The sequence below is a fragment of the Streptomyces sp. NPDC086077 genome (genome assembly GCF_040686175.1).
Classification (GTDB): Bacteria; Actinomycetota; Actinomycetes; order Streptomycetales; family Streptomycetaceae; genus Streptomyces.
The window spans coordinates 1-57,109 of sequence record NZ_JBFBJT010000033.1 but is presented as its reverse complement, the minus strand read 5'-3'; the positions used below and the strand labels follow the sequence as shown (position 1 = coordinate 57,109).

The window sequence follows — 57,109 nt, the reverse complement described above, 5'->3', positions numbered from 1 at the left end:
ACGAAGGACTCAAGCCTGTCGATATCAAAACCCTTGTGTATCCGGGCTTTCCGACTGACCTTCAGCAGCCGATGACGGCGCTGTTAACAAAAGCGCGCAGCTCGTACGGTCCGCCGGCCGCGACAGATCCGTCCTCGACGCCCTGTCCGGCGAGGCCGACCCCGCGGGCAGGCTGGGCTTCGCGGTGGCCGACCTCACCCGCGACGCCGGGTGGGAGGCGGCCCTCGAAGGCGTCGACCACGTCCTGCACGTCGCCTCTCCTCTCGGCCTCTTCGCCGGCGCCGACCCGGACGTCATGATCAGCGCGGCCCGCGACGGCACCCCGCGCGTCCAGCGCGCCGCGACGGCTGTCGGCGTCAAGCGGGTCGTGATGACCTCCGCGGCCAACGCCGCGAGTACGCCAGCGAAGGCGTCACCGACGAGAGCCTGTGGACCGACTCCGACGACCCCACGTTGATTCCCCACCGCCGCTCGAAGTCCCTCGCCGAGCGTGCCGCCTGGGACGTCCGTCCGCGCGCGATGGAGTCACCGGCCGCGCCCGGTCAACGCTTCCTCGCGACCGGCGAGTTGATGTGGATGCGGGAGATGGCCGGCATCCTGCGTGACGGACTGGGCGACGACGGCCGGCGCGTGCCCACCCGGCAGCTCCCCGACGCCGTCGTTCGCTTCATGGCCCGGTTCCGGGACCCCGCGCTGCGGGAGATCACTCCCGCTCCGGGCCGTCGCAATCGGCACAGCACCGAAAAGGCGAGGACGCTGCTCGGCTGGCGGCCCCGCCCGCCCCGGGAGACCGTCCTCGACTGCGCCGAGAGTCTCCTCGCCCATGGAGTGGTCGGACGCGGCCAGGGCCTGTCCGGCGGAATCATCCGTACTCTGGAATCGTGCCGCGGGGCGAGGGGCGGTCACTGGCCCGCGACTCCGCTCCCGGGCGGGGCAGCGGCATCTTGTCGGACACGTCTCTGATGGCGGGGCCGAGTGTCGGATCGGACCAGCATGCGTGCCAGGTCGGTGCTCTCAGGGAGGCTGTCGACGGGCAGGGGCTGCAGGGCGAGAGCGCCCTCGTGCAGCACGAGCAGTCGGGCGGCGAGGGTGGCCGGGTGCGAGCAGCCCGCCGTGGCGGCGAGTTCCTCGAACAGGTTCAACAGCCAGAGCTTCTGGGCCGCGGCGACACGGTGTGCGGGATGCGAGGGGTCCGGGAGTTCCGCCAGTGCGTTGATGAACGCGCATCCGCGGGTGTTGGTCTCGCTCCAGGTCCGCAGTGCTTCGAAGGGTGCGGTGACGGCCTCGGCGGGGGTGGCGCTGGCGTCGACGGCGGCTCGTACGAGTGACCGCCAGCGTTGGTCGCGTTCCGTGAGACAGGCCGCCACAAGGTGGTCCTTCGACCCGAACTGGTTGTACAGGGTCCGCTTGGTGACTCCTGAGTGCTCGGCGATGAGATCCACGCCGACCGCGGTGATTCCTCGGCTGTAGAACAACTCCTCGGCGGCCGCCACGATGCGGCGGCCGGCGGGCGTCATGGGCCGCGCCTCCTGCACGACGCACCCCTTCACTGATCGGTGTACGGTGGAAGATGTTCACAGATCAGTATACCTGCGGGGAGGTCGAGCGATGAGTGCGTCCCAGTCCATGCGCGCGGTGCGCATCACCGGGCACGGAGGACCGGAGGTCCTCGAGCTGACGGAAGTTGCCGTTCCTGCCCCGCGGGCAGGAGAAGTGCTGGTCCAGGTCAGCGCGGTGGCCCTGAACAACACCGACCTGTGGACCCGGGAGGGCGCCTACGGCCGTCCGGGAGACCCGAAGGCGCCGTCGGGCTGGCGCGGCCCGATCGACTTCCCGCGTATCCAGGGCGCCGACGTGGCCGGGCGGGTCGTGGCGGTCGGGACCGGTGTGGAGGGGAGCCTCGTCGGACGCCGCGTGGTCGTCGACCCCGCGATATACGACACCGAGGGACCGGATGCCCACCCGGTGGGCCTGATGGGAAGCGAACGCGACGGCGGATACGCCGAGTACGTGACCGCGCCGGTGGAGCGAGTGCATGACGCGACGGAATCCCCGCTCACGGACGACCAGCTCGCGACGTTGCCGACCGCCTACGGCACGGCGCTGGGCATGATCGAGCGAGGCCGGCTACGGAAGGGAGAAACCGTGCTGGTCTCCGGAGCGTCCGGCGGCGTCGGCCTCGCGCTGGTGCAGATCGCCCGGGCGCGCGGCGCGCGGGTCCTCGCCATCAGCAGCGGACCCAAGATCGATGCGGTGCGTGCGGCAGGCGCGCACGAGGTCGTCGACCGCGCGGGAGACGTTGCCGGGCAGGTCCGCGCTGCCGCCCCGGAGGGCATCGACGTCGCACTCGACGTCGTGGCCGGCGAACTGGTGGGTGAAGGACTGCCGCTGCTGCGGGAGGGGGGCCGGTGGGTCATCGCCGGCGCACTCGGTGGCTACGAGGTGTCCTTCGACGTGCGCCGTCTCTACCTGCACAACGCGCAGGTCATCGGGTCCGCGATGCATACGCCCGCGCACTTCGGCCTTCTCATGGACCTGGCTCGCCGGGCCGAGGTCCAGCCCGTCGTCGCCGCGGCCTTCCCCCTGGAGCAGGCCGCTCGGGCGCAGGAAGAACTCTCCCGCAGGGGACACGTGGGAAAGATCGTCATGCACCCCTGACCTCCCTCGGACGGATCACGGGAAAGGCGGACGCTAGTCCTGGAGGACTTCCACGGTTCGCAGGCGCGCTGCGTCCTGGCCCGGGGGTGCGCCGAACATTCGCCGGTATTCACGGCTGAACTGCGAGGGGCTTTCGTACCCCACGGCGTAGCTGATCGCGGCCACGTCGTGCGGTGACGCCATGAGCTGGATGCGGGCCTTTTGCAGCCGGAGCTGTTTTTGGTATTGCAGCGGACTCATCGCGGTCACGGCCCGGAAGTGCCGATTGAGTGAGGAGACACTCAATCCGACTTCGTCGGCGAGGTCGTCGACGCGCATCACCTGGTCGTAATGCGTCTTGATCCACGCGATGGCGCGGGCCACGAGGGTCGTGCGACTGTCGGCCAGGCCGACCTGTCTGATCAGCGCCCCCTGGGGGCCGTTCAGCAGTCGCCAGTGGATCTCGCGCCGGAGGCCGGGCGCCAGCACCGGGATGTCACGTGGCTCGTCGAGCAGGCGCAGCAGCCGGACGACGGCGTCCAGCAGTCTGTCGTCGGCGTCGCTGGTCGCGACACCCGGCCCGGCGTGCGGACGGAGGGTGGTGGGGCCGGCTTCCAGCAGCAGTTGCGCGATGATCGCGGGCTGCAGGGGAAGCCCGAACGCGAGATACGGCTCGGTGGGTGTGGCGCGGGTGATCTGCGAGGTCAGGGGCAGGTCGACGGTCGCGACGAGGTACTGGCCCGCCTGGTAGTCGAAGATGCGGTCACCGAGAGCGGAGCGCTTCGCCCCCTGAGCCGTCAGGGCGATCATGGGCTCGGTGACCGTGCCCAGCGGCTCGGTCACACGGTCGGTCGAGAAGACCGCCATCTGATGGACCCAGACCGGGCGGGGGCTGCCCGCGGCCAGTCGTGTGATCCGGCGCCGGATCTCCTTGAGGTGATGCACCACGCCAGGAAACCACGTGGGCGTGACCGGGGCCAGCACGATGCGGGCGAGGTTGCGCGGATCGTGCAATGTTCCGCGCGCATCGGTCTAGGGAGCCACTGTGCGGCGGGGTCGAATGGAGAGGTACCCGGGACGGCCGCCACAGCGTCCGTCCTCGCACCATTCCCGCTGATGAGGTCGCACCATGTCGCTCGATTCCTACGTGACGCTCGGACGTTCCGGACTGCGTGTCAGTCCGTTCACGTTGGGCACGATGACTTTCGGGGAGGATCACGGATGGGGCAGCAGCCCGGGGGAGTCCAAGGACATTCTCTCGGCGTATCTCGATCGTGGCGGCAACTCCATCGACACGGCCAACATCTACACCAACGGTCACTCCGAAAAGATCATCGGTGACTACTTCGCCGGCCGGCCCGGACTGCGCGACCGGGTGGTGATCGGCACGAAGTTCTTCGGCAACCTGTACGAGAACGACCCCAACGGCGGCGGACCGGGCCGTAAGGCGGTCGTGCAACAGCTGGAGAACTCCCTTCGGCGTCTGCAGACCGACTACGTCGACATCTACTGGCTGCACAACTTCGACCCGTCCACACCGACCGAGGAGACGCTCCGCGCGATGGACGACCTGGTCGCCGACGGCAAGGTCCGCTACGTCGGGTTCTCCGACGTGCCGGCGTGGGCGACGGCGGAGGCGGCCACCGTCGCGCGGTTCCGCGGGTGGTCCCCGATCATCGCCGTGCAGTTGGAGTACTCCCTGCTCGAACGCACCTCGGAGGGGGAGTTGATCCCCATGGCCCAGGCCTTGGGCATGGGAGTGATGCCCTGGGGGCCGCTGAAGAGCGGCTTCTTGTCCGGCAAGTACTCCAGCACCAGCACGGGGCCGGTCGACACCGCACGGACACAACTGGTCGGCGCCCCGAGCGAGGCCGACTACGTCGTGATCGACGCGCTCAACGCCGTCGCCCGCGAGGTGGGCGCCGGCCCCGCCGCAGTGGCGCTGGCCTGGGTGCAGGGCAGGCCCGGGGTCACCTCCACCCTGGTGGGCGCACGCCGTCTGGCCCAGTTCGAGGCCAACCTGGGGGCCCTCGACGTGACCCTGACCGAGGGCCAGCGCGAGGCCCTGGACGAGGTCTCCACCCCCGCGCTGAACTTCCCGGCCGAGAACAACAGGACGTTGGCCCCGATGATCCAGTTCGGCGGGGCCACCGTCGACGGTCGCCCTTCGATGGTCTCCCCGCTTCTGCGAGTCAGCAGCACCCGCTACTGAACGCCCCCTCACGCAGCGAAGTCCACTACAGGCAACAAGGAAAGGGACAAACATGTCACTGCAGTTCGCCGGCAAGACCGCCCTGGTCACCGGGGGCGGATCCGGTATCGGCCGGGCGACGGCACTGGCGCTCGCGGCCGAGGGCGCGCTGGTCACGGTCTCGGGTCGTACGGAGGAGACTCTGAAGGAGACGGTGCGTCTGGTCGAGGCCGCCGGCGGCTCCGCCCGCCACTTCGTGGCCGACGTGTCCGACGAGTCCATGGTGGAAGCGACGGTCCGAGCAGCCGTCGGGGACACCGGCCGGCTCGACTTCGCCGTGAACAACGCGGGCTACGACGGCGAGTTCCAGCTCACCACGGACTACTCGACCGAGATGCTGGACCGGATGATCGCCGTCAACATACGCGGTGTGTTCCTGTCGATGAAGTACGAGCTGAGGCAGATGGTGGCGCAGGGCCACGGGTCAGTGGTGAACATGTCCTCGGGCGCGGGGCTGGTGGGTGTGCCCGGGTTCTCCGGTTACACGGCCACGAAGGCGGCCGAGATCGGGATGACCAAGAGTACGGCCCTTGAGGTCGCACCGCACGGTATCCGCGTCAACGCGCTGTGCCCCGGCCTGGTGGACACACCGATGATCGCGACGATGGACCCGAACGAGGAACCCATGAAGTCGATCATCGCTGCCCATCCCCTGGGGCGGATAGCCGACGCCAAGGAGATCGCTGACGCCGTTGTCTGGTTCTGCTCGGACAAGGCCGGTTTCATCACGGGCGCGGCGCTGCCGATCGACGGCGGGTACTCGGTGCCGTAGCACGCGGCGGCGTACGTCGCAGCCGTGGCCGCGGTGGTCGAGGAGCCGGGCCGCACCGCGACGGGACACACGACCGTCACGAGCCGTCTTCCTGGGGAGGTCGTCGTCTCGTGGACTGCCGGCTGTGGGGGTGGGCCTCCGGCGTGAGTGCCGCCCGAAGAGCGTGCAGGAGCTCGGAGTTGGAGGTCGAGCGGTCACGGTCGCGGGCGGCGACTCCGAGAAGCAGACAATCCGTCATGAGCAGTGAGCTGAAGGCCTCCGCCGTGTAGCCGGTGGCCGAGTGGACGGCAGGCAGCGAGACGTCGACGCGTCCCGCCAGAGCCGGTCCGAGCGAGTCCGTGACGAGGACGGTCTTGGCTCCCGCAGACTGGGCGTGATCGATGACCACGCCCAGTTCCCTTGTCAGGCGGGCCGGTGCGTACCCGTCCATGAGCAGGCATGACCCCTATGAACACCCACCTGTCCGGAGTCTCGACGAGACGCATGCCGACCGCCGCGGTGCTCGCCACGGCGGTGGCACTCGTGGCCGGCTGCAGCGGTGCTGCTGGAGAAGGAGCCCGACTCGTTCGACCTCGATCTCCAGGCCAGCAACCAGGCGCGCACGGTGATGGCGAACGTGTGTGAGCGCCTGTTCCAGATCGGCCCCGACCTCACCAGCGTCCCGCAGGTCGTCTTCCGCTGGGCGACGGACAGCACGCCCGTCACAGCTTCACCACCGGCGAGGCGGACGGATCCTACGTCACCTCGTCCACCGGGCCGGTGGTGGCGCTGAGGAAACAGCAGGGCGTGAACGTCTACTTCGGCCCGAGTACTGCACTCCGGGCGGTCACACCGGTGCGGATCAGGTGACGAGGCCGGGCGCCTGCCTCGGCTGCCAGGCGGCGACCAGGTCCAGCAGCCCGGGGAAGCGGTCGTCGAGGTCGTCGATGCGGACATGACTGCGCCGCTCCAGCCCGTACTGCCGCTGCCGGATCAGCCCTGCGTCCCGCAGCGCCCGGAAGTGATGTGTCAGCGACGACTTGGGTCGGTCCAGCCCGAACCAGCCGCAGGTGTGGTCGAAGCCCTCGGCCCGCAGCAGCAGTGTCTGCACGATCCCCATCCGCAGCGGATCGCTGAGTGCCCCCATGACCACCTCCAGCCGCAGCTCTTCACGGCTCGGCTCCGGCAGCGGATCCGGGAGGCCGGCGGGGGCGGGGAAGGGGCCGGCGAAACGAGTCACCTCGGCGGGCGGAGTCATCGGCCATCACCTCACGGGAATCCGCAGCCATCAGTACGGGTTGAATCGTACAGCCTTCTCTGTTCGACTTCACTCGTACTGATGGTTCGAGTTTTCTCGTACATTCTGCCTGGAGCAACCATGGGATGTCAGCAACCCGCCCCGACGCTCGCGCCGGTCGTCCGACAGCCGCCCGGCTCCGCCGACGCCGCGGCCGACGCGCCACCTCGCCGAGCGGTCTGGCTGTCGGCCTGGCCGGTGACGGCCGTTTTCATCCTGTCCAACACGGCCACCCCGCTGTACGTGCTCTGGCAGGACAGGCTCGGGTTCTCCTCAGGGCTGCTGACCGTCGTCTTCGCCTTCTACATCGTCGGCCTGCTGGGCGCCCTGCTCGTGGCGGGCGTCGCCTCCGACCGTCTGGGGCGCAAGCCGATCCTGCTGCCCGCCCTGGCCCTCGGAGTCGTGGCCAGCCTGCTGTTCGCGACCGCCGAATCCGTCGTCGCACTGGCCGCGGCCCGACTGCTCAGCGGCATAGCAGTGGGTGCGATCGTGTCCGCCGGCATGGCCGCCGTCACCGACGTCGCCGGGCCCGCGCGCAAGCGGCTCGCCGCCCTGCTCGCCTCGGCCGCCATGGTCCTGGGCGCCGGCCTGGGTCCGCTCCTGGCCGGAGTCCTGTCCCAGACCCTGCCAGCGCCGACCGTCACCGCGTTCCTCGTGGAGATCGTGCTGCTGGGCCTGGCCGTGCTCGTCGTGTGGCGCATGCCGCTGAGGCGGCCGGACGGCACGCACACCGGATCGTGGATCCGGGTGCCCGCGGTTCCCCGCCCCCAGCGCACTCAGCTGATGATGGGAATCGCCGTCTTCGCACCCGGCATCACCTCCACGTCCTTCGTGCTGTCCCTCGGCCCGTCACTGCTGGCCGACGTCCTGGACACCTCCAGCCGCGTCGTCGCAGGGGCCGTCGCCTTCGTGATGTTCGGCGCCGCCACCGCCGTCCAGTTCGCCGTCCAGCGTCTGCGAGTACGCACCATCCTGCTCGTCGGGGCCGGCCTCATCGTGGCGGGCATGGCCCTCCTCGCGGCGGCCGTCCTCCTCTCCTCCGCACCCCTGCTGGCCGTCGCCGCCGTCTCGGCCGGCGCGGGGCAAGGTTTGGGGCAACTGGGGGGCCTCACCCTCATCAGCACGAGCGTCCCGGCAGGACGCCTGGCCGAGGCGAACGCCGCGCTGAGCGTCGGCGGCTACGTCCCCGCCGGGCTGCTGCCGGTCGGCACCGGTTACCTCAGCGACGCCATCGGCCTTTCCACCGCCACCGCGGCCTTCACCGTCGTGGTCGCCGCCGCGGCGGCCGCGGGGGCCATGTACGTGGCGACCCGCCGCCAGACCACCCTCTGACCGGCACGTCTCCCCGGAGCGCGGGGGTCGGGCACGATCGGCATCCATCCAACGAGGTGGGCCGCGCGCAGGACCTGGCCAGGATGGGACAACTGATCGCGGCCGCGTGCGAGGATGCTGCCGTGCTGGAGGAGATCGAGGCGGTGGACTGGGGCGCGATACCGGGTCATCCCGACTGGTACGAACCGGATCGTGTCGCCCGTGGCCTACGGGTACTTTCCGGTGCGGCGAACCGGGTACAGGCGGCGGAGGCCGGCTCGCTGCTCGCCGGTGGAGGAATTGTCCATGGCCACAGCGCCGCGGTGTTCCCAGCGGCCGTGCTCGCGACCCCGCTGCTTCTCGACATCGCGCGGGAGGGTCACCCCGCGGCGCGGGACACCGCATTGGGTCTGATCGACGAGGCTCTGTCGTGCTACCCACATGCCGGATACACGCGGCTGAAGGCTGCTGACGGCACCGGGATTCCCCTCTGCTGTGCCATCGCCCACCATCTCCGAGCTCGCACCGAGTTCCTCGCGGGGTCGGGCAGGAGGGGCACGTCCTTGCTGGCCGACGCCGCGGCGCACTGGCGCTTCGAGATCCGCGAGTGCGTCCCCGAAGGGGACGACACCGCAGCCTTCGGCATCTTGTCAGGCCACTTCTCCGAGGGTGTGCACGCGGCGGAAATGCATCACGGCGGTGTCATCACTTCGCTGAGCGAACTCACTCACGAATACCGGCCCGCGGAGGGCTCTCTCGAAGCGTGTCTACGGGTGATCGCCCGGCATCCCGGCGAACTGCCCCCAGGCGCTGTGCTGTTCCCAGCGGAGTGCGGTGACCGCGTGCATTGACTGATCATCTGGCGCTTCAAGGACCTTCCGACGCGGTGCGGACAATGACAGGGGGAGAGAGCGGTGGACAAGAAGGAACGGCTGCTTCACGCCTCGTCGTTCGGCGCGGCGGCGGGCGCGTACGCCGAGCACCCGCTTCAGTGAGCGCGCCGAGTCGCCCCAGCCGTCGAGTCGGCGGACCGGGCGTTGTCAGTGCCCTGCGCCAAGATGACCGACATGACGATTCTTCCCGCCGATACGGCGCAGTTCAGCCTGTCCAGCCGCGCCGGCTACGAGGCCGCGCTCCAGACCCTGCGCGATGCGTCGAGGGCCTACTACGGCGACGGCGACAGTTCGCTGGACGACGCCTCCTACGACCGGCTCCGGCTGGAGGCGCTGGCGTGGGAGGCGGAGCATCCAGGTGACGTGGCACCGGATTCGCCCACCAGCCGGGTCGGTGACGGGGCCGCTCCGGTCGGCGACGTCGCACACACCAGCCGGCTGCTCAGCCTGGACAACGTCTTCGACCCCGAGGGTCTGGTGGCCTGGGGCGCTTCGCTTCAGCGTCGCCTCAGCCGTGTCCCGGCCGGGGGCTTCACCGTCGAGCCCAAGATGGACGGCGCGGCCGTGGCCGCCAGGTACCGCAACGGACGGCTCGTGCAGATCATCACCCGCGGCGACGGCGCCCACGGCGAGGACGTCAGCCACGTCATCGGCCAGATAACCGGCCTGCCCGAGGAGTTGCCGGTTCCCGCCACCTTCGAGGTGCGTGGTGAGGTCCTGTTCACCCAGGAGCAGTTCGAGGTCGCCAACGCGGTCCGCACCGCCCACGGCGCGCAGGCGTTCGCCAACCCCCGCAACGGCACGGCCGGCACTCTGCGGGCCAAGGACCGCCCGTACCGGCTGGAGATGACGTTCTGGGCCTACGGCGCTGCCGAACTGGACGGGGAGCCGTTCCTGCCAGTCGCCGGCACCCACGCCGAGGTCCTGGCCGCGGTCGCCGAGGCCGGAGTCCAGACGACCGCGGCCACTCCGGCCGGACTGCACGTGGTGGCCACGCTCACCGAGGCACAGCAGAAGATCGACCACGTCGCCGCGCTGCGCCCGAGTCTGCCCTTCGGCATAGACGGCGTCGTCGTCAAGGTCAACGACGCCGGCGAGCAGGCGACCGCAGGGTTCGGCAGCCGGTTCCCGTACTGGGCGATCGCCTTCAAGCTCCCGGCCGTCGAGCGGCAGACCGTCCTCGAGGACGTGGTGTGGGAGGTGGGCAGAACCGGAGTCCTCGCCCCGACCGCCGTGCTCGCGCCGATCGAGATCGACGGGACGACCGTCACCCGGGCCACCCTGCACAACCCCGCCGACATCCGCCGCCGCGACCTCCACCTGGGTGACACGGTCACGGTCTACAAGGCGGGCGACATCATTCCGCGTGTCCAGGTTGCCGTCGTACAGCTCCGCCCCGCCGGCGCCCAAGAGGTGCCACTGCCCACGGTGTGCCCCAACTGCGGCGGTGAGATCGACAAGAGACAGGAGCGGTGGCGGTGCGCGAAGGGCACGACCTGTGCGCTGCCCGCACTGATCGAGTACGCCGCCGGACGCGAGATGCTCGACATCGACGGCCTGGGCAAGACGTACGTCAGGGCACTGGTGGACTCCGGCGCCGTGAAGGACGTCGCCGATCTGTTCACCCTGTCCCCGGATCAGCTCACGGCCGCCGCAGGCAGTGCCAAGCGGGCCGCCAAGCTCGCCGAGCAGATCGAGGCGGCGGGCACTCGCCCGCTGAGCCGTGTCTTGTGCGCCCTCGGCGTCCTGGGCACGGGGCGCAGCATGTCCCGCCGGATCGCCAGACACTTCGGCACGATGGACGCCATCCGTCAGGCCGACGTCACAGCCATGCAGGCCGTCGACGGCATCGGTCCCGAGAAGGCCCCGGTCATTGTCGAGCAGGTCGCCGCCCTTGCCCTGGTCATCGACAAGCTGGCAGCGGCGGGCGTGAACATGAGCGAGCCCGAGGAGCAGACGTCGGCGACCCACCACGGGCCGCTCGCCGACAAGGTCGTGGTGGTGACCGGCAAGATGGCGGGGCCGCTGGAGGGCCTGGGGCGCGAGACGGTGAACGCACTGATCGAGAAAGCGGGCGGGCGCGCCGGAAGCAGTGTGAGTGCCAAGACGTCGATTCTGGTCGCTGCGCCCTCCGCGAGTGGCAAGCCCAGTTCGAAGGCCGTCAAGGCCCAGGAGCTCGGGGTCGAGGTCCTCTCACCCGAGGAGTTCGCCGAATTGGTGGCTGACTTCCTCAGCTGAGCGCCGCGGCGGCCCGACTCCGCTGCGGCGGTCCCGTCACTTACGCCACTCGCCAAACGCGTCCGGGACGCGCAGACCGGGACAAGCTGGCGCGACGAGAGACGTATAAAGGCCGCCGGAACCCCGCCCGGCGCCGGCGAAAGCGCCCGCGGCCGTGCGGCGTCGTGGGCAACCCGGCCGTCTCCTTCCCTCGGTGAACGTGCCGGGCCGACGGCAGTACTCGCACGGACAGCCGGAGCGCAGGCGCTGTCGGTGCGATCCAGGCCGCCGGGTGCGGGGCAGCGTACAAGCAGGCGTGCCGCCAGGAAGTCTGTGACGGTTGTTGGCGACGGCACGGTAGATGCCGTGTGCGAACCAGCGCACCGGCGCCAGCTGCAACAGCGCTCCCACAACGCCCCAGGCGCCACGTGCGCTCGCCAGGAGTTTGGCCACCGCTTGTGCGCCCCCGTGCACTGTTCCGTCCGGAGTGACCCACAGTGCCTCGTACTCGGCGCGCCGGCGGGTGACGCCCAGCGCGTCCAGTCGCGCCCACTGCCAGGCTGTGATCTCGCAGCGAGGTCTGATCCACTTTTGCGCGAAGGACACGGAGGTCGTACAGAATCCGCAGTCGCCGTCGTAGACGAGTAGAGGTCGCGTCCGCATGACTTCCATGGTGCCGCGTCTTTGTGCGCGATGCCGAGGTCCACGTCAGGGTCACTCAGCCCGGGCTCTTGCCGGCAGCCCCAGCCGCGCCCTGACCACCCGAGATGATGTGCGAGCTTAAATCCTGTCTAGTGACTATTGTCCTTTTTGTAGAGCGGGCACAGGCGACAAACCGACGTTTCGTCGTCGACGGGAGGTGACTGCTGCGTGGCGGTGGCGCGACTGGCCGCTGACCGATCGGCCTCCGCGCCGGCGGGACGGGGGCGCATGAGGGCAGCCCCTGTGGTGACGGCCGAGGTGCTTCGGGGGCATCGCCGCCCAGGCCCTGTCCCCGGCCCGGACCCCTTGGTCTCGGAAGGTCGGTGAAGAGGCGTGCAGCCTGTCGCCGCGGGTTCAGGGCCGGAGTGGGAGGAACTCACCACCCTGTTCCGCGACCTCGTGCGGGAAGCCGCGCCCTCCGGCGGCATGCTGTTCCTCCTGCCGTCGCGGGAGCCGGTGCTGCAGCTGTCCATGTTGTACGGGATGTCCTGGCACATCGCCGCTCCGTGGGCGCGGATCAGGGTGGAGGAGGCGATCCCGGCGGCGGAAGCCTTGCGGGACCGGCGCCTGGTCTGGGTCGGGACCCCGGATCAGCTCGCCATGCACTACCCGAGGCTCGCCCTCGTGGTGCCGGAGCACGCCGTGGCGGCCGGGCCGATCGTCACCGGTGACGTCGTACGGGGTGTGGTCTGTCTGCTGTGGCCCCCCTCGCATCCCGCCCGTCTCGCACGGGGCGAGCGCGAGGCGATCGACACCTTCTGTCACCGGGCGGGACTGCTGCTGCGGTCCGCTGCCGAGAGCGGTCACCCGGTGATGCCCGGCTCCCGTCCGCAGGTGGTGGAACCGGTCCGCCCGCCCCCGCCTGGCACGGCCGAAGCCATGGCCGCGTACGACTTCGCCGCCCGCCTGCCAGGGGCCATGTCACTGGACCTGGAAGGCCGGACCACCTTCCTCAGCCATGCGGCGGCCGAACTGCTCGGAGTGGACGCAGCCGACTTGCTGGGCGTCCGTCCATGGGAACACCTGAAATGGCCCGGTGAGCCCACCTTCGAGGACCGGTTCCGCGCCGCGGTCATCAGTCACCGGCCCGCGCACTTCACCGTCGTGCGCCCGCCGGATCGCCGGCTCTCCTTCCGGCTCTATCCCGACGCCTCCGGGGTCAGCGTGCACCTCACGCCAGTGCCGTCCGAACCGTCCCGTGAGCCGGAGCGCCCTGTCCGGCCGTCCGCCGCGCCGGGCGGGGCCACGACGCTCTACCACCTGATGCATCTGGCGGCGACCCTGACCGAGACGGTGGGGGTGGACGACGTTACCGAAAGGGTCGCCGACCAGCTCGTTCCCGCATTCGGCGCCTCGGGCCTGGTCCTCATGACGGTGGAGGAGGGGAGGCTCAGGGTCGTCGGCCACCGAGGATACGATCCGGCTTTCCTGGCCCCTTTCGACGGCGAGTCGCTGACCTCCGACGCGCCGCCCGCGCGAGCGCTGACCCGGCTGCAGCCCGCCTTCTTCACCGATTTCGGGGAGTTCCGGGCCGCCCATCCGGACGCCGTCCGCTACGGGGACAGGGACGCATGGGCCTTCCTCCCCCTGGCCATCCGTGGCCGCCCCGTAGGCCTGCTGGTCCTGTCCTACAACAAGGCCCAACGCTTCTTGCCACCTGAACGGAACGTGCTGGTCTCAGTGGCCGGTCTGGTCGCCCAGGCCCTGGACAGGGCCCGGCTGTACGACGCCAAGCAGCGCCTCGCACATGCGCTGCAAAGGGACCTGCTGCCGCGGGACCTTCCCGACATCCCTGGGCTACGCGTCACCGCCCGATATCTGTCCGCCGGGCACGGCATGGACATCGGAGGCGACTTCTACGACCTGATCCGCTGCGACGCCACCAGTGCCGCGGCGGTCATCGGCGACGTCCAGGGCCACAACGTCCAGGCGGCGGCCCTCATGGGCCAGCTGCGCACCGCCGTCCACGCCCACGCGGCCGCGGGCACCAGTCCCGGTGAACTCATGGCCCGTACGAATCGGCTCATGTGCGACCTGAATCCAGGACTGTTCGCCAGCTGCCTGTACGTCCACCTTGACCTGGCGCGGCACCGGGCCGCACTCGCCACAGCCGGACACCCGCCGCCCCTGCTGCGCCGCCCGGACGGCGGCACCGAGATCCTCCCGGTACCCACGGGTCTGCTGCTCGGCATCACCCGGGACGCCGACTACGCCACCATGGACATTCCGCTGCCCCCGGGCACGACCCTCGCCCTCTACACCGACGGCCTCGTAGAAGCCCCCGGTACCGACATCGACGACGCCATCGCCGAGCTCGCCCGTCAGCTCGCCCGGTCCTGCACCGACGACATCGACGCCCTCACCGACGCCCTCCTGCGGCACGCTCTGCGGGGCATTCCCCGCACCGACGACATCGCCATGCTGGTGATGCACACCACGGTGGGACCGGCGATCCCCGGCCGCGGGCCCTGAGCCGGCCCGGCAGGAAAGGGCCCGCTCAAGGGGCGCCGGACCGGCTGGGCGGTGCGGACGGTGCCGCGGTCGCCCTGCCCTGGGTGGGAGACCGGATGATCGACTCGAAGGCCCGATGGAGGGCTGTTACTGACGAAGCGATCGAAGGCCTGTACGAACCTCGTCGACGAAGTACTCGGGTTGCTCCCAGGCGGCGAAGTGGCCGCCCTTGGGGAGCTTGTCCCGGGGCCACCCGTGCCGCGGTGCTGCGGCGGCCGGCCGGACCGGCAACGAGGTGCGTGCCTGGCTTGACCGCCGTTGTCGTGGAGGGGAGTCACTGCTTCAGGGCGGACATGAGCGCACGCATGTCGTTGATCATGGCTGTCCGGTGTTCGGATACGTCAGGGGTGTCAGGGGCATCGGCCGAGGTGTCGGTGGCGTCTTCACCGTGGTAGCTGACCATGGCCGACAGGCTCAGCGAGAGGACGGCGCCACCGTCCAGCACCCGCAACTCCGTGTTGTTGATGTCCGAGGTAATCAGATAGGCCTTGTCACCGAGGTCCCTGACGGTCTCCACTTCCTCGTCAGCGACGATACCGAGGCCCGTCACTCGTCTCCCCGCCTCGAACTCGGCACTGGGGTCGACTTTCTTGTGCAAGGCGACATTGACGCCGACGCTGTAGTCGATGGACCAGCCCTCGCCGGCAGCCTTGATCTGTGATTCAGGGCGCAGAAATATGAAGCACTGAACATGATCGAGGTCGGGATGCTTCGAAATTTTTGCGGTCAGGACGTCGGTACGGGTCCCGGATGAGATATCCGCGGCGAGCGAGCTCAGTTGCAGGGACCGGCAGGCGCCTTCAGTGAGCTGGTAGCCGCGCGTGTCCGGCTCCGGAATCCCGAGTTCGAACCGGAACACCGCCATCGACCAGAAGACCGACGTTGCCGCCGCGCCGCCGATTGCCCACAGCCAAGGCCTGCGTGAACGGCTGCGTTCAGTTGCCTCCCTGCCGAAGCCACCGACCACTTGATGAGACGCGAAGCCCTTGACCTCTCCTTCTGTCTCCGGCTCAGAAATCATGGCGTCCCTCACGGGTCTCGTGTCAGTACAGAAGGGGAGCCGACCCTGGTCGCGCCGGGTAAGCGGAAGCCCGGACAGAGCCTACGTGGTCACTGACACCGCTGGGGGACACAGGAGTTGAGGACGTGGTCCGCGCGACCACGGGCGGGGTTACCGCCGCCGGTCCGTCCGTCGCACGCGGCGGTGGCGCACGTACCGGCGTGTCCGCTGCGGCCAACGCCGCGATCCAAGCCGCCCCTTCCGCCCGGCGCAGTTGTGACACGGCGTCAAGACGACACCGTGAAGTGTTGACCTCCAGGGCGTCCACCCGATCAATTCAGGAGGCGCACAACTCCTCGACGTCCCCTTCCGTTAGGAACTCCTTTGCCTCCCTACCCACGTGGCGGTCGATTGGCAGTGTCAGGCATCGCCCTGGCGCTCCTTTCGTCCCTCGGCGCGGTGCCGGCGTCCGCGACCTCGCCCCGGCCCGCCCACACCACGGTCGGCAACTTCTCGGCGCGCGCGGCGAACGGCAACGTTGCCGCCGCCCGCACCGTCACGTTGATCACCGGCGACAAGGTCACCGTCAGCCCCGGAGCGAAAGGCGCACCTGCGTCGGTGAGCGTGGAACGCCGTGCGGGCGCCATCGGATCCGTACGGGCCATCACCGACGCGTCGGGCATTTACGTCATCCCCGACGACGCCGAGCCCTACGTGGCCTCCGGCGCACTCGACAGGCGGCTCTTCAACGTCACCGGACTCATAGCCCAGGGATACGACGACGAGCGCGCCGCCGGGCTGCCGCTGATCGTCACCCGCGACACCGCGGCGTCACGTCTCGCCGACACCGACTTGCCGGGAATCGTCCCCGAGCGTCAACTGCCCTCCGTCAACGGCGAGTCGGCGACGGCGGACCGCTCCCAGGCCGCGAGCCTGTGGAAGGCTCTCGTGGCGGAGCCCGACGAGACGGGCGACCGCAAGCCCTCCGACGGAGCGCCCTCCCTGCCCGGAGGCATTGACAAGATCTGGCTCGACGGCAAGGTCAAGGCGGCCTTGGCGGACAGCACGGCCCAGATCGGAGCGCCACAGGTGTGGAACACCGGTTCCACCGGCGCCGGCGTCAAGGTGGCCGTTCTGGACACGGGAATCGACGCGGGTCACCCGGATCTCGAGGGACGCGTCGTCGCCGGCCGGAGCTTCGTCCCCGGCGAGGACATCACCGACCGCCGTGGGCACGGCACGCACGTCGCATCGACCATCTCGGGCACCGGCGCCGCCTCCGGAGGCAAGGAGAAGGGCGTCGCCCCGGGCGCGGACCTGGCCATCGGCAAGGTCCTTGGCGACAGCGGATCCGGCGACGAGTCCTGGATCATCGCGGGGATGGAGTGGGCCGCCAAGACCGAGAAGGCCAAAGTCATCAGCATGAGTCTGGGCAGCTCCTCGCTGCACACCCAGACGGATCCCATGAGTCAGAGCGTGAACAGGCTCAGCGAGGAGACCGGTGCGCTCTTCGTCGTCGCGGCGGGCAACTCCGGACCGGGTGAGTACACCGTCAACGCGCCCGGAGCGGCGGCAGCCGCGCTCACGGTGGGCGCCGTCGACTCCACGGACCAGATGGCCGGCTTCTCCAGCAGCGGCCCGCGCGAAGGCGACGACGGACTCAAGCCCGACGTGACCGCCCCAGGGGTGAATGTGCTGGCGGCCCGCTCGCAGCACACCACCGGTGAGGGCCACTACACCGTCAAAAGTGGTACATCCATGGCGACGCCGCACGTCGCCGGCGCGGCCGCCCTGCTCGCCCAGAAGCACCCCGACTGGTCGGGGCAGCAGCTCAAGGACGCCTTGATGAGCACCAGCAAGGCGACCCCGGACGCGAGCGCCTACCGCGGCGGCACCGGTCGCATCGACGCAGCCGCGGCCTTCGGGACACAGATCGTCGCCTCCGGTTCGGTCGACACGGGCCTGATCAAGTGGTCGCGCCACCCCCAGCCGATCGAACGCGCCGTCACCTACACGAACCACGGTGACAGGCCGGTGACACTGCGGCTGACGCTGGACCGAGGCGACAGCCCCAGCAGCCTGTTCACCCTTGGCGCCGACGAGGTCACCGTGCCGGCCCACGGCAGCACCTCGGTGGGCCTCGTCGTCGACCCGCGCAATGTGGCCGTCGGCGGCTACACCGGCCAGGTCGTCGCACGGGACAGCACCGGCGCGGTCGCGGCACACACCGTTCTCAGCACGCGGACCGAATCCGAGCGGTACGACCTGACCCTCCAGGCGAAGGACCGCGACGGGCGGCCCACGACCGGCACGGTCACCCTCAAGGGCGCGAACGATCCGTACTTCCGGTCCCACCGGGTGCCGGAGGGCGGTCTGACCCTGCACCTGCCTCGCGACACCTACTCCGCGATGATGTTCAAGGACGTCCGGGGGGCGCACGGACCGTACTCCAAGGGCCTGGCGCTGCTGGGCGACCCGGAGGTCGAACTGACGGATCCCGCGACAGTCACGTTCGACGCCTCCCAGGCCCGCCAGGTCCGCGCGCTGACCCCCAAGCCGAGTCTGCCCACCAACACCAGGGTCGAGTACTGGCGTTCGTTCACGACCGCGGAGCCGCGACCCGGAACGTACGGGGACTGGATCGACAGCAAGATGATCGATTCGACCTACGACAGCGTCTGGGCCCAGCCCACCCCGCAGAAGGTGAAACTCGGCGGCTTCGACTTCACCACCAGGTGGCGAGCCCCGCAGACCCCGCTCCAGGTTTCCCACGGCACACACGACCTGGACGTGCTCATGCAGAGGGGTGCCAAGCCCTTGCCGGACGGCACCGCGAATCTGGAAGCCGTCTTCGCGGGCACGGGCTCCGCCGCCGAGTACAGCCAGCTGTCCGCGCGGGGCAAGGCGGCCGTGGTGCGCCGCAGCGACACCGTCACACCGGACGAACAGACCGAGGCCGCCCACGCCGCCGGTGTGAAGCTCCTGCTCGTCGTCAACGACTCCGTGGGCCGGCTCAACAGCTGGTACGGCGACGGCGACTACCACTCACCCGGGCCGCTGACGGTCGCGTCGGTGACCCGGAGCGACGGGGAGGCGCTGATCGCCGCCATCGCGGCCTCGCCCCGGAACAAGGTTCGCCTACGGACCACGGCACACCCCGTTCCCTCGTACCTGTACGACCTGGTCAGCCATCACACAGCAGCGATTCCGTCGGACCTGACCCATCGGGCCGACGTCCGCAACCTCGCACGCGTGGACGTCACGTTCGGCCACGGCGAGTCGACCCCCGCCGTGGAGACACGCATCGATCTGCCGCGCTACGTCCTCGGCGGCGTGTGGAACTTCCTCCCCGAGCCGGTCGAGCGAGGACCGCGCACCGACTGGGTCTCCACGGGCGGCGGCACCAGATGGCAGCAGAAGGTCGAGGTCGGCGATACCACGACCGAGACGTCCGAGGCCGTGACGTACCCCTCCGCCGGCACCCACGAGGAACGGTGGACCACACCGATCATGCGTCCGCGCATGATCAGGGCCGATCTCCCGACACGGGAGAACGAGAGCGTGCTGTACTTCGACACACCGGCGTGGGGGAGCAGCGGTGCGGCCCACTCCGGCAAGAGCTGGGGCGGTGGTCTGGCGCAGCGCACGTCGCTCTACCAGGGCGACACACTGCTTTCCGAAACCGACTACGACAGCGGATACGCCTGGGGCCTGCCCGCCGAGCGTCTGCCGTACCGGCTCGTGGTCGACGCCACCAACGACAACCCCTCGTTCAGCCGTTACTCCACCACCACACGCACCGAATGGTCCTTCGTCTCCGGACAGGCGGAGAACGAGACCATCCCCCTGGTGCAGCTCGACTACGGGGTGGACCTCGACACCGACGGCAGGGCCCGCCGCAACGCCGCTCTCACCGTCATCCCATCGGTACTCGGTGCCCCCTCGACCGAGGTGTCCTCCGTCCGGCTGGAGGTCTCCTACGACGACGGGGTTACCTGGCACCGTCAACAGACCGTGCAGCGCGACGGCGCATGGAGGACTTCCCTGTCCGCGCCTCGCTCGGCATCGTTCGTCTCGCTGCGGACCGTCGCCACGGACGAGACGGGAAGCTCGATCACCCAGAGCGTCATCCGCGCCTACGGCCTGAGGTGACATGACACGGGGACCGGTGCCGCATCCGTGGCGGCACCGGTGCCCGTGCGACGGATCGGGTCCGCACCCGCCACAAGCTCAGCTCCCGCGGCGGCCGGCCGCCGAAGTTCGACAGGCGCGACCACCGCGAACGCCACCCGGTCGAACGCGGCGTCGACCGCCTCGAGCGCCACCGAGCGGTCGCCACGTGATACGGCGAGCTCGCCGTCCGCTACGAGGCCCCGCGGGCACGCCCAGGTCCCGAGCCTCCTGTCACTCCGGTATCGCCCGATCGGCCCAGCGGTGCTAGAAAGGACGGAGTGATCAGGCGTTTCGCCCTCTTCCGGGGTGTGTCGGTTCAACCACGCTCCGACAAACGTCCCAGGAGCGTCGCCGGGCAGGCTTTCATCCTTCAGGCCGTGGTCGTGGTCCTGCTCGTGTGCGGGGCGATCGTGGCGCTCGTGATGCAGTCCCGCTACGAGGCGGACCGGGAGGCCAGGGCCCGTTCGGTCGCGGTGGCGGAAACCTTTGCGCACTCTCCCGGTCTCATGGAGGCGCTGGAGTCGCCCCACCCGGCCCGGGTGCTTCAGCTCATCGCCGAGGAAACCCGTGAACGCGCCGGCGTCGACTTCATCGTCGTGATGGACACCAACGGGATCCGCTACACCCATCCGCAGCCGGACCGGATCGGCCAGCCTTTCGTGGGCACGATCGGACCGTCGCTGGCCGGCAAGGTCCTCGTCGAGAGCGTCGACGGTCCCCTCGGTCAAGAGGTGCAGGCGGTGGTCCCGGTGACCGCGCCCGACGGTTCCGTCGTGGCCCTGGTAGCAGCCGGCCTCACCGTCGAGAACGTCACCGGCGCGGTGTACCAGCAGCTGCCGGTCATCCTGGGCACGGGCGCCCTGGCGCTCGCCCTGGCCACCACCTGGACGGCACTGGCGACCAGACGGCTCAAACGGCAGACTCATGGGCTCGGCCCCGCCGAGATGACACGTATGTACGAGCACCACGACGCGGTTCTGCACGCCGTACGCGAGGGTGTCGTCATTGTCGGGGGCGACGGCCGGCTACTGCTCGCCAACGACGAGGCCAGGCGGCTGCTGGATCTGGGTCCCGACAGTGAGGGACAGTACGTGGCCGATCTGCCCGGTCTGGATGCCGACACGGCCCGTCTGCTGGCCTCCGGCAATGCGGCGACGGACGAGGTCCGATTCGCCGGGGACAGACTGCTGGTGGTCAACCAGCGCCCGACCCACGCGCCGGGCGGGCCGATGGGCACCGTGGCCACGATCCGTGACTCCACCGAGCTCGATGCGCTGACCGGCCGAGCGGAGGTCGCCCGTACACGGCTCAAGCTGCTGTACGACGCCGGCGTCGGTATCGGCACCACACTCGACGTGAGGCGTACGGCCCAGGAGCTGGCCGATGTCGCGGTCCCACGCTTCGCCGACTTCGTGACCGTCGATCTCGCCGACCCCGTGCTGCAGGGGGAGGAGTCGAACGTCGCGATGGGCATGCGGCGCACTGCCGTGAGCGGCATCCGTGACGATCACCCGCTCTATCCGCGGGAGAGGCTGATCAATTTCGTGCCGTCGACACCGCAGGCTCGAGGGCTCGGCAGTGGACGGGCGGAGGTGGTGGGCGATCTGTCCCAGGCGCCGGGCTGGCAGGCGCAGGACCCGGAGCGGACCAAGCAGATCATCGAATACGGCATCCACTCGCTCATCACGGTGCCGCTCCAGGCCCGGGGCACCATCCTTGGCGTGGCCAATTTCTGGCGCTCGGAGAAGCCGGGCTCCTTCGAGGAAGAGGATCTCTCGCTGGCCGAGGAACTGGTCGCCCGTGCCGCCGTGGCCGTGGACAACGCGCGCCGCTACACGCGCGAGCATGCCCTGGCCGTGACGCTCCAACGCAGCCTCCTTCCTCGTGCGCTTCCGGACCAGAGCGCCGTGGAGGTGGCACACCGATATCTGCCGGCGCAGTCAGGTGTGGGCGGCGACTGGTTCGATGTGATCCCGCTGCCGGGAAGCCGGGTGGCGCTGGTGGTCGGCGATGTCGTCGGTCACGGTCTGCACGCCGCGGCGACGATGGGGCGACTGCGCACCGCGGTGCACAACTTCTCCACGCTCGACCTGCCGCCCGATGAGATTCTCGGCCATCTCGACGATCTGATCGGGGCCATCGACCAGGACGAGTCGGATTCGGACGGCGGGCAGGCGACGACGGGCGCGACCTGTCTCTACGCGATCTACGACCCGGTCTCGAGGCGCTGTGCCATGGCCCGTGCCGGGCATGTGCCGCCCGCCCTGGTCCGCCCGGACGGCACTGTCGAGTTCCCCGATCTCCCGGCCGGGCCTCCGCTGGGACTCGGCGCCTTGCCTTTCGAGGCCGCCGAGCTGGAGCTCGAAGAGGGCAGCCAGCTCGTCTTCTACACGGACGGGCTGATCGAGGACCGCAGCCGAGACATCGACGTCGGTATCGAGCAGCTGCGTCGCGCCCTGACACACCCCGGGCGTCCGCCGGAGGAGAGCTGCCGGGCGGTGCTGAGCGCACTGCTGTCCGCCAGGCCCAAGGACGATGTGGCTCTGCTCATCGCCCGCACCCGGGTACTGGGACCCGACCGTGTGGCCGAGTGGGACGTGCCGCGCGATCCGAGCGCGGTGGCGGGGTTGCGCGCGTCCGCCGTCGCGAAGCTGGAGGAGTGGGGCCTGCCCGAGCTGGCCTTCAGCACGGAGCTCGTCCTGAGCGAACTGGTCACCAACGCCCTACGCCACGGCTCCGGGGCGATCCGGGTCCGGCTTCTGAAGGATCAGGGCCTGACCTGCGAGGTGGCCGACGGGAGCAGCACTTCGCCGCATCTGCGGTACGCGGCCACGACGGACGAGGGAGGCCGCGGGCTCTTCCTTGTCGCCAAGGTCGCCGAACGCTGGGGCACCCGCTATTCGGCCGACGGCAAGATCATCTGGGCGCAGCAGACCCTGCCGGACACGAACCAGGACAACGCCTCGCTGCTTGATCTGTTCGACACGGAAGACGACGTGACGAGCAGGGAAAGCGATGCGATCGGTGTCAAGCGGGGTCCGCCCCCCGACGCCTCACTCTGACGGGATCTCGGCCTCAGGGCTGACGCTTCTCAGGCGCCGCCTCGCAGACGATCTCGTCACGAGGGGCGTAGTGCGTGCGGAACGGTTCCCGACTCACTTCCCGGCCGTCGTCGCGGAAGACTCGCTCCACGGTGACGTCGAAGCCCTCGAGCGGAGTCTGCGGCACGCACTCCTCGTCGTTGCTCACCTTCCTGGCGGGCTGCTGCACGTTGGTGCGCGGTCCCTTGACCGACGTGACCTCGTCATACCTCTTCGTGCCGAGGACGGTGACGGTCACCGAGGTGTCGGTGGACTCGGCCTGGAGGTAGATGGCGTTGCCGGAGTCGTTGGCGAACCTCAGGTCGAGGCTGCCCCAGGCCACCGTCGCCTCGCGGCCCTCGGGGTAGCGCTCGATGTAGAAGGAGTGGGCGCCGTGCTCGACGGGCTTGAGGCCGGCGAAGAACATCGCGTTGAAGACCGTGGTGGCCACGGAGGAGACACCGCCTCCGGGCGCCTTGGTGTACTGGTCGTTGAGGATCATGATGCCCTCGACGAAGCCGTTGGCCGCGGTGCGTTCGCCGACGGTGCGGTTGAAGCTCCAGGTCTCGTTCGGCATGACGACTGAGCCGTTGATGAGTTCCACGGCGCGGCCGATGTTCTTCGTGCGGTAGGCGGCCGGTTCGAAGTTGACGGTGAAGGAGGACATCGACTCCGTCAGTCCCAGTCGCGCCGCGTTCTCACGGGTCACCTCGGGCTGGATCTGCCGTGTTCCCACCTCGCCGGTGCGGGCAGCGCCCGACCTGGTGAGCAGGGGCAGGACGGCCTTGCTCAGGGCCTTGTCGGTGACCTCTGCGCCGGGGCGGGCGTCGGCGGCCACCACGACCTTGTCGCCTACGCCTCTCAACCGGGCGTTCTCGGGCGTGGCGGGGAGGTCGTCAAGGGCGCCGGCCACCGCGGGTGTGGCGCGCAGGCTCCTGCTGTCGAGGTTCGGCGTGAGCCTACCGGCGTCGTCCGCCCGCATCGTCAGGTGCTCGCCCAGCACGGCCGGGGTGATCGTGAAGCGCTTGTCACGCACTGTGAGCGTGACCGGAGCCGACATCGCCGGCTGCGCGAACTCGCGCACCGCCCTGCGCACCTCTTCCGCCGTGACCTTCGGCTTTGCCTCGCGAGCGGGCAGCACCGTGACCGAGTCCGCCGCGCCGCGCTGGAAGGGGGCGCGCAGGGCCCCGACCGCTGCGTCCACGTCCAGCGCGTATCCGGTGCGCGGCGCGATCTGCTCGACACGGCCGTTGTAGAAGGAGACGGCGCCGTCGCGGACCGTCCGGTCGAGCGTTGTCGCCAGCTTCCCGAGAGCGGCACGGGCCTTGTCCTCGTCGACCTGTACGACCGGCTCGACGTCGCCCCCCGAGCGGAAGAGCCCGCCGACCACACTGATCGGGTCAGCGCCGGTGAAAGCCGCCCGATCCAGGGTTGCCCGGATGTCGAAGGTAAGCCCCGCCTGCCGCGGGTCGACCGCGCCCTTGCGGTCGCCGACCTTCACCGCCAGCCTCTGCGGGTCGGTCGCGGCCAAGTGCTGCTCCAGCTTGGTGGTGGCTTCCGCGCGGGTCAGGCCGCCGATGTCCACGCCGCGCACCGTCGTGCCCGCCTCGATCTCACCGCCGGTGAGCAGCAGCCCGGCGAGATACAGACCGCCGATGCCGACGGTCAGCGCACCGCCCGCCAGGGCGGCGGGAGGGAGGGAGGCTATCCGGGGGTGCATGGGTCTCCTGAACGATCGGTGTGACGTGCCCCGAAGCTGTGGCGTCGTGTGCGAGGGCAGTCAGCCAGGTTACGCACAACAAGGTTCAAAAGGGTGTACCCCAGGTCACCACGGGCGTTCGGGGTCGGTGGTCTGATCCCGAAAACAACGGCATTCGCATGCACAGCCGCCCGGCTCTCCGCCCGCAAAGGCCGCCACTCAGGGCCGCCCTGCCCCGGCCGCAGGGGCTGGCCGTAGTGATGTTTCTCATCGCTGCGTTCAGCGGCGCCTGAGCGACGGCGAGATGCTCCTGTCGGGCTCAGGGAATCATAGCGCCACTCTTTTCGTTAGAGCCGTACTCTTACGTTCGGGGACTCTCCTTCAAGGGGCCGCATCATGACCACACCACCAGAGATCATCACCGCAGCTCAGGAACTGGCCGTGCGCGGTGCACCGGGCGCGGTGACAGCATCCGCCGCGGCCCTGACTTCCGTGCCGGACGAGAGGGTGGAGCGGTGGCCAGGGCCGGCGGAGGAGCCCACCCCGGGCGGCGCCCGCGGACCCATCGCGGCCCGGCCCGGCGTCCACGGGGTGACGTTGACACCCGCGGAAGGCAATCGGTGGCCGGTCGCCGACGAGGCGACGTGCAGGACACCCAAGAAGGCGCGCGACACGTGCACGAGTGCACGAGTGCACGAGTGCACGAGAGGACAGGTGAACCCGGTGACGGTGAACTACCAAACGGATCTGACGCCGCAGCTGGCCAACTGCAGGGACTACTGGCTCGGTTGGGGAGCGAGCGACAGGCTGGACGACAGCCTCAGCTACTACCGCAGCGGGCTGGCCGAGGCACAGCTCATCGCTCGGCTCGACGGCCAAGCCGTGGGCACCGCTCTCCTGTATGTCGCCCACGGAGTGGCAGGTGTCTATGTGGTGACCACCCTCGAAGCTCATCGCCGACAGGGCATCGGTGCCGTCCTCACGGCGACGGCATTGAAGAAGGCCGGAGCCCGCGGAGTGCGCATCGGCACGCTCCAGGCCAGCGGTCCGGGTGCCTCCGTATACGCCCGCATGGGATTCACCACGGTCGCCGCATACCGACTCCTACGAATCCCGGCACACTGACCCGGCTTGCCGCGTACGTTGCAGGCGTCGATTCTGCAGGTTGCCGTTGACGATGAGCCAGCCGACGAAGAGCGCGAAGCCGGTTGTCTGACGCGGTCTGGACGTGACGGCCGTTGAACCGCTGGCGGCACGCTTCTCCTTGCACCGCAGGATGACAAGCATGAGTACGCCAACGACCGACATGACGGCGACCCGCAGCAGTACCGCCCTCGCGGAGTTGCCCGGACTGATCAGCAGGATCACTGCGCTGGCGCAGCGAATCGACAGGACGATCTGGAGCCATAGGTGCTTGGTGAGGAACGTGTTGAGTCTCTCCATGGCTGATCGTGCGCGCTCTGCGTCCGCGTCCTGCGCCGGGCCGCCGCGGCGCGCAGGCCCAGGGCCGCGCCGACGCTGCTTCGAATGCCCGAGAACAACAGGACGACACACGAGGCGCTCCAGGCGATGTCTCCGATACGCGTGCGCAGTTGTGCCCGTTGTGTGGTGCCGGGTTCCAGGTCCCCAGATCCGGACGTGGCGACGAAGATGAAGGCGGTGCCGCTGCCGCGCGGCTGCCTCCGGGACACGTGACCCGGCACCTGGCCGGCCAGCGGTTCGGCCGCGTCACACCTCTGTCAGCATGGTGGTGAGCGCGGTGAGGTCGTCGGCGGCCAGCGACGGCGGCGTCATCGTCGCGGGATAGTGCCCGGCACCACGGCGCAGCCAGGCCGCATTGAGCCCGGCACGGCGGGCGCCGTCGATGTCCCAGGGATGCACCGCGACCATGAGGGCCTCCGTCACGGCAAAGCCGGCTCGACCGACGGCGTAGTGGTAGGCACTACGAGCGGGTTTCCAGGCGCCGGGTCCCTGGACGTCGAGCAGGGCGTCGAAGCAGTCCAGCAGGCCGGCCCGGGCCAGCAGGCGTTCGGTGGTGGCCGCCGTGCCGTTGGTCATGGTGATCAGCCGCAGGCCACGCGCCCGAAGCGTTCGTACGCAAGGTGGAACTTCCGGGTGTACGTCGAGCGTGCCGAAGCCCGCGAGGATGTACCGAGCCGCGTCCTCCGCGCCGCCGGACCAGCCCGGCAACCCCTCCAGCAGCCCGCGCAGCCCCTCCTCCGCGATGTCGGGAAATGCGGCGAAGCCGCCTGCCGCCGTCAGCGCGAAGCCGTCCCGCAGCACTCCGGCGAACCAGGTCTGCATCAGCTCGCTCGGCGCGCCGACCTCCTCGAAGCGGAGACGCAGCGGGCTCATGTCGCTCAGCGTCTCGTTCACGTCGAAGACGACGACCCGGGGTGAGGAAGGCATCGGCACGGATCCGACGTTACCCGCGCTCGCGCCTGTCGGGCAGCAGCGGTTCTGTACGAGCTCGGCCCGGAAGGTGCCCGGAGGGTCCTGGACGACGTGCAGGCGGCGCCGGTGGCGAAGCCGGACGACCCGCACTCGTCATCGACGACGAGAACGACGTACTGCGTGACGAAGGCGAGGCCTACGCCCGCAGGCTCACCCAGGCCGGCGTCCCCACCACAAGCACCCGCTACTACGGCGACGGGATCGCCGTGGGCTTGGCGATCTTGTCGGCTCGACTTCTGGGGTGGGAAGAGGAGGGCGTGCTCTGGGGTTGCTCCAGTGCGCTACCCCTAGGCTTCTGCTCTGCCTCTTTCCGGCACACGCCGGAAGCACCCTGCTCTCCATGACCGGAAGGAGAAGCCGTGGCCGTGGACCCTCAAGGAGCCGATCTCGCACAGCTGATGGCGGAGGACCAGGGAGGCCCCGTAGTCATGCTCAACCTCCTGCGTTTCACTCCCGATGGTCAGGTCGGACGACCATGGCCTGGTCGACCTCAGCGGATGGGTGCGTTCGCCCATGACCTCGCAGGCCCATCGAGGGCCAGGACTCGTGGTGCAGGTCCGGTCAGGTCAGTGACGGGGCACAGGGGTTCTGCCTGGGCAGCGCCCGAACGCCGCCCGGGCGGCGGGAGGAGCACACCCGCCTGGACGGCTGGCCTGCTCGACGTGCACCTCAGTCCACCGAGACGGTTTGTCCCTCGATCGCCCCATCCGGCTCCGCCCGCCCTCAAGGGTCGATGCCACATTGCCGCCTGCATCCGCCTTCGTAGGCACGGCCCTGCTCAGCACCACCTGCACGAACGCCGAAGAGTGCGGATGTCCAGCACTGGGAGACCGCTATCTTTCCTTCGGAACATCAGACATTCGGAGTTCGTATGCAGCAGACAGATGGTCGGGTCGGGGAGTCGTACGGGGCCGTGGCTGCCACCGCGCCCCTTGCGGTCGCCGACGAGGCTCCGGCGCGAGGCTGGCCCCGGTTCTGGCCGCTCCTGCTTCTGGGCGCGGCCGTGCTTCCCGGGGTGGTGCTCTTCCTCGTGGGCAGGTGGGGAAGCGAGCCGGCCGTGCACGCCTGGCGAACCGTCTGTCTTTCCGTCGCCGTGCAGGCGTTTCCGTTCCTGCTGCTCGGTACGGCCGTGTCCGGCGCGATCAATGCGTTCGTGCCGGAGAGGGTGTTCAGTCGGCTGTTGCCCCGAAAACCCGCGCTTGCCGTCCCGGTGGCGGGAGCCGCCGGGGTGGTGCTGCCCGGGTGCGAATGTGCGTCGGTACCGGTGGCCAACAGTTTGATCGGCCGCGGCGTCACACCAGCCGCCGCCTTCGCGTTCCTGTTGTCGGCACCCGCCGTCAACCCTGTCGTTCTGACCACCACGGCCATCGCCTTTCCCGGCGACCCGGCCATGGTCGTCGCCCGGTTGCTGGCCTCCCTAGTCACGGCCACGGTGATGGGCTGGCTGTGGCTCACGCTGGGCCGCGAGAAGTGGTTGCGGCCGGCCGTGCGCCACACCGGACACAGGCCGGGGCACAGCCGCTGGACGGAGTTCCGGCGCGGCTTCCAGCATGACTTCCTGCACGCGGGCGGCTTCGTCATCATCGGGGCCATGGCCGCGGCCACGTTCAACGTGGCCGTCCCCAGTTCGGTGCTCGACGCGTTCTCCGGCTCGCCCTGGCTCTCCGTCATCTTCCTTGCCGCGCTCGCGATCCTTTTGTCGGTGTGCTCGGAGGCCGACGCGTTCGTCGCGGCGTCCCTGACCGGGTTCTCGCCCGTCGCGCGGCTCACGTTCATGGTGGTCGGCCCGATGGTCGACCTCAAGCTGATCGCGCTCCAGACGGGCACCTTCGGCCGCGCCTTCGCGGTCCGCTTCTCGGCCGCCACAACGGTCGTCGCCATCCTGTGCAGCGCCCTCATCGGAGGAATTCTGCTGTGAAGCGCCCCCTGCAGGCGGTGCTGCTCGTGCTCAGCGGCACAAGCCTGCTGTACCTCTCGCTGTTCACCGACCTTTACCTGCGATACGTCAAGGAGTGGATGCGACCACTGCTGATCGCATCGGGAGCACTGCTGCTCCTGCTCGGCCTGCTGGACGCCTGGTCTCAGCGGAGAGCGGGGAGAGGAGAACCAGTCGGTGAGCATCCTTGGCACCGGGGTCACGACGGTCACGGTCACGACCACTCCCAAGTGCCTCGCGCGGCGTGGCTGCTCTTCCTCCCGGCGCTGAGCATCCTCTTCTACGCCCCGCCCGCTCTCGGCGCGTACACCGCCTCGCGCCAGGCCTCCAAGCCCGTCGTGGAGCAGAACGAGTTCGATCCGCTGCCGGCGATGTCGCCGCTCCCACTGACCCTCCGCGACTTCACCAGTCGTGTCCAGCAGGATCGCGAACAGGCCATCAAGGGCCGCAGCGTGCAGATGACGGGATTCGTCACGCCCTCCCACGAGGGCCAGGGCTGGGACCTGACCCGGCTCCTGATCAACTGCTGCGCGGCCGACGCGCAGGCGGTCAAGGTGCGGATCCACGGGACTCCGGCCCCGGCGGCCAACACGTGGGTCACCGTCGTGGGCACCTGGCACGCGGGCGGAACCCTTGGTACGGGTTCCGCTTCGGTCGCGCTCGACGCCCGCAGCGTCACCAAGGTTGAACGGCCGACGAACGCGTACATGGACGCCCTTCCGCTGCCCCTTCGGCAGGGGCAGCGGACATCCGGCTGACCGGGTGGGCTGCGGCGCCGACGTAAAGAGACTCTCGCGGGGTGAGGACGTTGAGGTGCTCCGGGTCCAGGCGCCGGGCGCCGCGATCAGCGCGGCCAGCACCGGAACCCCCAGGCACGAGCGGCTCGGCGAACCGCACCGCGAGGCGGTAGGAGCTGACCTCGATACCGGTACGCCCCAGCAGCCGCATGCGCATGGCGGTTCGTTCCCCCCTCCCGACTCGGTCCGCCGCGTGGTGCACGGCCGGCCAGGTCATGTCTGTCGAGCCAGCAGGGTCAGCCGTTGTACGGAGCGGCGACGTCCAGGACCCATGTGACGCCGAGGCGGTCGGTGAGCATGCCGTACAGCTGCGCCCACTGCGCGGCCTCCAAGGGCTGCACCACCGTCGCGCCAGGACCGAGCGGCTCGTGCTTCGCGAGTCCGAAGCCCGGGACGTGCGGCGTTCATCGAGCTGTTCGCCTCGCCAGAGGTGGGACCTACATGTTCCTGCCGGAGGGGTGGGGGTGCGGATACGCCGCCGAGGCCTGCGCAGCGGCACGCGACTGGTTCGCCGACGCGCTTCCCGGCGAGCCGGTGGTGCTCTGCACCCAGACCGCCGCCGAGCGCGCGATGCGCCTCGCGACGAAGCTGTGTTTCCCCGAGGTCGAGCGGTTCGAGGAGTACGGCGCCGAGCAGTGGTTCGGCGTGTGGTCCTCGGTCACGCCGTCCGGATGAGCTGAGGACCGCCCGGTGCGCAACCGGTCACTGGCCCCAGTCGAGTTGGTGCTCCGGCGTTCCAGCAGCTCGCCCCCAGGCGACTGCTTCGGCTCTGCCCGCTTCATCGCCCATGCGGTATCGGAAGTAGCGTCCGGCGAACGCGATGACGTGGTCAGCGTCCGCGACGGTGAAGTCCGCCCACCAGCCAAGGTCAGGTTCGAGGGCATCCACCAGGGTTTGCGCGAGGTCGTCGGCGAGGAAGTCTGGTCCTTCGATGTCGATGAATGTCCAGGTGGACGGCTGCCCGTAGACGGCACCGTGCTGGTCATTGCCAGCGGAGCGTTCGTCTGCCGGCAGTGTCGACGCGGATACGTCGTGGCGGCCGAGGCGGACGAGTCTGAGCTCGGCCAACTGAATGTCAGCCCCGGTCCGCAGGCTTTCTGCGATGACGCGTCCTCGGATCATGACTTGATCCTTCCTCGCTTCGAGGTTGGCGATGTGGCCGATGTGAACGCGGGGCTGGAGGCGCGTACTGATGCGGTCTGGTGGAACACTGCCGTACGGTCGCGTTACCCCGCAGGCGAGTGCCTTAGGTCGTCAGGAACAAGATCAGCACGTACCCCGGACACAATGCTGACCAAGATCGTCGAACACAACCCGCAGCTCAACGCTTTCTGAAACGATCAGTTAGTCGAGTGACCAATTCGTTAGCTTCATTGGATTCAGCATTAGCCACACGTTCGTGACGCATTCATCACTGACCTCAAAAGTGACCATTCCGTATCGACGCCCTTCATTTCGAAGAATGTATCCGAGACCGTCAGCTGTGTCGCGTCGCTCAAGACGGAGGGCGGGCTGCTTGCGCATCACTCCCATGAGCCACCGGGCTACGTGATCCGACCCTCGGATGACCTGAGGCGCGGCATTGACGAAGCCACCGCCGTCTACTCGTAGTTCGACGTCTGGAGCCAACACGCGGAGCAGGTCCTCGATGTCCCCTCCGGCAGTTGCATCACGGAATGCCCGAACAACCTCATCGTGCTGGCGGGGAGAAACCTGTGCGCGTCTTCCTCGTCGAACGTGGCGGCGTGCGGACGTTGCCAATTGTCTTGTTGCTGCCGCTGAACGACCTACGACACCAGCAATCTCGTCAAACGGGACACCGAACACGTCATGCAGCACGAACGTCACTCGCTCCGCTGGGGTCATGGCCTCGAGGACCGTCAGTAGTGCCATGCTGACGGCATCATCAAGGGTGACACGTTCGAGTGGATCAGCAGCGAGACGACTGGAGTTCAGTGGCACCTTCGCTGTGTCTGCAAAAAGGTCAGCTGGAACGGGCTCCGGTAGCCATTGCCCGACGTACGTCTCCCGTCGTGCCCGCGCGGAACCCAGCAGGTCGAGTGAGATGCGACTGGCAACTCGAATCAGCCATGCTGCAGGCACGGCAATTTTGTCGCGTTCCTCGGGCTCAAGGCGGTACCACCTGACGTATGTCTCTTGTACGACGTCCTCGGCGTCGGCCAGGGTGCCCATCATGCGAAAGGCTAGCGACAGCAGACGATGTCGCTCCGCCATGACCGAATCGAGATCCCTTGATTCATCCCGCTCGGCTCCTCCGAACTCCGCGGATTCCGCAGGAAGATCTTCCGGCATGGGGCACCCTTTCCGTTGGCGCGCAGCACGCCTAACCTATTGCCTAGCGGTCAGGCGTTTCTACCTCCGTTCACTATCGCATTCAGGCGGTGGGGATCCCTGTAATCGGGTATCGCACGGTGCCTGTCCGGTACGCGCCGCGCGGGACCATGGCGTCGAGGGGCTCCTGTTCGTCCACGGTCACAACCTCACGACTGTCTCCGCGATCGGCCAGAGTGGCACGGAAGAGGTCGTCGTGGTAGAACCGGTCGGGTCCAGCGATCTCGACTACACTTCCCGGTTCCAGCGTCGTGACAGCCTCGGCGAGCAGCTCGATGACTTCGTCCAGCTCGACGGGCTGGATGAATGACCTCGGAGCAACAACCTTTGCGTCCACGGTGTGCTGGTCAATGAGGACAGGAATGTAGCTCTGGAACTGGGTGGCCCGAATGATGGTGGCGGGGATCGAAGCGGATCGCACGGCTTTTTCCTGCGCCACCTTGCCGAGGTAGTACCCGATCTCAGATGCGTCCCCTTCCCCGACGCCGACAATGGAGAGCACGATGTGATGACGCACACCTGCCCGCATTCCCTCCGCAGTCAGGTTGTTGATCGCTCCCTCGAAGAACGAGATTGCCCCCTCCGCATCAAAGCGGGGGGTGTTGAGGACGTTCACGATGGTGTCGACTCCGACGAGAGCCTCGGCGAGCCCCTTGCCCGAGATGACGTCGATCCCGTCCTCAAGCCCTCCCGAGACCACCTCGATGCCCTTGGCCTCCAGGTTGTCAGCAAGGGGGGACCCCACACGGCCGCGCCCACCAGCGATGAAAACCTTCATTTCCTCACTCCGTTCCGGGGCACCAGTCGATGCCCTCAGCAACATGACGACGCAGGCCGGAAGAATGTGAGGCTGCGAAGCAGAGCCTCGTCGCCCGCCTGGTGGAGGTGTGCAGAAGGTGAGGGACTGGGCTGCTCACGGAGCGGGGTCACCACCAAGCTTCACCTGAGCGCGGACGGCCGCTGCCGCCCGCTGTCCCTGATCGTCACGCCCGGACAGCGGGGCGGACTGCACTCAGTTCAAGCCCGAGCTGAGAAGATTCGCGTCCCGCGGACCGGGCCGTGCAGGCCGCGCAAGCAGGCCGACAGCCAGGCGGCCCGCCAGCGCAAAGGGGCTCGTGGCGGACGGCCACCGGGCTTCGACGAAGAGCGGTACAAGAAACGCAACACCGTCGACCGGGCGATCAATCGGCTCAAGCACGCCAGAGCAGTAGCCACCCGCTACGACAAGCGCGGCTACGTCTTCCTCGGGATCGCGACCGCCGCAGCCCTCATCATCTGGCTCCGTGCATGATCGGCCGGACAAGTCCTAGTCGAGCAGGAGCGCCGGCGAAGGCGCCGCCCGGCGGTGTACGCGACGGGGACGACCCGCATCATGGGTTCCGGTCGGGCTCGCTCCCGGCCGCGTTCGACGGGCGGGTCGGGAGGGCGTTCCGAGCTGAGGGTGAAGGCCGCGAAGTCGACGGTGACGGCGAACGGCGCGACGCCGTACGGTCGTAGCCGCCAGTGGAGCGCTGCTCATCGGCGCTCCGGGAGAGGGTCGGCGAGGGGCCAGCCCTCGGCGAGCAGGGCGTCCACGGCGGCGACGGCGGTCGCGAGCCGCTCCTCGCGCGGGCCGGTGACGACGGCGGTGCGGCGGCCACTGCGGGCGAGTTCGGTGACGAAGCGGGCGGTCATCCAGGGCCGCAAGTGCTCTCCGTCGCGCATTCCGTCGTCCTCGAAGGCGACGCCATCGTGGTCGGTGAGGATCCAGAGGTGCTGGCGGCCGTGGGCGGCAATCTCGCGGGTGTCGGGGCTGGTGGTGCCCATGTACCGCTCGTGCCAGATGGTGGTGGCGAAGGCGTCGGTGTCGCAGATGAGGACGGGGGAGCCTTCCCGCGCGGCCTCGTCCTCCAGTTCGGCCTGGCGCCGGGCGATGACGGGGAAGTCGCCGGAGCGGAAGGTGACGTCCGACCATTCGGCGTCCGGGCGTTCGGCGCGCAGTTCGGCGAGCTTGAGTTCGCTGTACTCACGGCCGTACTCCGGGACGTACCGGGTGCGGGACCACACTCCGCCGCGGCGCCGATAGTGGTCGGCGAGGGCGAGGGCCAGGGTGGTGGTGCCGGTGGACTCCGCGCCGAGGACGACGACGCGCCGGGTGAGCGCGGCCCGTACGGGCGGCTCCAGGAAGTCCCAGTTGCCGACGGGGTCCTTGCGGACGGCTGTGCCGGAGACGGGGTGCAGCGTACGGTCCGGGTCGACGCACACGGAGTCGGCGCCGAAGCGGCGCCCCAGTTCCTCGCCATAGGGCTCGGAGGTGAAGACGGCGTCGACGGAATCGGGTACGGCCGCGCGGAAGACGGCCATGTGGGCGGCCCAGACGTCGGGGTCCTGAAGGTCGACAGGGATGTCGTCGACGGCGCCGACGACGAGCACGTCAGGGTGGATCTCGCGCATCCAGGCGACCCGGTCCTCCAGCGTCAGGGTCTCCACGGAAGAGGCGCAGACGAGCACGGTGAGGCGCTCGCAGTGGTCGCGCGCGGTGCGGACAAGGTGATGGTGGCCGGCGTGCGGCGGATAGAACTTGCCGAGGACCAGGCCGTGTCCGTAGCGCTTCATACCACCGCCTCCACGCGGAGCGCGGGCCTGCCGGCGAGGTCACGGCTCCAGCGGCGCAGGCCGAGGACGCAGAGCGTCATGAAGCCGACGTACAGCAAGGACGTCAGGTACAGCTCCTTGTAGGCGTACAGCGGTACGTAGATCACGTCGGCGGCGATCCAGAGCCACCAGGACTCGAACCGCTTGCGGCACTGGCCGTAGGTTGCCGTGAGGGAGAGCGCGGTGGTCAGGGCGTCCCAGAAGGGGACGGTCGAGTCGGTGGCGCTGTCGAGCAGCAGGGTGAGGGCGAGGGTCCCCACCACCCCCGCCGTGATCAGCCACGTCCACTCGGTGCGCGAGGTGCGGCGCACCGGGAGAGCGCCGGAGCCTGGTCCACCCCCGTGGGTCCAGGTCCACCAGCCGTACAAGGCGAGGGCGATGAAGACGATCTGGAGGCCGGCGTCGGCGTAGAGCCCGGCCTGTGTGAAGAGGAGGATGAAGAAGAGGTTGTTGGCCATTCCGATGGGCCAGTTTGCGAGGTACTGGCGGGCGACCAGCCAGACGCAGAGCGCTCCGCTGCCGAATCCGAGGACTTCGGTCCAGCTGACCGGGGTGTCCAGGATGGTGAAGAGCGGCTGTTGCAGGGGTTCGAGGATGTTCGCGAGGCTCACGCCCGCCTCCTTTAAAGTCATGTTGACTATAAAGTGCGACAGGCTTGGGCCACAAGTGCGAAAGTGCCACGGAGAAAGCCCGCGGCCGCAGGGTGGTCACGGGGTTGCCTCACGTCGTCACGGCGTCGGGTCCTATGCCGAGTTGGTCAGCCGGTGCAGGCGGCCCGACTTCTGGTGGCCGAGCGCGATCGTGGGGGTGACCTCTATGCGGAGTCCGCCGACTTCAGCCGCGGCGCGATGCTGCCCGTTGTCGACGGTTCGACCGCGCCGGGCCCGTGCGAGGTGAGCTACGGGAGGCAGGAGGACTGCTGGTGGCTCTCGCCGGTGGCAGCGGCGGCGCTGTGTCCCTCCATCACCGCAGGCGGTACGCCGCTTCCGTGGCGGCAGCCCCGCCCCGCCCCGCACGTCTGCGCCGCGCCGCGCGTGCCTCGCCCTTGGGGCGGGGTGCGTCCGCCCCACCCCCGTTTCAGGACGCTCAGTCACTCAGCGTGACCAGCAGCGGACGGCCCGCCTGGCGTCTTTGGGAACCTTTGGCGAACCGGCCGCACCCAGGTGAGATGTCACCCGGGTGCGGCCGAGTCGAATCAGCAGGTGGCGTTCAGACCGGCCCAGTTGGCGCGGTCGTTGTAGCCGCCGTCGCCGGCGTCGCCGACCACCAGGTCGAGCACCCGGACGCCGGTCAGGTCGATGTCGGCCTGGCGGATGTCGTCGCGGCTCAGCACACCGCTGTCGAACAGCACCCGGCCGTCACCGATCACCTGGAAGGTCGACGTGCCACCGTCAGGGCCGACGTTGCGCACCGCGTCGTCGATGCCGACGGTCGTGGCCAGCCGGGTGCACCGGTCGCCGAGGTAGTAGCGGACCGCGGAGGGCGAGGCCACCCCGATACCGGTCGGGTAGACCTGGCCGAGCATGCTGATGGGTGACCAGCCACCGACGCTCTGGTCGACCGTCGGGCTCATCCACCCGCTGGTGGCGCTGATCCAATCGTGGTGCGACAGGACGACGTCGCCGACCGGCGCCGCCGGTGCGACGACCACCGCCGTGGCCGTCTTCTGCCGCAGCCGCCCCTTGCCGGTCACTTCGTACGATGTGGTGGCGGTCAGGGCGGCGCTGCCCGGCGCGGCTGTGGCCGGCAGGGTCGTCGTGAAGGCCGTGGTCACGGAGCGGTTGGGCATCAGGAGCTTCGGCGCTTCGCCGAGTGGACGGGCTGTCCAGCCGGCCGGCACCGCCAGCTCGACCCGCGGTGCGAAGACCGGGCGCGCACCGTCGTTGCGGACGGTGACCTCGACCCGGGCCTGGTCGCCGCCGGCGACCACCGGAGCGACCCCGGCCGGCACCGCGTCGCCACCGACCTGCGTCACCTGCGGCAGACCGGCGACGACGTGCGGCACACCGGGCTTGCCCGTTGCCTTGGCGACCCGGAACAGGGCCGCGCCGTGGGCCGGCACGGCGGCACTGATGGTGCCGGCGCTCTCGGTGACCTGGTCGGTCCAGGCGTTCTTCAGGGCGAACCGATCCCCGGACAGCCCGACCTTCCGGGCAGTCGTGGTCAGCGTCGTCGGGCTGTCGCCCCGGTTCAGCAGCACCACGGCACGGTCACCGTTGGCCAGCCGCTTCACCCAGGTCTCCGTCGTACCGGCGGCGCCGACGCGGACGGCCTGGACACCGGCGGCGTCCTGGTTGATCGCGAGGACATCGCGGTCCGCGAGAATGTCGAGCGAGGTCTTGCCGAGCTCACGGACGTCACTGCCGATCACGAGCGGCGCTGCCGCCACCGACCAGAGCGTCATCTGGGTACGGAACTCCTCGTCGTTCATCCCCAGTTCGGGTCCGAGGTAGTCTGGGTCGTTGAAGTGCCCCGGTCCGGCGACCTCGGGGTGCCGCGCGTTCGCGTCGTAGTTGCGCAGCACGTCCTTGAACTTGATCTCGCCGACGAAACCCACGTCCGTGTACGTCCGCCAGGACTGCGCGATCCCCGGCGCATAGGACCAGGAGTACGTCGACTGCTGCTCCTCCGGGTAGTCGCCCCAGTCGGGGGAGGTCACCGGGTTGCAGAGGTTGAAGATCATGGGGCGCTTGCTGGCGTTGTTACGCAGCGCCTGCGCGAACTCGGTGTAGACGGTCTTCGGGTCGAGGTCCGCGGCGATCCCGCAGAGGTAGTCGACCTTGACCGCGTCGAACTCCCAGGCGGCGAACTGGTCCGCGTCGCGCTGGTAGTAGCCGTGGCTGCCGAGTCCGCACTTGCCCGGGATGTACGGACCGGCGTCGGTGTAGATGCCGGCCTTCAGGCCCTTGGAGTGGATGTAGTCCACCAGTGGCTTCAGCCCGTTCGGAAATTGGTCGGGGTTGGCCACCAGGTCGCCGGCCGAGCTGCGTGGGGTCGGCGCCGCCCAGTTGCCGTCGATCCAGACGTACTGGTAACCGGCGTCGCGCAGACCGCTGCTGACCAGGAAGTCGGCTATCGACTTGACCTCGGCCTCGGTCGGATCGCCACCCAGCGCGTAATAGGTGTTCCAGCCCATGTACGGCGTCGGGCTCAGCACCTGCTGAGGTGCCGGCGCCGTGACGGCGACACTGCCGGCCTGGGGGCCGGCGTGGGCGGGCGTTTGCACGACCAGAAGGCCTGTCAGGAGCGCCAGGAGGACGGTGAGATGTCGTTTCACATCGGATCCTTCGCTGTCCGATCAGGCGTGCCGACCCGTCCCGGTCGTGAGTCCGAGGCACCGCTCCCTCGCTGGGTACGGCGGTCGTTCTTCGGACCAGTCAATGCCCGCGCGCCTGCGGTGTTGTTGCCAGGATCTTGCAGGGGTCACCGGCGCGCGTCAATAATAATTCCTAAATTAAGAGTTACCGAGACCTCTTCAAGTGCCTCAACTGCCCTGTACCAGCTGGTTTGTACGCCCCGTCCGCGCGCTTCCCCCCGTTGCACGTCGTCCTGGCCGGCAGGCGGAGAACCTGCTCAGCGCGAAGTCATCGTCACCGAGCGGCCGTTGCTCGCGGACACCGAGAGACCATCTCGTCGCCGACGGCGGAACACCCCGCATGGGACACTCGTCGACGCGGTACCAGTTGGCCTGTTGCCCGTGGCGGTGGGGCTGTCGTGCGACGCGTGAGGAGAGCGGATCGCGCCCCGGGCCGCCCGTGATGGTGCTGCTGCCGTCGTCAAACCGCCCAAACCCCCTACTGCAGGTGTGAGCGTATGGCACCGACTCAGCGACAACGTCGTGTGCGGCTCGAGCGCTCGCTTCCACTTCAGCGTGCCGGCGGACGTCCCCGGAGGAGCAGCGGTCGTGTGGATCTGCCTCACCGACGGTTCCCACACACCCTTGCGCTGCGAGCGTTGCGGGCGATGATCTCCGTCCGGGTCCCGGAGGACCCGGATGCGTCTCGGCCCGCAGGTACCTGCCGGGGCCAACGCGCTGGCGAACCGACCCCGCCGGGCGCGGACTCGGCGGGTTGTGGCGAACCCCGGCGCGTCACCCGGACGCACCGGACACTGCTCACCCCTCGACTAGCAACCAGGCCGCCGTGTCCGGTGCCAGGACGTCGTCGAAGTCCCGTGGCCCGCTCGTCAGTACGGGCCGCCCGAGCAGCCCCGTGTCCCGGAGCGGCAGCGGCTGTGTGCCGATGTTCACCACACAGGTGAGGCGGCCGCGGGTGAAGGCGAGGTAGGGCGCCTCGGAGGGTGAGTGCCAGAGCAGTGAGCCGTCGGCCGGGGCGGGCCAGGCCCTGCGCAGCCGAAGTGCCTCTCGGTACAACTCCAGGGTGGAGCCGGGGTCGCCGTCCTGTGCCGCGACGGTCAGTGCTGCCCAGTCCTCCGGCTGCGGCAGCCAGCACGACCGAGGTGCGGCGGCGCTGAAGCCGTAGGGCGCGGCGCTCCCGGACCAGGGGAGCGGCACGCGCGACCCGTCGCGTCCGCGTTCGCGGTGCCCGCTGCGCGGCCAGAGCGGGTCGCGGATGCGGTCGTCCGGCACCCACGCCTGGGGGAGGCCGAGTTCCTCACCCTGGTACACGTACGCCGCGCCCGGCAGGGCCAGCATCAGCAGTGCGGCGGACCGCGCGCGCAGCGGCGATCCGTAACGGGTGGGGGGCCGTACGGCGTCGTGGCTCGACAGCACCCAGGTGACGGGGGCGCGGCCCGGCCCGGACGCGGCCAGCGAGCCCTCGATCACCCGGCGCAGCGCGGGCGCGTCCCACGGCGCCTCCAGGAACGCGAAGTCGAAGGCCTGCTGCATCTCGTCGGGACGGACGTAGCGGGCCAACCGGTCGGGGGCGAACACCGCCGCCTCGGCGACGAGCAGGCGCTCCTCGGGGCTCGCCGCGCCCGGTACTCCGGGGTGTTCGTCGAGGAGGGTGCGCCACCGCCGGTACAGGGGATGAAGCTCCTCCTGGTCGTAGTACGGCATGAGGTGGTTGCGCGCCGGGTCCTCGTGCTGGCCGGGCCCGGCGTCCGGCAGTCCCTCCGCCTTGTACAGGGCGTGCGCCACGTCGATGCGGAAGCCGTCCACGCCGTGGTCGAGCCAGAACCGCAGGATCCTCTCGAACTCCGTGTGCACCGCCGGGTGACGCCAGTCGAGGTCCGGCTGCTCGGGTGCGTGGAGGTGGAGGTACCACTCGCCGTCGGGCACGCGGGTCCAGGCGGGGCCGCCGAACGCGGACTGCCAGTCGTTGGGCGGCAGTTCGCCGTGCCGTCCGCGACCGGGACGGAAGAGGTACCGCTCGCGGGCCGTGCTGCCCGGACCGGCCGCGAGGGCGGCCCGGAACCAGGGGTGCGCGTCGGAGGTGTGGTTGGGCACTACGTCGACGACGACCTTCAGACCGAGGCCGTGGGCGCGCGCGGTGAGCGCGTCGAAGTCGTCGAGAGTGCCGAGTTCCGGTGCGACGGCCGTGTGGTCGGCGATGTCGTAACCGCCGTCGGCGAGCGGCGAGGGGTAGAAGGGGGTGATCCACACCGCGTCGGCGCCGAGGCGCCGTACGTGGTGCAGGCGCTCCGCGATACCGCGGAGGTCGCCGGTGCCGTCCCCGTCGGAGTCGGCGTAGGACCAGGGGTAGATCTCGTAGCAGACGGCGTCGCGCCACCAGCTCACGGCGTACCCCCCTCCGGCAGCACCACGGGCCGCGCGGTGCCGGTGGCCGCCGCTTGGGTGGCGGCTTCCGCGACCGCGACGGCCGTCAGCCCGGCGTGGGCGTCGGCCGCGGGCGTGCCGCCGTGGGCCGCGCAGTGCAGCAGGTCGGCGAAGGCGGCTCGCACGCTGCCGGCGTAGACGCGTGCCTTGGCCGTCTCTCCGCCGAGGTCGAGCACGGTCTCGACACGGTGTGGGACGGTGCGGACGGCACCCCGGCCCGAGACCGGCGCGGTGCCGCCCGCGCCGCGCTCCACCCGCACGGTGACGCGTTGCGCGCCGTCCTCGGGGAAGCCGGGTACGGCGAAGAGTTCTGTGGTGCGGGACGGCAGCCGCTCCCAGCGGGTGGCGCCGCGGTCGTCGGTCCAGGCGGTGACGGTGGCCCGGGTGGGGATCCAACCGGTGATCAGGGACTCGGCGAAACCGTGGTCGAGGCGCATCAACTGGCGTTCCGCGCGGTGCGCGTGCGTGAACGAGTGGAAGTGCCCGGCCAGGACGCCGCCAGGGTGCACCGCCTCGGCGACCACCATGTCGACGAGCCCGCCGGGGCCGCCGGGCCTGCGGACGGCCGTCGCCTGCACGGACTCGGGAACGCTGCCGAGCAGGGCGCGCGCGGCGTCGAAGAAGTGCACACCGTGTTCGAGGAAGATGCCGCCGCTGCGGGCGGGGTCCCAGAACCAGTGGTCGCCGCCCAGGCCCTCGTCGGCGGCGTCGTTCTCGAAGAGGAAGCGCCTCGGCCGCTCCAGCAGGCCCTCGTCCATCAGCGTCTCGACGGCGCGCAGCAGCGGGTTGTAGCGCAGGACGTGGTCGACGACGAGGACCCTGCCGGACCGGTGCGCCTCGGCGCTGACGCGGGCCGCGTCGGCCGTGGTCAGCGCGAGGGGCTTCTCGCAGAAGACGTGACGTCCCGCGCGCAGGGCCCGGACGCTGAGATCCGCGTGGGTGTGCGGCGGGGTGGCGACGGCGACGACGTCCACGTCGGGGCGGGCGAGGAGCGCGTCGAGTCCGTCGCAGACCGCGGCGCCGTGGCGGGTACCGAGAGGCTGCGCGCGCCGTGGGTCCGGATCGGCGACGGCGGCGACCCGCAGGCCGGGCAGACCGGCCACGGCGTCCAGGACGTACGCCCCGAACGCGCCGCAGCCGATCAGCCCGAGCCCGAGTGGTGCGGAGGTCATACGGTGCGCTCCAGCACGGCGACGCCGATGTGGGCGTCGGCCATGCCGTAGAAGACGTAGCGGGTGCCGTCGACCTCCTCGATCGCGGTGGGGAAGACGACGTTCGGCACCGTGCCGGATCGTTCCTCCTCCGTCTCGGGCGCCATCAGCGGCTGTGCGGAGCGGGCCAGGACGCGTGCGGGGTCGGCGGGGTCCAGGATCATCGCTCCGGCCGCGTACGACACCCGCCGGTTGGGCACGAACGGGTCGTCCTCCGGCACGCCGGACACGCCGTGGTGGATCAGCAGCCAGCCCTCCTCGACGCGGATCGGCGCGGGCCCGGCGCCGATCTTCAACGCCTCCCAGTCGAACTCCGACAGCGCCACGAGCCGGTGGTCGCGCGGCCGGACCAGGGCGCGGACGTCCTTCTCCACGTCGGCCACCGGCACGTACGAGATCCAGATGCCGGGCCGCTCGTCCGCCAGGCCCGCGGGCAGATGGACGCCCTCGCCGGGACGGAACCAGCCGAGGTCCCACATGGGACGGTGCAGCATGGCGTACGCGGGCTGCCCGTCGGGGCCGGGGACGGGCTCGGGGAAGTGGACGACGTCCTTGTTGGGGAAGAGGTTCAGGTCGGTGTCCAGGTCGGGCTGGTAGGCGAACTGGATCGGCCCCAGCCGCGTCCAGTCGGTGAGGTTGTCAGACACCGCGAGGGCCGGCTTCGGGCCGAGGGGCCCGTACGCGACGTACGACATCACGTGCAGGCCGAGGCTGGGTACCCAGGTGATCCGGGGGTCCTCCACACCGGCGTTGTTCTTGCCGCGTTCCCAGCCGGCGTCCGGCTCCAGGACCGTGCCGCGGCGCTCGACGCCGGAGGGCACCCCGTCGGTGAAGGTGACCTCGGCGAGGCCGACGCGGGAGACGTTGCCCTCGGACACCAGGCGGGGCAGAAGGTGCAGGGTGCCGTCGGGGGTACGGCCGGAGGCGGGGTTGAGGACGCCCTCCACCTCGTTCGCCGCACCCGGCAGAGGGGACATGACGACGCCCTTGCGGACGAGCCGGAACGGGATGTGGTGGCGGGGGTCGGTAGTGCTCATGGTGTGGTTCAGCCCTTGATTCCGGAGTCGATGTTCGTGTGCGTGAAGTGGCGCTGGAACAGCAGGAACAGCGCCACGGCGGGGGCGGCCAGCACGCAGGCGCCCGCCATCAGCGCGCCGGTCGGGTTCGACACGGTGCCCTGGAGGTTGCTGAGGAAGCCCGCCAGCGAGACGGCGAGCGGCTGCATGTCGGCGTTCTTCGTGACGAGGAACGGCCAGAGGAACTCGTTCCACGGGCCGATGAAGGTCAGCAGCGTGCCGGTGAGCAGCGCGGGCCGGGCCATCGGGAGCGCGATCCGCCACAGGATGCGCAGCTCGCTCGCGCCGTCGATCCGCGCGGCCTCGAACAGTGAGGCCGGCATCTGCAGGAAGAACTGCCGGAAGAGGAAGACCGCGGTCGAGTTGATCGCGAACGGCAGGATCATGCCGAGGTAGTTGTCGCCGAGTCCGTAGTCCCGTACGACCAGCACGTACAGCGGCAGGGTGAGCAGCTGGAACGGGATCGTCTGGACGAGCAGCAGAGTCGCGAACACGGTGCCCCTGCCGCGGAACTGCAGACGGGCCAGGGCGTATCCGGCGAGTACACCGAAGACCAGCGTGCACAGCAGCACACCGGCGGTCATCACACCGGAGTTGACCAGTGCCCTGCCGAGGGACAGGGCGCCGTCGATCGCCCCGTAGTTGCCCGTGGTCAGTCCGCTGGGCGCGGCGGACGACAGATCGCCCGTCGTCACCTTCCGCAGCGATCCGACGACCATGTAGTAGAAGGGGAAGAGGAAGCCCAGCGCGCCGACGAGCAGGACGACGAACCGGATCGCGCGGCCGGTGCCCCGGCCGGTGTGCGGCACGTCGTGGCCGGACGGGGCGGTCAAGTCGTATCGGCTCATGTCAGTTGCCCCTCTCGGTGAGCTTGCGCGTGATCAGCGACACCGCGAGCACGAGCACGACCAGCACCACGCCCAGGGCCGCCGCGAAGTCGGGGTGGCCTTGCTCGATGCCCTTCTGGTACATCAGCAGCACCGGCGAGATGGACGCGTCGTCCGGCCCGCCGCCGCCGGTCAGCAGGTACGGCTCGCTGAAGAGGTTGGCGCCGGTGACGATCGCGTACACCGTCACCAGGGTCGTCGCGGGGCGCACGCCCGGCACGGTGACGGACCAGAACGTGCGGACCGTGCCCGCGCCGTCGACGGACGCCGCCTCGTAGAGGTCCTTGCCGATGTTCTGCAACGCGGCGAGGTAGAGCATCACGAAGAAGCCGAGCTGTTTCCAGGTGACGAACAGCGCGATCATGGGCATCGCGAGATGCGTGTTGACCAGCCAGGACGGGTCGGGGGCCAGGCCGCCGAGGGCGTTGTTGACCAGGCCGTCGGTGCCGAACAGGAACTGCCAGACGGCGACCAGCGCGACGCTGGCGGTGATGTACGGCAGATAGTAGGCGGCACGGAAGAACGACCGGAACGGCACCTTGGCGTTCAGCGCGGTGGCGAGCACCAGCGACAGCAGCACGGTCAGGGGGACATTGATGACGAGGAAGATCCCGATGTTCAGGAACGCCTTGCCCACCACCGGATCTGTGAGCACGTCGCGGTAGTTGGCCAGCCCCACCCAGGGGCTCGGCGCGTCGGCGCCGGGAGCGGTGAAGTAGAAGCGGTGGAAGGAGATCCAGACGGTGTAGCCCAGGGGTATAGCGAACACCGCGAGGACGTACAGCAGATAGGGGCTGACGAAGGCGGCACCGATGCCGGTGTGGCGGCGCCGGTGGCGCTGCGGGGTGCGCGGGCGGACGGCCGCGGTCCGGGCGGGGGTTCGGGTCAGGGTCATGGCTGCCTCAGTACTCGCCGAGAATCGTGCGGGTTCCGGCGGCGGCCTCGCGCAGCGCCGACGCGGGTGACTGCCGGCCGAAGACGACCGACCGGGTCCAGGCGTCGCGGAAGGTCTGCCACACGTCGATGGAGCCCGCGACGTTGGGCACCTCCACCACACGGCCGGCCTGGTCGGCGAACGGCCGGTAGGCGGGGTTCTTCGCGAACCAGTTCGCGAACTCCCGTTCCACATCGTCTCGGACGGGCATCTGGCCGGTGGTGGCGAGGAACCTGCCGTCCTCCCGTTTTGAGGTGGCGAACTTCATCACGTCCCAGGCTGTGGCCCGGTTCTCGCAGGCGCTGAACATGCCCACGGACTTCTGGTCGCTGAAGGTGTGGATCCGCGAGGCGGGCCGGCCGTCGGACGTCGGCACCGGTACGACCCCCCAGTCGACCCGGTCCTTGTAGGCGGCGACGGCCCAGGGGCCCACGGTCGCCATGGCGGCCTTGCCGTCGGCCAGCGCGTCACCCGGGTACAGCTCCTTGGGCGCGAGCTTCTCGCGGTAGATCGTGCTCCAGAAGTCGGCGACCTGCCGGCCGGCCGGGGAGTCGAACTGCGGCTTGCCGTCCTCCACCAGGGACCGGCCGCCGCTCTGCGCGGCGAAGGCGGGGTAGAAGTCGAACCAGGACTGGAAGAACTCACTGCTCGGCGCCGGCCACAGGGCAGCTTCCGTGGCACCGCTGCGCACCAACTTGCGCGCCGTGTCGAGGAACTGGCCGTAGGTCGCCAGACGCGGGCGCTCCGGGTCGAGGCCGGCCTTCGCGAAGAGCTTCTTGTTGTAGAGGATCATGACCGGATTGCTCTTCCACGGCAGTTGGTAGTACTTGCCGTCCTCGGAGCGGTACTGCCCTGCGAGGCCGCCGCTGCGGGACTCGATGTACTGCTCGCCGTCGGGGAAGTCGCTCAGCGGCACGAGCCCGGCCTGCTTCTGGAACTGCGGCACCGAGGCGGGGGAGGTGTTGAAGACCAGGCAGGCGCTGGTGCCCGCGATGATCGAGGCGCTGATGGCCTCCTCGGACGTCTTGCCCGCCGGGATGTTCTGCGCCGTGACGCGCTGGTCCGGGTGAAGCCGGTTCCAGTCCGCGACCATCTGCCTGCCCCACTCGGCCTCTTGGGCGTTGTTCGACAGCCAGACGGTGATGGGTCCGCGTGACCTGGCCGCGGTTGCCGGGTCCGGGCCGGAGCGTGCGCACGCGGTGGCCACGGTGGCCAGCGCGAGCACGGCGGCCAGGGCGGACGCTGTTCTCCTGAGCATCGTTCTCTCCGAAATGTGCACGCCCGGCCTCGTTGCCGGACGGGATCCCCCGGGTCGGACCTCTCAGTGCCCGCCTGCGGCACCGGACGGAGCCGGGCCGATCGACGGGCGGGGGACGAAGACCGCCGGGGGCAGGGCGACATCGGGCGCCGTCCCGTGGGCGATCACGGTGTGCAGGGCCAGCGCGGCGGCCGACCCCCAGCCTCTGGCATCCGCCCTCGCGGACGCCAGGGGCGGGTGGGTGTACTGCGCGAGCGGGGTGTCGTCGTAGCCGACGACCGACAACTGCCCGGGGACGGCGATCCCCAGTTCATGGGCGACGGCGAGTCCCGCGGTGGCCGCCAGGTCGTTGCCGTACACGATCGCGGTCGGGGGTTCGGCCAGAGCCAGCAGTTCCCGGGTGGCCCCGGCACCGCCCTCGGCGGTGAAGCCGCCGGGGCGCAGCGGGCCCGGTGGCAGTCCGAGGTCGGCCAGGGTCCGCTCCCATGCCTGGCGCCGCCGGATCGCGTGCCGGAACTCCTGCGGCCCCTCGACGTGGGCGATGCGCCGGTGACCTGCCGCGGCCAACGCCCGGACGGCGGCGACGTAGGCGGGTTCGTCGTCGAGTTCGACGGCACAGTGCCCGCCCGCCCACTCGGCACGCCCCACGACGACGGTCGGCAGGCCGAGCGAGGCGGTGAGCGCGGGGCGCGGGTCGTCGACTCTGAGGTCGGTGAGCAGCACGCCGTCGACCCTGCGGTCCGCGGCCAGCCGTTCGTACAGGGCCTGTTCGCGGTCGGCGGTCGTCACGTGCAGGACGAGTCCGTCGCCCTGCTCGGACAGCACCTCCTCGATGCCCGCGATGAAGGCCGGGAAGAACGGATCGGCGCCGATCAGGCCGGGCTCCCGCGCCAGGACGAGGCCGACCGCGCCCGCCTTGCCGAGCGACAGCGCCCGTGCGGGGCGGCTGGGCCGCCAGCCGAGTTCCTCGGCGGCGGCCAGGATGCGGACCCTGGTCTCGTCGGCGAGTCCCGGCCGGTTGTTGAGTGCGAAGGAGACGGAGCTTCTGGACACGCCGGCTCGCTGTGCCACGTCGGCAATGGTCGGACGCCGCATGGTGGTCCCCTCCGTGTCGGATCGTGTCCGGCGCCGTCACTGAACCGGTTCAGTGGTGACGCCGTGCCGCTACTAAAGCGGTTTAAACGCAGATCGGACAAGACGCGGGGAGGTGTGACCTCAGCCACTCGAGGTGGGGGAGGGTTGCGGCAATTTGCTATGGCGAACACGCCGGTCACCATGCCGGCGCGTGATGCCGATGACCGGGGATGAGCCGGCCGTCGTCGGACCCTGGCAACCCAGTGATCAAGACTCGACGCGGCGTCCGGGCCGGACGTTGAAGATCGAGCCAGGCCGTGTGGTGAAAGGTCGTCGGTCTAGTGATGATCTTCGCGTGGAGAGGGGTGCTCTGAGGGGATCTCGCGAGTCGCGATGAGTCCTGCGGCGCCCCGCGGTCGTACTGTCGATCCCGTTACGAGGAGGACTCCTGATGCGCAGCGTGACCTATTCGATGAGCGTCTCACTCGACGGCTACATCGTCGGGCCGGACGGCGGCTTCGACTGGACGGTGCCCGGCGAGGAGGTCTTTCGTTTCTGGATCGACGAGATCCGAGAGGTCGGCGTCCACCTGTTGGGACGACGGCTGTACGAGACGATGCTTTACTGGGAGACCGCCGACCAGGATCCCGCGCTCGACGATTCGGATCGTGAGTGGACCGCGCTCTGGAAGCCGCTCCCCAAGGTGGTGTTCTCCACCACGCTGTCGGCAGTGCAGGGCAATGCCCGCCTGGCCGCCGGCGGCCTGGCGGAGGAGATCGCGCGGTTGCGAGCCGAGCCGGGGGAGGGCGACATCGCGATCGGCGGCGCGTCTCTCGCCGCCGAGGCGGCCGCGTCGGATCTGATCGACGAGTACCGGGTCCTGGCCTACCCGGTGCTGGTTGGCGGTGGCATTCCGTTCTTTCCCCAGCGCGAACGCCGGGTGGATCTCGAACTCGTCGAGACCCGAACCCTCAGCTCAAGAGTCGTCTACCTCCGCTACCGCGTGGCGCGCCAGGCCGCGTCTTGATCGCGCTGCCGCCCCAGCTGGTGGGGCTGGGGCGGCTCGGGCCCACGAGTCACGTGGCGATCTGGTGCGTGTTGCCGCTGACGTCGTCGCCCCCGGAGGGGGTCAGCAGGTCCTGCCGGCGTAGTGCGCGCCCTGGATACTGCCGGACGAGCCCAGCCAGCTGCGGCCGGGTCCCACGCACCTGTCGTAGTTGGGGCCGAACACCTCCACCTCGATGACGACGTTGGACCCGTCGCTCGTGCAGTGGTTGTAGAACGCGTCGGAGCCGGTCTCGTAGAACCCACAGGGGTCGGCTGCCGCCGTGGCGGGCGCGCCCAGGACGAGTGCCATGGCACTGGCGACGGGAGCCACGGCGGCGATGACAGCGGACAGGCTACGGCGGACGTTCATCGACGATCTCCTTGCAGGGATGCTGTGCCCGAGCCGGAAGACTCGGGCACAGGCAGCATCGTTGATCACCAAAGGACTGTTCAGCGGTTTCCTCCAACGAGGTACGTGGTTCACACTCCCGGGTGCTTTCGCCCTCACACGAAGTGCCCCACCGACGAGTGATGGGTGGGGCACGTGAGCGTCCACGGCGGGCTCTACGGCCGCGACGCCCAGAACAAGGTGTATGTCGTCGACCGGGCGGACCAGGCGATGCCCTCCGGGCGCCGGAAGAGGCCCGGCGGAAGGTTCCGCCGGGCCCGTGCTGCCGTCAGCCGATTACTTGAGGAGGTAGGCCCTGATGACGGTCTGCTTGAACGAGTTCCCCGCGGCGTCCTTGACATAGGTGCGCAGCGAGACCGAGCCGTCCGCGGAGCGGTGCGGGTGGTGCACCGTCACCGTGCGATTGTCACCGGAGCCCTTGACCTTGGCGGAGTGCCAGGTCCTGCCCTCGTCGTAAGAGACTTGGGTGGTGAAGGTGCGGACCGACGACCCCGTGGCGCCGGGCTGACGCTGGATCAGGACCGGGATGTCGAACTTGCGCCCGTCCTCGGCCCGGTTCCACTCGTCCAGCTCCGGCGACATACGCACCGCGTAGAGCGGCAGGGCCCGCTGGCCGTCCGTGGTCTGCGACCGGAACTGCCATTCGGCACGGAGCGCGGTGGAGATGGAGGACTGCGGATCCAGGTCGCGCTCCTGCCGGAACGTCAGCTGGTAGTCCGCGGGCGTGCGATCGGCCGGCAGTTGGCCTGAGTTCCCCGTCAGCGTCACCGGCTTGCCGTTGCGTCGGACCTCCCATGTCTGCTGGCTGCTCGCGGACGTATGCGCGTACTGGTGGAGATCCTTGTTGGCCGCGTTCTGCACGGAGAGGCTGAGGTAGTCGCCGTCACGGTAGGCGTGTGACATCGAAGGGGAGAACCCGACGGCCTGCACGCCGTTGTTCCAGTGCTCCTCCACCTTGGTCCCGGCCTTGTAGCCGTGCATGGTGCTCATGAAGAACTGCCCGCGAACGTCCGGCGCTTCCAGGAGGTTCTGGTCGAAGACGGTCATCCAGCGCAGACTCTCGGCCGTCGAGAAGTAGTCGACCCGTCGGTGCGGGACCGGCAGCCCGGTCAGGCCGTGGTAGAAGCGAAGGTTGCCGAGGTGCATCCAGACGGCTCGATAGGCGGTCGTGCCCGCTGCGGTCGCGGCGAAGGTGGTGTTCACCTCCGCCAGGTCGGACTTGCGGGGGCGGTAGGAGGGATCGGCCGGAATGCCGCCGCTCACCGGCCGGGTGAGGTAGTAGTACGTCGGCGCGTTCGGGCCGACGCCACCGGGCTCGTGCCAGATGGTGTTGACCAGGTATGTGTACTTCGCGTCCTTGACCTGCGCCGTGGGGGTCGCGTAGAGCCCCTCGACGTGGTCGCTGCCGATCGAGCCGTTCGCGAAGACGGAGAACAAAAGCCCGCTGTGACCGATGGTGCCGAATTCGGCGAGCGCGATGCGGGCGGATCGACTGGGAGCGGACACCTCGACGGGATGGGCCCGCCTGGCGTCGAGAATGATGTCGCGGTCGGTGTTCATCACGAACTCCGGCGCGCCCACCATGGTGCCTTCGGTGAACGCCTCATCGAAGAAGAGGCCGCTCAGCGAGAAGGTCTGACCGATCGGCAGCCTCAGTTCGGTGCTGCCCGTGCCCAGGAGCTCCCGCCATTGGGCCTCGCGGCCGTCCGTGTGGAGGTGCAGGTAGGCATAGTCGGGAGCCTTGCCCGAACGGTCCTTCATGGTGATGCGGAGGCTGCGGGACGGCTGCTCGACGTCCATGCCGAGCGGGACGCGTACCGAGACCTTCTCGTCCGGGGTGGAGGCGATGACCACGCCGCTGTACGCCGTGTGTTCCGTCGCGGTCTCGGGCGTCGCGGTGACGGTGACGTCCGCGGTGCCGTGCGCGGGCACGGTGACCTTGTCGGCGCCGAGGCGGAACATGCCGTCCGGTGCGGGCGCGTCCTTCTCGTAGGTCACCTGGAGCGAAAGGTCGAGCGTGACCGGCTCGCTCCCCGGGTTGCGGTAAGTGATCGTCTTCTTCACGGGCGGACGCCCGTTGTCGGACCAGCGGATCTGTCCGTAGTCGAGACCGGTGGGCTCGGCGGTGACCTGCTGGCTGACTGCTCGGGCGATGTCGACCCGTCCCGCGCCCTGGAAGTAGGCGCCTCGTTCGAGACCGCCCGACGTGCTCTGCATCAGCTGACGCTTGACCTGGTCCGCCGTCCAGTCGGGGTGCTGTTGGAACAGGATGGCGGCGGCTCCGGCGACGTGAGGCGTCGCCATGGAGGTGCCGCTCATCTCCCAGTACCCGTCCTCGGCGGTCGTACCGCCCGCTCTGGCGGCTACGACGCCCACACCGGGCGCGGAGATGTCCGGTTTGAGGCCGAAGTCGCCCACGCGGGGGCCGGGCGAGGTGAAGACAGCGAGATCATCGTCCTCCACCTGGATGGCGCCGACGGCGAGCGCGCTGTCGGCGGACGCGGGGGAGGAGACCGGCTGTGTGGCTTCGTTGCCGGCCGCGACCACGACCAGGACGCCGTAGTCACGGGTCACGGTCTCGACCAGTGCCTCCAGGGCGTCGGTGCCCGGGGTGTCGACGTCGCCCAGACTGAGGTTGATCACCTTGGCGCCGTTCTGCGCCGCCCAGGCCATGCCCTCCATGATGTCGGAGTTGTCGCAGGAGCCGTGTGCGTCGCACACCTTGCCGGACAGTATCCGCACGCCGGGCGCCACCCCCTTGAGCCGGCCGTCGGAGGCCGCGCCGGAACCGGCGACGGTCGAGGTCACGTGCGTTCCGTGGCCGTGCAGGTCGTCGGTGTTCGCCTCGGTGGTGAAGTTCTTGGCGTCTGCGATGAGCCCCTTGAGGTCGGGGTGGTTCGGGTCGTAGCCGGTGTCGAGCACCGCGACCTTCACTCCCTCGCCCTTGTAGCCCTGAGCCCAGGCCTGGGGGGCACCGATGTGCGGCACCGTCCGGTCGAGGGAGACCTTGGCGCGGCCGTCGAGCCAGACCCGGCGGATGCCGGCGCCGAAGGACGAGGCGCCCACCTTGGCGGGGCCGATGCTGTCCCAGAACTCGGCGGCGTTCTCGCGTCCTTCACCCAGGGTCGCGAAGGACGTACCGGGGATGGCGTCGACCTTGCCTGCCCCGGCCGAAGTGAGCCGACGCTCGACCGTGTCCGCGTCACCCGCGTACTCGACGATCAGCGGCAGGCTCGCCCGATCCGCGTACTTCTCCTTGACCAGAGCCGATACGTCGAACAGAGCCCTGTCGAGGCGGCCGGTCGCGAGGAGGGGCAGGGCGTCGGCAGGTATGACTGTCCAGTGGTCGCCGTCCTGCTGCTTGACGAACTTGATGTGCTCGCGGCCCTCGGCGGGCTTCACCGAGACGGCCGCTCGGCCCGCCGGGTCCTTCTCCACTGTGACGCGGTCACCCGTGATCAGGGTGACGTGGTGCCGGGTGACGCCGGGCGTATCGGTGGTCTGGTTGCTCTGCTGCGCCGAGCCGCCGGCCTGATCAGCGCTCTGAGCGGATCCCGGTGTGGTGGTCAGGCCCGCCAGCAACGCCGCGAGCGTAGCAGCCGCTGCATACCGCGACCGCGGTCTGCGGACGGTCGCCCGCTGTGTGTTGTTCGTAGGGGTCATGAAGGGACAGCGTGACGCCACGATGAACAAGGCACAACGTTTGTTCGTGTCCTGCAAGTGCCATGTCACTATTTCGACTCGGCGGGGGAGTGCGAACTATCCCAAAATGCAGCAGAGTTGTGGGCCGGGTCGCCCGGTCCGGAAATGCTGTCGCGTGTGACACACTGAGTGGCATGCCATGGGGAGCAGCCCACGTTCGAAGTTGGGGTATGGCCGTGGCTTGCTTGGAGGCACCACAGTCCCAGGATCTGAACCACCGTTGGTCCGTCAGAGCCGCCCTGCTGAAGGGGGTTCGCGTCTGGTTGGTCGTCTTCGTGGTCTTCTTGACGCTGAGCGGCGTCACGGCCTTGCCCTTGGTGCACGAACCGCCCGAAAGTCCGAGCGGATATGCCGGTGGAACCTGATACGCAGGAGCAGGCTGCTCAGGTCGAGCAGCAGGCGGCATCGGCGCGTCAGTACCCGCCCGGTTGTCGGGTCGCGGGCACGCCACACGCCGTGTGCTGCCGGGCAGTCGAGGGTTGTCAGCGATGGCGCGGGCGACACCGTGTGCCAGCCATCATGCCGGCGCCAGCTACAGTATCGCTCCGGCAGGCCAGACATCGCGCGCATTCGGCCACATTCGGCCACCCGTTGCGCGCCGCTGTACACCGTCCATCGACAATGTCCCGCAGTGCCTCGTACTCGGCCGCTACCAGGGTGTGATTCCCGGGGAGGGAAAGTCTGATCCGCTCTGCGCGCGGACCACCGAGGTGGTGCAGAAGCTGCAGTCACCCGCGTAGTCAGTACGGGGCGCGTCCGCACCAGGTCCGTCCCACCGCGTCGGCGTGTCGGATGCGGAGTCGACCGGGCGGAGGAGCTCATCACTGCCCGGACGGCACAGGCGTCGACCGGGGCGTACCGCCGTCCGCGGCGGGCGCGGGGTTGCGCAGCCAGACGTAGTCGACCGGCTGGGCAGCATTCCAGCTCTCGGCACGACCGGGCTCGACGGTGACGAAACCGGCCCCCGAGTAGCAGCGGAGCGCCCTGTCGTTGTCCGGGTGCACCCGCATGAAGACATCGCCGAAGCCCGCCGTTACGGCGCGTTCGAGCAGCCCTCGGACGAGCTTGCGGCCGAGCCCCCGCCCGCGCATCGCGGGGTCCACGATGATCCGTGCCAGTTCGGCCTCGTTCTCCTCGGCGTCGAACCACAACTCGCCGTAACCGAGCATGTCTTCTCCGTCGAGGAGGACGTACGCCTGCACGTCGTCGTCCTGCTGCCATTCGGAGATCGTCCGCTCGGACACGGGAAACTCCTGCCGCCCACACCACATGACGACTTCCGCCGAGCACGCCGGCCACTTCGCCACCGTGGACGCGTGAGCAGAAGCAAAGGGGAGAAGCACCATGACGTACAGCCATCCTGGGCGGAGATCTGATCCGGTCCGGGTACCGACCAGCGGAGATCGTCTCACCACGGGCGGCCTGTCGCACAGGTGAGTGGGCGGCCCGGTCGATCTGGGGCAGGGCAGGACGCTGCCCAGTGACTTCGCCAGTGCAGCATCAGCCAACATTCGCCCTGATGTTCCCCGTCCCATGGGATCCCCTTCAGGAAAGAGGCTGGATCGTTGGGCGCATCCCGCCTTACGGTGGCGCCATGAGCGATCACTCGGAGGCGCCTGCCGCACCCGTCGAGGCCTACGAACCCCCCTACTACGTGGCTGTCTTCACCACGGTGCGAACCCAGAACCAGAGCGGCTACAGCGAGACCAACGCACGCATGGAGGACCTGGTGAAGGACGTCCCTGGGTTCCTGGGGATGGACCACGCGCAGACTCCTGGCGGGCTGGGCATCACCGTCGGGTACTTCCGCGACGCCGACGCCCTCGCGGAGTGGCGGACCAACGCCGAGCACCGCGCGGCGCAAAAGCGCGGGCAAGCCGAGTGGTACCAGAGCTACACGCTGCACGTGGCGAAAGTGGAGCGGAGCCACGGGTTCACGCGAGCGTAGACCTGGCGGAGCCCGACACGACGCCGACCGTGCCGGCTGGGTCGACTGGAGCGACGCCCCGGCACCACCACCCTGACGAGGGAAAGCCTAGGCGCTGGAGACGATCAGTAAGGGTCCGACCGCGATCACGGATCGGCGACACCGCCACGGACCAGGCCGGGAGCCGGGTCGACATTGCCGCTGGTGACTGTCCACAGGCCGCCTGGGCTCCACCTCCAACGCGGTGACGACCCGGTCCTGTCGGGGTACCCATCACGGAAACGTGCGGCTTCGTGCGGGCATGTTCCGCCCTCGGGAGTCGAAACCGACCTGTCGACTCCCTGTCGTAGCCGGCGGGGTTACTCGTTTTCACGTTGCGGCCAATGGCGCGTCAGGGGATCCGGCCATGATCGGGACCGTTGATGAACCCGTGCCAGGAGGCCCTCATGTACCGCCGGACCCTGTCCGTTCTCGCCGCTGTCGTCGCGCTCGCCGCCGGATCCGTCACTCAGGCTTCGGCAGACGACCAGATCTCCGCCGACCGGCGTCCCGGCCCTCGTGTGCTGGACGTCATGAACTTCAACATCCATCACGCTCAGGGCACCGACGACGTCCTCGACCTTCGGCGCATCGCGGACGTCATCCGCGACAGTGGCGCCGACGTGGTGGGCCTTCAGGAGGTCGACAACCATTACTCCGAGCGCAGCGACTGGGCGGATCAGCCTGCCGAGCTGGCGTCTCTGCTCGGTTACCACGTGGTCTTCGGCGCCAATATCGACAACGCCCCGCCGGCGGTCGGCGGTCACCGCGTTCAGTACGGCACCGCGATTCTGTCGCGGTACCCGATCACCGCCTCCGACAACACCTGGCTGTACAAGTCGCCGGGTCAGGAACAGCGCGGTCTGCTGCACGCCACCCTCGACGTCCACGGCAAGAACGTGGAGTTCTACAACACGCACCTGGCCGCCAGCTCGCAGACCGACCGCCTTCAGCAGACGGCGCAGGTCGTAGACCTGATCGGAGAGAAGAAGCCCGGCGTCCTCGTCGGTGACTTCAACGCACTGCCCACCGCCCCGGAGTCGCAGCCGTTGCAGGAGGCGTACACCGACGCGTGGGCCAAGTCCCCGCACGGGCACGGCGATGGGGCGACCTACCCGGCCGAGGCCCCCACGGAGCGGATCGACCTCATCTACACGACCCGTGAGGTGAGGCCGCTCGTCACCCGCGTGATCCAGAACGATCCGACTGCCTCCGACCACCTTCCTCTGCTCAGCAAGGTCCTCGTCACGTCCTGAGCTACCACGCCCACCTGCGGGCCGCCCAGCAGGGGCGGTGCAGTTGCACGCGCCTGTGAGGGAGTGATGCGGCGCGGTGCTGAGAGCCTCGGTGGCGGTGTTGTCGGTCGGGGCGATCGGGCTCTTCCTGTCGTGGCGTGGCCGCCGTTGCAGTGCTCGATGCCGGGGTCGGCGGTGTGCGGTGGGCAGCTCTCCTGTTTGAGATTCCCGGGTCGTTGGACCGGGGGGGTGAAGTCGCCGTTCACCATGATGAGTCGGTGGGCTACTGACTCGGCTCGGACGCGATTGTGGAGTCCGAGTTCCCGGGTGGCGACGACGTGGGCGTTTGCCGTTGTCACTCCCGTGTGGAGTGCCTGTCGATCTCTCGCGGCCCGGTGAGTGAAGGGCTGCCGCCGCTGTGCGTGGGCGCCGGTGGATCATCGCCGGCGCACTCGGCGGATACGAGGTGACCTTTGCTGTGCGCCGTCCTTGACTGCACAACGCACAGGTCGTCGGGTCGTCGATGCACACACCCACGCCCTTCGACCACCGCATGGACCTGGCTCGCCGGGCCGAGGTCCAGCCCGTCGTCGCCGCGACCTTCCCACTGCCCGGCCACTGAGGCGCAGGAAGAACCCTGCCGCAGGGGGCATGTGGGAAAGATCGTGACGCACCCCTGAGTTCCATCCGACGGATGAGGGGCGAAGCCGTAAACGGCGCAACTACGCGGACCAATTGTCGGATGATCGGACCCTTACTGCTCGGCTCGTGTTCCCCGACGCCGCCCTCTGGGTGAGCCCGACCGCGAACGCTTCGAGTGAATGCTGGGCTTCGGGCCGAAGTTGAGCGCGATATGCCCCCAGCGCGGTTCCTGCTCATACAGTGCCGCGAGGGTGGGTGTCGGGTGGGACACCTGCCAGAAGCCGGCAGCCAGGGTGATCGCGACGGCCACCAGATGCTCGATCCGCCCGAGAGTTGGTGTGGGGTTCAGTGGACGGAAAACCCGCCGTCTACGAAGATCGCCTGCCCGGTGACGTAGCCGGAGGCGTGGCTGGCCAGGAACACCGCCGCTCCGGCGAAGTCCTCGGCAAGGCCGTTGCGCCCCACCAACGTGCGCGCGGCCAGCGCCGCCACCTTCTCCCGGTCGGACGACAACCGTGCGTTGAGCGGGGTCATGACGAAGCCGGGCACCAGCGTGTTGCAGGTGACGCCGTGTGGCGACCACGCCTCGGCCTGTGATCGGGTCAACGACTCCAGCGCCCCCTTGGAGACCCCGTAGACGCCACTCTGGACGAACGCCCGATGTGCCTGCTGGGAGCTTACATGGATGATCCGGCCGAACCCCCGCTCGGCCATCCCGGGCCCGAATCGCTGGCCCAACAAGTAGGGCGCCTCCAGGTTCACCGCCATCGTGGCATCCCATACGTCCTCGCCCAGCTCACCCATCGGCGGCCGCAGGTTGATCCCGGCGCTGTTGACGAGAATGTCGGGCTCGCCGAACACCTCGGCTGCCTGCTCTGCCGCTGCGCGCACCCCGTCGCGGGTGCTCAGGTCGGCGCTCACCCAGCTCGCCCGGCAGCCGTCCGCCGCCAGCTCGTCGACGGTGGCTGCCAGTTCCGTCTCCTTGCGGGCCACGATCACCACGCTGGCCCCCGCTCGCGCGAGAGCCCCGGCGATGGCTCGGCCGATGCCAGAGCTGCCGCCTGTCACCACGGCGACCCGGCCATCCAGCGAGAACAGTTCGGAAAGGTAGCTATGTGCGGTCATACCCGCACCTTAGCTTGGCGTTTAACCCCGACCGTTCACCTGACCCGCTGATCTTGGTTCATTCCCGGGACAGCAGGACGGCCGTTCTTCACGCTTCGAGGTGTCGAG

42 protein-coding genes and 5 pseudogenes are annotated in these 57,109 nt (G+C 69.4%); 20 read left to right on the top strand and 27 right to left on the bottom strand.

Annotated elements, in window-relative coordinates; translation table 11 throughout:
• Positions 1 to 184 precede the first annotated feature (184 nt).
• Positions 185 to 457 (top strand): hypothetical protein, encoded by a 273-nt coding sequence (locus tag AB0O67_RS12820; protein WP_365449143.1) that lies wholly within the window; start codon positions 185 to 187, stop codon positions 455 to 457.
• A 445-nt stretch (positions 458 to 902) separates the two neighbouring features.
• Here AB0O67_RS12820 and AB0O67_RS12815 read toward each other — a convergent pair whose 3' ends face one another.
• Positions 903 to 1,517, bottom strand: a complete 615-nt coding sequence (locus tag AB0O67_RS12815; RefSeq protein ID WP_365449141.1) for a helix-turn-helix domain-containing protein — start codon at positions 1,515 to 1,517, stop codon at positions 903 to 905.
• A gap of 91 nt (positions 1,518 to 1,608) precedes the next feature.
• Here AB0O67_RS12815 and AB0O67_RS12810 point away from each other — a divergent pair, with 91 nt between their 5' ends.
• Positions 1,609 to 2,658 carry a zinc-binding dehydrogenase gene (locus AB0O67_RS12810; RefSeq protein WP_365449139.1) on the top strand — a complete coding sequence of 350 codons (1,050 nt, stop codon included), beginning with the start codon at positions 1,609 to 1,611 and terminating at the stop codon, positions 2,656 to 2,658.
• A gap of 33 nt (positions 2,659 to 2,691) precedes the next feature.
• On the opposite strand, the gene AB0O67_RS12805 is transcribed toward AB0O67_RS12810, so the two are convergent.
• Entirely contained in the window at positions 2,692 to 3,582 is an 891-nt protein-coding gene (locus AB0O67_RS12805; protein WP_365449137.1) for an AraC family transcriptional regulator, read from the bottom strand.
• A 253-nt stretch (positions 3,583 to 3,835) separates the two neighbouring features.
• Between AB0O67_RS12805 and AB0O67_RS12800 the strand changes: the two genes are divergently transcribed.
• Complete coding sequence (locus tag AB0O67_RS12800; protein ID WP_365449135.1) at positions 3,836 to 4,849, top strand: aldo/keto reductase; 1,014 nt, start codon at positions 3,836 to 3,838, stop codon at positions 4,847 to 4,849.
• 52 nt (positions 4,850 to 4,901) lie between these two features.
• On the top strand, positions 4,902 to 5,660 hold the full coding sequence (locus AB0O67_RS12795; RefSeq protein ID WP_365449133.1) for a glucose 1-dehydrogenase: 759 nt from the start codon (positions 4,902 to 4,904) through the stop codon (positions 5,658 to 5,660).
• Positions 5,661 to 5,736: 76 nt separating this feature from the next.
• Here the strand turns inward: AB0O67_RS12795 and AB0O67_RS12790 are convergent, their stop codons facing one another.
• The gene (locus tag AB0O67_RS12790; protein ID WP_365449131.1) at positions 5,737 to 6,048 is read right to left on the bottom strand and encodes a hypothetical protein; all 312 of its coding nucleotides are present in this window, start codon (positions 6,046 to 6,048) and stop codon (positions 5,737 to 5,739) included.
• Between the two features lie 150 nt (positions 6,049 to 6,198).
• Here AB0O67_RS12790 and AB0O67_RS12785 point away from each other — a divergent pair, with 150 nt between their 5' ends.
• Positions 6,199 to 6,432: a hypothetical protein gene (locus AB0O67_RS12785; RefSeq protein ID WP_365449129.1), complete on the top strand. Its 234-nt coding sequence runs from the start codon at positions 6,199 to 6,201 to the stop codon at positions 6,430 to 6,432.
• Between the two features lie 69 nt (positions 6,433 to 6,501).
• Here the strand turns inward: AB0O67_RS12785 and AB0O67_RS12780 are convergent, their stop codons facing one another.
• Positions 6,502 to 6,897, bottom strand: coding sequence for an ArsR family transcriptional regulator (locus tag AB0O67_RS12780; RefSeq protein ID WP_365449127.1), 396 nt, complete (start codon positions 6,895 to 6,897; stop codon positions 6,502 to 6,504).
• 120 nt (positions 6,898 to 7,017) lie between these two features.
• On the opposite strand from AB0O67_RS12780, the gene AB0O67_RS12775 reads away from it, so the two are divergent.
• The 3 genes from AB0O67_RS12775 (at position 7,018) to ligA (ending at position 11,378) form a co-directional block, all read left to right on the top strand.
• On the top strand, positions 7,018 to 8,268 hold the full coding sequence (locus AB0O67_RS12775) for an MFS transporter (protein ID WP_365449125.1): 1,251 nt from the start codon (positions 7,018 to 7,020) through the stop codon (positions 8,266 to 8,268).
• A gap of 83 nt (positions 8,269 to 8,351) precedes the next feature.
• Positions 8,352 to 9,098 (top strand): hypothetical protein, encoded by a 747-nt coding sequence (locus tag AB0O67_RS12770; RefSeq protein WP_365449123.1) that lies wholly within the window; start codon positions 8,352 to 8,354, stop codon positions 9,096 to 9,098.
• 216 nt (positions 9,099 to 9,314) lie between these two features.
• Positions 9,315 to 11,378, top strand: a complete 2,064-nt coding sequence (gene ligA / locus AB0O67_RS12765; RefSeq protein ID WP_365449121.1) for an NAD-dependent DNA ligase LigA — start codon at positions 9,315 to 9,317, stop codon at positions 11,376 to 11,378.
• A gap of 264 nt (positions 11,379 to 11,642) precedes the next feature.
• Here the strand turns inward: ligA and AB0O67_RS12760 are convergent.
• Positions 11,643 to 12,020: pseudogene (locus AB0O67_RS12760) on the bottom strand (DUF393 domain-containing protein); the annotation flags it as partial.
• Between the two features lie 372 nt (positions 12,021 to 12,392).
• Here AB0O67_RS12760 and AB0O67_RS12755 point away from each other — a divergent pair.
• Entirely contained in the window at positions 12,393 to 14,531 is a 2,139-nt protein-coding gene (locus tag AB0O67_RS12755; RefSeq protein ID WP_365449119.1) for a SpoIIE family protein phosphatase, read from the top strand.
• A 313-nt stretch (positions 14,532 to 14,844) separates the two neighbouring features.
• On the opposite strand, the gene AB0O67_RS12750 is transcribed toward AB0O67_RS12755, so the two are convergent.
• A complete protein-coding gene (locus tag AB0O67_RS12750) occupies positions 14,845 to 15,591 on the bottom strand; it encodes a hypothetical protein (RefSeq protein WP_365449117.1) in 747 nt (248 codons plus the stop codon).
• A gap of 396 nt (positions 15,592 to 15,987) precedes the next feature.
• On the opposite strand from AB0O67_RS12750, the gene AB0O67_RS12745 reads away from it, so the two are divergent.
• Together AB0O67_RS12745 and AB0O67_RS12740 are read left to right on the top strand one after the other, a co-directional pair.
• Positions 15,988 to 19,722 carry a S8 family serine peptidase gene (locus tag AB0O67_RS12745; RefSeq protein WP_365449115.1) on the top strand — a complete coding sequence of 1,245 codons (3,735 nt, stop codon included), beginning with the start codon at positions 15,988 to 15,990 and terminating at the stop codon, positions 19,720 to 19,722.
• Positions 19,723 to 20,051: 329 nt separating this feature from the next.
• Positions 20,052 to 22,805 carry a SpoIIE family protein phosphatase gene (locus AB0O67_RS12740; RefSeq protein ID WP_365449113.1) on the top strand — a complete coding sequence of 918 codons (2,754 nt, stop codon included), beginning with the start codon at positions 20,052 to 20,054 and terminating at the stop codon, positions 22,803 to 22,805.
• A 13-nt stretch (positions 22,806 to 22,818) separates the two neighbouring features.
• Here the strand turns inward: AB0O67_RS12740 and AB0O67_RS12735 are convergent, their stop codons facing one another.
• Positions 22,819 to 24,543: a VanW family protein gene (locus AB0O67_RS12735; protein WP_365449111.1), complete on the bottom strand. Its 1,725-nt coding sequence runs from the start codon at positions 24,541 to 24,543 to the stop codon at positions 22,819 to 22,821.
• A gap of 375 nt (positions 24,544 to 24,918) precedes the next feature.
• Between AB0O67_RS12735 and AB0O67_RS12730 the strand changes: the two genes are divergently transcribed.
• Complete coding sequence (locus tag AB0O67_RS12730; protein WP_365449110.1) at positions 24,919 to 25,647, top strand: GNAT family N-acetyltransferase; 729 nt, start codon at positions 24,919 to 24,921, stop codon at positions 25,645 to 25,647.
• Here the strand turns inward: AB0O67_RS12730 and AB0O67_RS12725 are convergent.
• The gene (locus AB0O67_RS12725) at positions 25,627 to 25,965 is read right to left on the bottom strand and encodes a hypothetical protein (protein ID WP_365449108.1); all 339 of its coding nucleotides are present in this window, start codon (positions 25,963 to 25,965) and stop codon (positions 25,627 to 25,629) included. The two genes, AB0O67_RS12730 and AB0O67_RS12725, sit on opposite strands and share 21 nt — an antisense overlap.
• A 285-nt stretch (positions 25,966 to 26,250) precedes the next feature.
• Positions 26,251 to 26,931: a haloacid dehalogenase type II gene (locus AB0O67_RS12720; RefSeq protein ID WP_365449106.1), complete on the bottom strand. Its 681-nt coding sequence runs from the start codon at positions 26,929 to 26,931 to the stop codon at positions 26,251 to 26,253.
• A gap of 128 nt (positions 26,932 to 27,059) precedes the next feature.
• Between AB0O67_RS12720 and AB0O67_RS12715 the strand changes: the two are divergent.
• The 3 genes and pseudogenes from AB0O67_RS12715 to AB0O67_RS12705 all read left to right on the top strand — a co-directional run.
• A pseudogene (locus AB0O67_RS12715) lies at positions 27,060 to 27,320 on the top strand (alpha/beta hydrolase fold domain-containing protein); the annotation flags it as partial.
• A 527-nt stretch (positions 27,321 to 27,847) separates the two neighbouring features.
• A complete protein-coding gene (locus AB0O67_RS12710; protein ID WP_365449104.1) occupies positions 27,848 to 28,894 on the top strand; it encodes a permease in 1,047 nt (348 codons plus the stop codon).
• Entirely contained in the window at positions 28,891 to 29,670 is a 780-nt protein-coding gene (locus AB0O67_RS12705; protein ID WP_365449102.1) for a TIGR03943 family protein, read from the top strand. The genes AB0O67_RS12710 and AB0O67_RS12705 overlap by 4 nt, the downstream gene beginning before the upstream one ends.
• Positions 29,671 to 29,945: 275 nt before the next feature.
• On the opposite strand, the pseudogene AB0O67_RS12700 reads toward AB0O67_RS12705, so the two are convergent.
• Positions 29,946 to 30,062 (bottom strand): annotated as a pseudogene (locus AB0O67_RS12700) (VOC family protein); the annotation flags it as partial.
• Positions 30,063 to 30,147: 85 nt separating this feature from the next.
• Here AB0O67_RS12700 and AB0O67_RS12695 point away from each other — a divergent pair.
• Positions 30,148 to 30,384 (top strand): annotated as a pseudogene (locus tag AB0O67_RS12695) (GNAT family N-acetyltransferase); the annotation flags it as partial.
• Between the two features lie 27 nt (positions 30,385 to 30,411).
• Here AB0O67_RS12695 and AB0O67_RS12690 read toward each other — a convergent pair.
• The 13 genes from AB0O67_RS12690 to AB0O67_RS12630 all read right to left on the bottom strand — a co-directional run bounded on the left by AB0O67_RS12690 (position 30,412) and on the right by AB0O67_RS12630 (position 46,872).
• Positions 30,412 to 30,831, bottom strand: coding sequence for a hypothetical protein (locus AB0O67_RS12690; protein ID WP_365449100.1), 420 nt, complete (start codon positions 30,829 to 30,831; stop codon positions 30,412 to 30,414).
• Positions 30,832 to 31,053: 222 nt separating this feature from the next.
• On the bottom strand, positions 31,054 to 32,022 hold the full coding sequence (sigJ, locus tag AB0O67_RS12685; protein WP_365449098.1) for an RNA polymerase sigma factor SigJ: 969 nt from the start codon (positions 32,020 to 32,022) through the stop codon (positions 31,054 to 31,056).
• Between the two features lie 82 nt (positions 32,023 to 32,104).
• Positions 32,105 to 32,839, bottom strand: a complete 735-nt coding sequence (locus tag AB0O67_RS12680; protein ID WP_365449096.1) for an NAD(P)H-binding protein — start codon at positions 32,837 to 32,839, stop codon at positions 32,105 to 32,107.
• 737 nt (positions 32,840 to 33,576) lie between these two features.
• Positions 33,577 to 34,656: an AAA family ATPase gene (locus AB0O67_RS12675; protein ID WP_365449094.1), complete on the bottom strand. Its 1,080-nt coding sequence runs from the start codon at positions 34,654 to 34,656 to the stop codon at positions 33,577 to 33,579.
• The gene (gene pnuC, locus AB0O67_RS12670; RefSeq protein WP_365449092.1) at positions 34,653 to 35,306 is read right to left on the bottom strand and encodes a nicotinamide riboside transporter PnuC; all 654 of its coding nucleotides are present in this window, start codon (positions 35,304 to 35,306) and stop codon (positions 34,653 to 34,655) included. The genes AB0O67_RS12675 and pnuC overlap by 4 nt, the downstream gene beginning before the upstream one ends.
• A gap of 584 nt (positions 35,307 to 35,890) precedes the next feature.
• Positions 35,891 to 37,972, bottom strand: a complete 2,082-nt coding sequence (locus AB0O67_RS12665) for an NPCBM/NEW2 domain-containing protein (protein ID WP_365449090.1) — start codon at positions 37,970 to 37,972, stop codon at positions 35,891 to 35,893.
• Between the two features lie 837 nt (positions 37,973 to 38,809).
• Positions 38,810 to 40,396 (bottom strand): alpha-amylase family glycosyl hydrolase, encoded by a 1,587-nt coding sequence (locus AB0O67_RS12660; protein WP_365449088.1) that lies wholly within the window; start codon positions 40,394 to 40,396, stop codon positions 38,810 to 38,812.
• The gene (locus tag AB0O67_RS12655; protein WP_365449086.1) at positions 40,393 to 41,607 is read right to left on the bottom strand and encodes a Gfo/Idh/MocA family oxidoreductase; all 1,215 of its coding nucleotides are present in this window, start codon (positions 41,605 to 41,607) and stop codon (positions 40,393 to 40,395) included. The genes AB0O67_RS12660 and AB0O67_RS12655 overlap by 4 nt, the downstream gene beginning before the upstream one ends.
• Positions 41,604 to 42,683 carry a glycosidase gene (locus AB0O67_RS12650; protein ID WP_365449084.1) on the bottom strand — a complete coding sequence of 360 codons (1,080 nt, stop codon included), beginning with the start codon at positions 42,681 to 42,683 and terminating at the stop codon, positions 41,604 to 41,606. Before AB0O67_RS12650 ends, AB0O67_RS12655 begins: the two co-directional genes overlap by 4 nt.
• Positions 42,684 to 42,691: 8 nt before the next feature.
• Complete coding sequence (locus AB0O67_RS12645) at positions 42,692 to 43,570, bottom strand: carbohydrate ABC transporter permease (RefSeq protein WP_365449083.1); 879 nt, start codon at positions 43,568 to 43,570, stop codon at positions 42,692 to 42,694.
• Position 43,571: 1 nt separating this feature from the next.
• A complete protein-coding gene (locus tag AB0O67_RS12640) occupies positions 43,572 to 44,504 on the bottom strand; it encodes a sugar ABC transporter permease (RefSeq protein ID WP_365449081.1) in 933 nt (310 codons plus the stop codon).
• Positions 44,505 to 44,511: 7 nt separating this feature from the next.
• Positions 44,512 to 45,801 (bottom strand): extracellular solute-binding protein, encoded by a 1,290-nt coding sequence (locus AB0O67_RS12635; protein WP_365449079.1) that lies wholly within the window; start codon positions 45,799 to 45,801, stop codon positions 44,512 to 44,514.
• A 63-nt stretch (positions 45,802 to 45,864) separates the two neighbouring features.
• Positions 45,865 to 46,872, bottom strand: coding sequence for a LacI family DNA-binding transcriptional regulator (locus AB0O67_RS12630; protein ID WP_365449077.1), 1,008 nt, complete (start codon positions 46,870 to 46,872; stop codon positions 45,865 to 45,867).
• Positions 46,873 to 47,326: 454 nt separating this feature from the next.
• On the opposite strand from AB0O67_RS12630, the gene AB0O67_RS12625 reads away from it, so the two are divergent.
• Positions 47,327 to 47,902 (top strand): dihydrofolate reductase family protein, encoded by a 576-nt coding sequence (locus tag AB0O67_RS12625; protein WP_365449075.1) that lies wholly within the window; start codon positions 47,327 to 47,329, stop codon positions 47,900 to 47,902.
• Between the two features lie 102 nt (positions 47,903 to 48,004).
• On the opposite strand, the gene AB0O67_RS12620 is transcribed toward AB0O67_RS12625, so the two are convergent.
• The 3 genes from AB0O67_RS12620 to AB0O67_RS12610 form a co-directional block, all read right to left on the bottom strand.
• The gene (locus tag AB0O67_RS12620) at positions 48,005 to 48,292 is read right to left on the bottom strand and encodes a DUF6355 family natural product biosynthesis protein (RefSeq protein WP_365449073.1); all 288 of its coding nucleotides are present in this window, start codon (positions 48,290 to 48,292) and stop codon (positions 48,005 to 48,007) included.
• 315 nt (positions 48,293 to 48,607) lie between these two features.
• A complete protein-coding gene (locus AB0O67_RS12615) occupies positions 48,608 to 51,994 on the bottom strand; it encodes a S8 family serine peptidase (RefSeq protein ID WP_365449071.1) in 3,387 nt (1,128 codons plus the stop codon).
• 860 nt (positions 51,995 to 52,854) lie between these two features.
• Positions 52,855 to 53,379, bottom strand: coding sequence for a GNAT family N-acetyltransferase (locus AB0O67_RS12610; protein ID WP_365449069.1), 525 nt, complete (start codon positions 53,377 to 53,379; stop codon positions 52,855 to 52,857).
• A gap of 248 nt (positions 53,380 to 53,627) precedes the next feature.
• Between AB0O67_RS12610 and AB0O67_RS12605 the strand changes: the two genes are divergently transcribed.
• The 3 genes and pseudogenes from AB0O67_RS12605 to AB0O67_RS12595 all read left to right on the top strand — a co-directional run.
• A complete protein-coding gene (locus AB0O67_RS12605; RefSeq protein WP_365449067.1) occupies positions 53,628 to 53,981 on the top strand; it encodes an antibiotic biosynthesis monooxygenase in 354 nt (117 codons plus the stop codon).
• Positions 53,982 to 54,406: 425 nt separating this feature from the next.
• Positions 54,407 to 55,255: an endonuclease/exonuclease/phosphatase family protein gene (locus AB0O67_RS12600; protein WP_365449065.1), complete on the top strand. Its 849-nt coding sequence runs from the start codon at positions 54,407 to 54,409 to the stop codon at positions 55,253 to 55,255.
• A gap of 374 nt (positions 55,256 to 55,629) precedes the next feature.
• A pseudogene (locus AB0O67_RS12595) lies at positions 55,630 to 55,914 on the top strand (Zn-dependent oxidoreductase); the annotation flags it as partial.
• A 307-nt stretch (positions 55,915 to 56,221) separates the two neighbouring features.
• Here the strand turns inward: AB0O67_RS12595 and AB0O67_RS12590 are convergent.
• Positions 56,222 to 57,001, bottom strand: coding sequence for an SDR family oxidoreductase (locus AB0O67_RS12590; protein ID WP_365449063.1), 780 nt, complete (start codon positions 56,999 to 57,001; stop codon positions 56,222 to 56,224).
• Between the last annotated feature and the right edge of the window lie 108 nt (positions 57,002 to 57,109).

Excerpts from the sequence above, each read along its gene's own strand:
- AB0O67_RS12735 (WP_365449111.1), bottom strand. The coding sequence starts at position 24,543 with ATGCACCCCCGGATAGCCTCCCTCCCTCCCGCCGCCCTGGCGGGCGGT.
- AB0O67_RS12780 (WP_365449127.1), bottom strand. The coding sequence starts at position 6,897 with ATGACTCCGCCCGCCGAGGTGACTCGTTTCGCCGGCCCCTTCCCCGCC.
- AB0O67_RS12635 (WP_365449079.1), bottom strand. The coding sequence starts at position 45,801 with ATGCTCAGGAGAACAGCGTCCGCCCTGGCCGCCGTGCTCGCGCTGGCC.
- ligA (WP_365449121.1), top strand. The coding sequence starts at position 9,315 with ATGACGATTCTTCCCGCCGATACGGCGCAGTTCAGCCTGTCCAGCCGC.
- AB0O67_RS12650 (WP_365449084.1), bottom strand. The coding sequence starts at position 42,683 with ATGAGCACTACCGACCCCCGCCACCACATCCCGTTCCGGCTCGTCCGC.
- AB0O67_RS12640 (WP_365449081.1), bottom strand. The coding sequence starts at position 44,504 with ATGACCCTGACCCGAACCCCCGCCCGGACCGCGGCCGTCCGCCCGCGC.
- AB0O67_RS12605 (WP_365449067.1), top strand. The coding sequence starts at position 53,628 with ATGAGCGATCACTCGGAGGCGCCTGCCGCACCCGTCGAGGCCTACGAA.
- AB0O67_RS12645 (WP_365449083.1), bottom strand. The coding sequence starts at position 43,570 with ATGAGCCGATACGACTTGACCGCCCCGTCCGGCCACGACGTGCCGCAC.
- AB0O67_RS12730 (WP_365449110.1), top strand. The coding sequence starts at position 24,919 with ATGACCACACCACCAGAGATCATCACCGCAGCTCAGGAACTGGCCGTG.
- AB0O67_RS12750 (WP_365449117.1), bottom strand. The coding sequence starts at position 15,591 with ATGATTTCTGAGCCGGAGACAGAAGGAGAGGTCAAGGGCTTCGCGTCT.
- AB0O67_RS12770 (WP_365449123.1), top strand. The coding sequence starts at position 8,352 with ATGGGACAACTGATCGCGGCCGCGTGCGAGGATGCTGCCGTGCTGGAG.
- sigJ (WP_365449098.1), bottom strand. The coding sequence starts at position 32,022 with ATGCCGGAAGATCTTCCTGCGGAATCCGCGGAGTTCGGAGGAGCCGAG.
- AB0O67_RS12795 (WP_365449133.1), top strand. The coding sequence starts at position 4,902 with ATGTCACTGCAGTTCGCCGGCAAGACCGCCCTGGTCACCGGGGGCGGA.
- AB0O67_RS12655 (WP_365449086.1), bottom strand. The coding sequence starts at position 41,607 with ATGACCTCCGCACCACTCGGGCTCGGGCTGATCGGCTGCGGCGCGTTC.
- AB0O67_RS12680 (WP_365449096.1), bottom strand. The coding sequence starts at position 32,839 with ATGAAGGTTTTCATCGCTGGTGGGCGCGGCCGTGTGGGGTCCCCCCTT.
- AB0O67_RS12600 (WP_365449065.1), top strand. The coding sequence starts at position 54,407 with ATGTACCGCCGGACCCTGTCCGTTCTCGCCGCTGTCGTCGCGCTCGCC.
- AB0O67_RS12615 (WP_365449071.1), bottom strand. The coding sequence starts at position 51,994 with ATGACCCCTACGAACAACACACAGCGGGCGACCGTCCGCAGACCGCGG.
- AB0O67_RS12720 (WP_365449106.1), bottom strand. The coding sequence starts at position 26,931 with ATGCCTTCCTCACCCCGGGTCGTCGTCTTCGACGTGAACGAGACGCTG.
- AB0O67_RS12610 (WP_365449069.1), bottom strand. The coding sequence starts at position 53,379 with ATGGTGCTTCTCCCCTTTGCTTCTGCTCACGCGTCCACGGTGGCGAAG.
- AB0O67_RS12625 (WP_365449075.1), top strand. The coding sequence starts at position 47,327 with ATGCGCAGCGTGACCTATTCGATGAGCGTCTCACTCGACGGCTACATC.
- AB0O67_RS12810 (WP_365449139.1), top strand. The coding sequence starts at position 1,609 with ATGAGTGCGTCCCAGTCCATGCGCGCGGTGCGCATCACCGGGCACGGA.
- AB0O67_RS12725 (WP_365449108.1), bottom strand. The coding sequence starts at position 25,965 with ATGGAGAGACTCAACACGTTCCTCACCAAGCACCTATGGCTCCAGATC.
- AB0O67_RS12675 (WP_365449094.1), bottom strand. The coding sequence starts at position 34,656 with ATGAAGCGCTACGGACACGGCCTGGTCCTCGGCAAGTTCTATCCGCCG.
- AB0O67_RS12690 (WP_365449100.1), bottom strand. The coding sequence starts at position 30,831 with ATGATCCGAGGACGCGTCATCGCAGAAAGCCTGCGGACCGGGGCTGAC.
- AB0O67_RS12800 (WP_365449135.1), top strand. The coding sequence starts at position 3,836 with ATGACTTTCGGGGAGGATCACGGATGGGGCAGCAGCCCGGGGGAGTCC.
- AB0O67_RS12775 (WP_365449125.1), top strand. The coding sequence starts at position 7,018 with ATGGGATGTCAGCAACCCGCCCCGACGCTCGCGCCGGTCGTCCGACAG.
- AB0O67_RS12815 (WP_365449141.1), bottom strand. The coding sequence starts at position 1,517 with ATGACGCCCGCCGGCCGCCGCATCGTGGCGGCCGCCGAGGAGTTGTTC.
- AB0O67_RS12710 (WP_365449104.1), top strand. The coding sequence starts at position 27,848 with ATGCAGCAGACAGATGGTCGGGTCGGGGAGTCGTACGGGGCCGTGGCT.
- AB0O67_RS12620 (WP_365449073.1), bottom strand. The coding sequence starts at position 48,292 with ATGAACGTCCGCCGTAGCCTGTCCGCTGTCATCGCCGCCGTGGCTCCC.
- AB0O67_RS12590 (WP_365449063.1), bottom strand. The coding sequence starts at position 57,001 with ATGACCGCACATAGCTACCTTTCCGAACTGTTCTCGCTGGATGGCCGG.